At 65.0% G+C, this 57,034-nt stretch carries 51 protein-coding genes and 3 pseudogenes (2 of these 54 cut by a window edge); 38 read left to right on the top strand and 16 right to left on the bottom strand.

Translation table 11 applies throughout. The features are described 5' to 3' along the window. A protein-coding gene (sucC, locus tag QFZ70_RS13905; RefSeq protein WP_104044673.1) for an ADP-forming succinate--CoA ligase subunit beta crosses the window boundary here: on the top strand, window positions 1-639 show its 3' portion. Its footprint begins 531 nt before the window's first position; only the last 639 of its 1,170 coding nucleotides appear in the window; its start codon lies off the left edge, out of view; the stop codon is at window positions 637-639. A gap of 10 nt (window positions 640-649) precedes the next feature. After that, complete coding sequence (sucD, locus tag QFZ70_RS13900; protein ID WP_307096447.1) at window positions 650-1,552, top strand: succinate--CoA ligase subunit alpha; 903 nt, start codon at window positions 650-652, stop codon at window positions 1,550-1,552. Between the two features lie 135 nt (window positions 1,553-1,687). Here sucD and QFZ70_RS13895 read toward each other — a convergent pair whose 3' ends face one another. The 3 genes from QFZ70_RS13895 to QFZ70_RS13885 all read right to left on the bottom strand — a co-directional run bounded on the left by QFZ70_RS13895 (window position 1,688) and on the right by QFZ70_RS13885 (window position 3,161). Continuing rightward, window positions 1,688-2,170 carry an SRPBCC family protein gene (locus tag QFZ70_RS13895; RefSeq protein WP_307096445.1) on the bottom strand — a complete coding sequence of 161 codons (483 nt, stop codon included), beginning with the start codon at window positions 2,168-2,170 and terminating at the stop codon, window positions 1,688-1,690. A 16-nt stretch (window positions 2,171-2,186) separates the two neighbouring features. Further along, window positions 2,187-2,528, bottom strand: coding sequence for a helix-turn-helix transcriptional regulator (locus QFZ70_RS13890; RefSeq protein WP_307096444.1), 342 nt, complete (start codon window positions 2,526-2,528; stop codon window positions 2,187-2,189). 183 nt (window positions 2,529-2,711) lie between these two features. Beyond that, window positions 2,712-3,161: a MarR family winged helix-turn-helix transcriptional regulator gene (locus QFZ70_RS13885; RefSeq protein WP_307096443.1), complete on the bottom strand. Its 450-nt coding sequence runs from the start codon at window positions 3,159-3,161 to the stop codon at window positions 2,712-2,714. A 171-nt stretch (window positions 3,162-3,332) separates the two neighbouring features. Between QFZ70_RS13885 and QFZ70_RS13880 the strand changes: the two genes are divergently transcribed. From QFZ70_RS13880 to QFZ70_RS13830, 11 genes are all read left to right on the top strand, one after another. After that, window positions 3,333-4,544 carry an MFS transporter gene (locus tag QFZ70_RS13880; RefSeq protein WP_307096441.1) on the top strand — a complete coding sequence of 404 codons (1,212 nt, stop codon included), beginning with the start codon at window positions 3,333-3,335 and terminating at the stop codon, window positions 4,542-4,544. Window positions 4,545-4,600: 56 nt separating this feature from the next. Next, window positions 4,601-5,446 carry an aldo/keto reductase gene (locus QFZ70_RS13875; protein WP_307096440.1) on the top strand — a complete coding sequence of 282 codons (846 nt, stop codon included), beginning with the start codon at window positions 4,601-4,603 and terminating at the stop codon, window positions 5,444-5,446. Window positions 5,447-5,684: 238 nt separating this feature from the next. Continuing rightward, window positions 5,685-6,089, top strand: coding sequence for a tautomerase family protein (locus QFZ70_RS13870; RefSeq protein ID WP_104044680.1), 405 nt, complete (start codon window positions 5,685-5,687; stop codon window positions 6,087-6,089). Window positions 6,090-6,291: 202 nt separating this feature from the next. Continuing rightward, entirely contained in the window at window positions 6,292-7,293 is a 1,002-nt protein-coding gene (iolC, locus tag QFZ70_RS13865; protein ID WP_307096438.1) for a 5-dehydro-2-deoxygluconokinase, read from the top strand. Next, complete coding sequence (locus tag QFZ70_RS13860) at window positions 7,290-8,231, top strand: deoxyribose-phosphate aldolase (protein WP_307096436.1); 942 nt, start codon at window positions 7,290-7,292, stop codon at window positions 8,229-8,231. The genes iolC and QFZ70_RS13860 overlap by 4 nt, the downstream gene beginning before the upstream one ends. Window positions 8,232-8,270: 39 nt before the next feature. Continuing rightward, window positions 8,271-10,199, top strand: coding sequence for a 3D-(3,5/4)-trihydroxycyclohexane-1,2-dione acylhydrolase (decyclizing) (iolD, locus tag QFZ70_RS13855; protein ID WP_307097885.1), 1,929 nt, complete (start codon window positions 8,271-8,273; stop codon window positions 10,197-10,199). 42 nt (window positions 10,200-10,241) lie between these two features. Continuing rightward, on the top strand, window positions 10,242-11,753 hold the full coding sequence (locus QFZ70_RS13850; RefSeq protein WP_307096434.1) for a CoA-acylating methylmalonate-semialdehyde dehydrogenase: 1,512 nt from the start codon (window positions 10,242-10,244) through the stop codon (window positions 11,751-11,753). Between the two features lie 94 nt (window positions 11,754-11,847). Continuing rightward, the gene (locus QFZ70_RS13845) at window positions 11,848-12,759 is read left to right on the top strand and encodes a sugar phosphate isomerase/epimerase (RefSeq protein WP_307096431.1); all 912 of its coding nucleotides are present in this window, start codon (window positions 11,848-11,850) and stop codon (window positions 12,757-12,759) included. A gap of 35 nt (window positions 12,760-12,794) precedes the next feature. Next, window positions 12,795-13,808 carry a Gfo/Idh/MocA family protein gene (locus tag QFZ70_RS13840; protein ID WP_307096429.1) on the top strand — a complete coding sequence of 338 codons (1,014 nt, stop codon included), beginning with the start codon at window positions 12,795-12,797 and terminating at the stop codon, window positions 13,806-13,808. A gap of 33 nt (window positions 13,809-13,841) precedes the next feature. Then, window positions 13,842-14,714, top strand: coding sequence for a sugar phosphate isomerase/epimerase (locus tag QFZ70_RS13835; protein WP_307096428.1), 873 nt, complete (start codon window positions 13,842-13,844; stop codon window positions 14,712-14,714). An 11-nt stretch (window positions 14,715-14,725) separates the two neighbouring features. Then, the gene (locus QFZ70_RS13830) at window positions 14,726-16,189 is read left to right on the top strand and encodes a sugar porter family MFS transporter (RefSeq protein WP_307096426.1); all 1,464 of its coding nucleotides are present in this window, start codon (window positions 14,726-14,728) and stop codon (window positions 16,187-16,189) included. Between the two features lie 79 nt (window positions 16,190-16,268). On the opposite strand, the gene QFZ70_RS13825 is transcribed toward QFZ70_RS13830, so the two are convergent. The 3 genes and pseudogenes from QFZ70_RS13825 to QFZ70_RS13815 form a co-directional block, all read right to left on the bottom strand. Beyond that, a complete protein-coding gene (locus QFZ70_RS13825) occupies window positions 16,269-17,291 on the bottom strand; it encodes a Gfo/Idh/MocA family oxidoreductase (RefSeq protein ID WP_307096425.1) in 1,023 nt (340 codons plus the stop codon). A 93-nt stretch (window positions 17,292-17,384) separates the two neighbouring features. Continuing rightward, window positions 17,385-18,405 (bottom strand): annotated as a pseudogene (locus tag QFZ70_RS13820) (sugar phosphate isomerase/epimerase family protein). Then, window positions 18,402-19,580 (bottom strand): Gfo/Idh/MocA family protein, encoded by a 1,179-nt coding sequence (locus QFZ70_RS13815; protein ID WP_307096423.1) that lies wholly within the window; start codon window positions 19,578-19,580, stop codon window positions 18,402-18,404. Before QFZ70_RS13815 ends, QFZ70_RS13820 begins: the two are co-directional and overlap by 4 nt. 151 nt (window positions 19,581-19,731) lie before the next feature. On the opposite strand from QFZ70_RS13815, the gene QFZ70_RS13810 reads away from it, so the two are divergent. The 9 genes from QFZ70_RS13810 (at window position 19,732) to QFZ70_RS13770 (ending at window position 29,057) form a co-directional block, all read left to right on the top strand. Next, window positions 19,732-20,799, top strand: coding sequence for a LacI family DNA-binding transcriptional regulator (locus QFZ70_RS13810; protein WP_307096421.1), 1,068 nt, complete (start codon window positions 19,732-19,734; stop codon window positions 20,797-20,799). A gap of 93 nt (window positions 20,800-20,892) precedes the next feature. Continuing rightward, entirely contained in the window at window positions 20,893-21,888 is a 996-nt protein-coding gene (locus QFZ70_RS13805) for a substrate-binding domain-containing protein (protein ID WP_104044692.1), read from the top strand. 52 nt (window positions 21,889-21,940) lie between these two features. Next, window positions 21,941-22,996 carry an ABC transporter permease gene (locus QFZ70_RS13800; RefSeq protein ID WP_307096419.1) on the top strand — a complete coding sequence of 352 codons (1,056 nt, stop codon included), beginning with the start codon at window positions 21,941-21,943 and terminating at the stop codon, window positions 22,994-22,996. Window positions 22,997-23,010: 14 nt separating this feature from the next. Continuing rightward, on the top strand, window positions 23,011-23,937 hold the full coding sequence (locus QFZ70_RS13795; protein ID WP_104044694.1) for an ATP-binding cassette domain-containing protein: 927 nt from the start codon (window positions 23,011-23,013) through the stop codon (window positions 23,935-23,937). Window positions 23,938-24,047: 110 nt separating this feature from the next. After that, window positions 24,048-25,046, top strand: coding sequence for a Gfo/Idh/MocA family oxidoreductase (locus QFZ70_RS13790; RefSeq protein WP_307096417.1), 999 nt, complete (start codon window positions 24,048-24,050; stop codon window positions 25,044-25,046). Next, window positions 25,043-26,116, top strand: a complete 1,074-nt coding sequence (locus QFZ70_RS13785; protein WP_307096415.1) for a Gfo/Idh/MocA family protein — start codon at window positions 25,043-25,045, stop codon at window positions 26,114-26,116. Before QFZ70_RS13790 ends, QFZ70_RS13785 begins: the two co-directional genes overlap by 4 nt. Before the next feature lie 35 nt (window positions 26,117-26,151). Beyond that, window positions 26,152-27,240 (top strand): Gfo/Idh/MocA family oxidoreductase, encoded by a 1,089-nt coding sequence (locus QFZ70_RS13780; RefSeq protein WP_307096414.1) that lies wholly within the window; start codon window positions 26,152-26,154, stop codon window positions 27,238-27,240. Further along, entirely contained in the window at window positions 27,240-28,025 is a 786-nt protein-coding gene (locus tag QFZ70_RS13775; RefSeq protein ID WP_307096411.1) for a TIM barrel protein, read from the top strand. Before QFZ70_RS13780 ends, QFZ70_RS13775 begins: the two co-directional genes overlap by 1 nt. Before the next feature lie 45 nt (window positions 28,026-28,070). Further along, the gene (locus tag QFZ70_RS13770) at window positions 28,071-29,057 is read left to right on the top strand and encodes a Gfo/Idh/MocA family oxidoreductase (protein ID WP_307096409.1); all 987 of its coding nucleotides are present in this window, start codon (window positions 28,071-28,073) and stop codon (window positions 29,055-29,057) included. A 58-nt stretch (window positions 29,058-29,115) separates the two neighbouring features. Here the strand turns inward: QFZ70_RS13770 and iolB are convergent, their stop codons facing one another. Together iolB and QFZ70_RS13760 are read right to left on the bottom strand one after the other, a co-directional pair. After that, a complete protein-coding gene (gene iolB, locus QFZ70_RS13765) occupies window positions 29,116-30,009 on the bottom strand; it encodes a 5-deoxy-glucuronate isomerase (RefSeq protein ID WP_307096407.1) in 894 nt (297 codons plus the stop codon). Window positions 30,010-30,027: 18 nt separating this feature from the next. Beyond that, entirely contained in the window at window positions 30,028-30,768 is a 741-nt protein-coding gene (locus tag QFZ70_RS13760; protein WP_307096405.1) for a GntR family transcriptional regulator, read from the bottom strand. A 204-nt stretch (window positions 30,769-30,972) separates the two neighbouring features. Here QFZ70_RS13760 and QFZ70_RS13755 point away from each other — a divergent pair, with 204 nt between their 5' ends. Then, window positions 30,973-32,106: an LOG family protein gene (locus QFZ70_RS13755; protein WP_307096404.1), complete on the top strand. Its 1,134-nt coding sequence runs from the start codon at window positions 30,973-30,975 to the stop codon at window positions 32,104-32,106. A gap of 28 nt (window positions 32,107-32,134) precedes the next feature. Here QFZ70_RS13755 and QFZ70_RS13750 read toward each other — a convergent pair whose 3' ends face one another. Beyond that, on the bottom strand, window positions 32,135-33,067 hold the full coding sequence (locus QFZ70_RS13750) for a matrixin family metalloprotease (RefSeq protein ID WP_307096403.1): 933 nt from the start codon (window positions 33,065-33,067) through the stop codon (window positions 32,135-32,137). An 87-nt stretch (window positions 33,068-33,154) separates the two neighbouring features. Further along, complete coding sequence (locus tag QFZ70_RS13745; protein ID WP_373461592.1) at window positions 33,155-34,354, bottom strand: VIT1/CCC1 transporter family protein; 1,200 nt, start codon at window positions 34,352-34,354, stop codon at window positions 33,155-33,157. Between the two features lie 255 nt (window positions 34,355-34,609). On the opposite strand from QFZ70_RS13745, the gene QFZ70_RS13740 reads away from it, so the two are divergent. Continuing rightward, window positions 34,610-34,834, top strand: a complete 225-nt coding sequence (locus QFZ70_RS13740; protein WP_307096402.1) for a hypothetical protein — start codon at window positions 34,610-34,612, stop codon at window positions 34,832-34,834. A 78-nt stretch (window positions 34,835-34,912) separates the two neighbouring features. Here the strand turns inward: QFZ70_RS13740 and QFZ70_RS13735 are convergent, their stop codons facing one another. Beyond that, entirely contained in the window at window positions 34,913-36,433 is a 1,521-nt protein-coding gene (locus tag QFZ70_RS13735) for a sodium:solute symporter (protein WP_307096401.1), read from the bottom strand. A 269-nt stretch (window positions 36,434-36,702) separates the two neighbouring features. Between QFZ70_RS13735 and QFZ70_RS13730 the strand changes: the two genes are divergently transcribed. After that, window positions 36,703-37,278 carry a cupin domain-containing protein gene (locus QFZ70_RS13730; RefSeq protein ID WP_307096400.1) on the top strand — a complete coding sequence of 192 codons (576 nt, stop codon included), beginning with the start codon at window positions 36,703-36,705 and terminating at the stop codon, window positions 37,276-37,278. Window positions 37,279-37,427: 149 nt separating this feature from the next. On the opposite strand, the gene QFZ70_RS13725 is transcribed toward QFZ70_RS13730, so the two are convergent. Continuing rightward, window positions 37,428-38,255: a DUF559 domain-containing protein gene (locus QFZ70_RS13725; protein WP_307096399.1), complete on the bottom strand. Its 828-nt coding sequence runs from the start codon at window positions 38,253-38,255 to the stop codon at window positions 37,428-37,430. A 318-nt stretch (window positions 38,256-38,573) separates the two neighbouring features. Between QFZ70_RS13725 and speB the strand changes: the two genes are divergently transcribed. The 10 genes and pseudogenes from speB (at window position 38,574) to QFZ70_RS13675 (ending at window position 52,134) form a co-directional block, all read left to right on the top strand. Next, window positions 38,574-39,638, top strand: coding sequence for an agmatinase (speB, locus tag QFZ70_RS13720; RefSeq protein ID WP_307096398.1), 1,065 nt, complete (start codon window positions 38,574-38,576; stop codon window positions 39,636-39,638). A gap of 5 nt (window positions 39,639-39,643) precedes the next feature. Further along, entirely contained in the window at window positions 39,644-41,353 is a 1,710-nt protein-coding gene (locus tag QFZ70_RS13715; RefSeq protein ID WP_307096396.1) for a thiamine pyrophosphate-binding protein, read from the top strand. Between the two features lie 276 nt (window positions 41,354-41,629). Next, window positions 41,630-42,112: a MarR family winged helix-turn-helix transcriptional regulator gene (locus tag QFZ70_RS13710; RefSeq protein ID WP_307096395.1), complete on the top strand. Its 483-nt coding sequence runs from the start codon at window positions 41,630-41,632 to the stop codon at window positions 42,110-42,112. A gap of 3 nt (window positions 42,113-42,115) precedes the next feature. After that, window positions 42,116-43,757, top strand: a pseudogene (locus QFZ70_RS13705) (MFS transporter). A 152-nt stretch (window positions 43,758-43,909) separates the two neighbouring features. Beyond that, the gene (locus QFZ70_RS13700) at window positions 43,910-45,643 is read left to right on the top strand and encodes an ABC transporter ATP-binding protein (RefSeq protein ID WP_307096393.1); all 1,734 of its coding nucleotides are present in this window, start codon (window positions 43,910-43,912) and stop codon (window positions 45,641-45,643) included. A 26-nt stretch (window positions 45,644-45,669) separates the two neighbouring features. After that, window positions 45,670-47,718, top strand: a complete 2,049-nt coding sequence (locus QFZ70_RS13695) for an ABC transporter ATP-binding protein (RefSeq protein WP_307097883.1) — start codon at window positions 45,670-45,672, stop codon at window positions 47,716-47,718. 116 nt (window positions 47,719-47,834) lie between these two features. Further along, the gene (locus tag QFZ70_RS13690; RefSeq protein WP_307096392.1) at window positions 47,835-48,251 is read left to right on the top strand and encodes a thioesterase family protein; all 417 of its coding nucleotides are present in this window, start codon (window positions 47,835-47,837) and stop codon (window positions 48,249-48,251) included. Between the two features lie 122 nt (window positions 48,252-48,373). Then, window positions 48,374-48,607, top strand: a complete 234-nt coding sequence (locus QFZ70_RS13685) for a PLDc N-terminal domain-containing protein (RefSeq protein ID WP_307096390.1) — start codon at window positions 48,374-48,376, stop codon at window positions 48,605-48,607. Window positions 48,608-48,677: 70 nt separating this feature from the next. Then, window positions 48,678-50,909, top strand: a complete 2,232-nt coding sequence (locus tag QFZ70_RS13680) for an McrB family protein (RefSeq protein WP_307096388.1) — start codon at window positions 48,678-48,680, stop codon at window positions 50,907-50,909. 49 nt (window positions 50,910-50,958) lie between these two features. Further along, the gene (locus tag QFZ70_RS13675; RefSeq protein ID WP_373461683.1) at window positions 50,959-52,134 is read left to right on the top strand and encodes a restriction endonuclease; all 1,176 of its coding nucleotides are present in this window, start codon (window positions 50,959-50,961) and stop codon (window positions 52,132-52,134) included. Between the two features lie 30 nt (window positions 52,135-52,164). Here the strand turns inward: QFZ70_RS13675 and QFZ70_RS13670 are convergent, their stop codons facing one another. Beyond that, window positions 52,165-53,820, bottom strand: coding sequence for a cell wall metabolism sensor histidine kinase WalK (locus QFZ70_RS13670; protein WP_307096384.1), 1,656 nt, complete (start codon window positions 53,818-53,820; stop codon window positions 52,165-52,167). Window positions 53,821-53,914: 94 nt separating this feature from the next. Between QFZ70_RS13670 and QFZ70_RS13665 the strand changes: the two genes are divergently transcribed. Beyond that, window positions 53,915-54,682 (top strand): response regulator transcription factor, encoded by a 768-nt coding sequence (locus QFZ70_RS13665; protein WP_307096382.1) that lies wholly within the window; start codon window positions 53,915-53,917, stop codon window positions 54,680-54,682. Here QFZ70_RS13665 and QFZ70_RS13660 read toward each other — a convergent pair. Beyond that, a complete protein-coding gene (locus QFZ70_RS13660; RefSeq protein WP_307096379.1) occupies window positions 54,655-55,056 on the bottom strand; it encodes an Hpt domain-containing protein in 402 nt (133 codons plus the stop codon). The two genes, QFZ70_RS13665 and QFZ70_RS13660, sit on opposite strands and share 28 nt — an antisense overlap. A 402-nt stretch (window positions 55,057-55,458) precedes the next feature. Between QFZ70_RS13660 and QFZ70_RS19005 the strand changes: the two are divergent. Then, window positions 55,459-55,599, top strand: a pseudogene (locus QFZ70_RS19005) (beta-mannanase); the annotation flags it as partial. A gap of 119 nt (window positions 55,600-55,718) precedes the next feature. On the opposite strand, the gene QFZ70_RS13650 reads toward QFZ70_RS19005, so the two are convergent. Then, window positions 55,719-56,183: a very short patch repair endonuclease gene (locus tag QFZ70_RS13650; RefSeq protein WP_307096376.1), complete on the bottom strand. Its 465-nt coding sequence runs from the start codon at window positions 56,181-56,183 to the stop codon at window positions 55,719-55,721. 23 nt (window positions 56,184-56,206) lie between these two features. Continuing rightward, entirely contained in the window at window positions 56,207-56,635 is a 429-nt protein-coding gene (locus tag QFZ70_RS13645; RefSeq protein WP_307096374.1) for a pyridoxamine 5'-phosphate oxidase family protein, read from the bottom strand. Between the two features lie 206 nt (window positions 56,636-56,841). On the opposite strand from QFZ70_RS13645, the gene QFZ70_RS13640 reads away from it, so the two are divergent. Continuing rightward, on the top strand, window positions 56,842-57,034 hold the start of the coding sequence (locus tag QFZ70_RS13640) for a DUF6318 family protein (RefSeq protein WP_307096372.1). Its footprint extends 476 nt past the window's final position; only the first 193 of its 669 coding nucleotides appear in the window; the start codon lies at window positions 56,842-56,844; the stop codon falls past the right edge of the window.

Genomic DNA, 57,034 nt, shown 5'->3' with positions numbered 1-57,034 from the left:
GACGTTTTCAAGAAGGAAGACGCCACCCTCGTCGAGGTCAACCCGCTCGTCAAGACCGGCGCCGGCGAAATCGTGGCACTGGACGGCAAGGTCACGCTGGACGAGAACGCCGAGTTCCGCCACGCCAAGCACGCCCTGCTCGAGGACAAGGACGCCGCAGATCCGCTCGAGGCCAAGGCCAAGGCGCAGGACCTGAACTACGTCAAGCTGGACGGCGAAGTGGGCATCATCGGCAACGGTGCAGGCCTGGTTATGTCCACCCTGGATGTTGTTGCCTACGCCGGCGAGAACCACGGCAACGTCAAGCCCGCCAACTTCCTGGACATCGGCGGTGGAGCATCCGCCGAGGTTATGGCCGCCGGCCTGGACGTCATCCTCGGCGACGAGCAGGTCAAGTCCGTCTTCGTGAACGTCTTCGGCGGCATCACCGCCTGTGACGCCGTCGCCAAGGGCATCGTTGGTGCACTGGCCGAGCTGGGCCACTCCGCGAACAAGCCGCTGGTAGTCCGCCTCGACGGCAACAACGTTGAGGAAGGCCGCCGCATCCTGGCCGAGGCGAACCACCCGCTGGTTACCCTGGCCGCCACCATGGACGAGGGCGCCGACAAGGCCGCCGAGCTCGCCAACGCAGCTAAGTAAGGGACGCACCATGTCTATCTATCTGAACAAGGACTCCAAGGTCATCGTCCAGGGCATCACCGGCGGCGAAGGCACCAAGCACACCGCCCTGATGCTGAAGGCCGGCACCAACATCGTCGGCGGCGTTAACGCCCGCAAGGCCGGCACCACGGTCCTGCACGGCGACAACGAAATCACCGTCTTCGGCACCGTCAAGGAAGCCATGGCGGAAACCGGCGCTGACGTCTCCATCGTCTTCGTGCCGCCGGCATTCACCAAGACCGCTGTGGTCGAAGCCATCGAAGCCGGCATCGGCCTCGTCGTTGTGATCACCGAAGGCGTTCCGGTCCAGGACTCCGCCGAGTTCTGGGCACTTGCACAGGCCACGGTGGACGCGGACGGCAACCAGGTCACCCGCATCATCGGACCGAACTGCCCCGGCATCATCACCCCGGGCGAGGCACTGGTCGGCATTACGCCGAACAACATCACGGGCAAGGGCCCCATCGGACTCGTTTCCAAGTCCGGAACCCTGACCTACCAGATGATGTATGAGCTGCGCGATCTCGGCTTCTCCACCGCCATCGGCATCGGCGGCGACCCCGTCATCGGCACCACCCACATCGACGCCCTGGCCGCGTTCGAGGCGGACCCCGAGACCAAGGCGATCGTGATGATCGGCGAAATCGGTGGCGACGCCGAAGAGCGTGCAGCCGACTTCATCAAGGCCAACGTCACCAAGCCGGTTGTTGGCTACGTGGCCGGCTTCACCGCTCCCGAAGGCAAGACCATGGGCCACGCCGGCGCCATCGTCTCCGGCTCTGCCGGCACCGCCCAGGCCAAGAAGGAAGCCCTCGAAGCTGCAGGCGTGAAGGTCGGCAAGACGCCGTCCGAAACCGCCAGGCTGCTGCGCGAGGTCTACGCAGCCCTCTAGGCTACAAAGTACCGGAAGCGGGGTCACCCGCCGTCCTTTTCGGACGGCGGTCGGCCCCGCTTTTTGCTGTCTTCAGTACGACGACGGACGGCACCTTCCGCAGGAAAGGTACCGTCCGTCGTCGTACTCTGCGGGTTAGACCGTGGCGCCGCTGAGCAGTTCGTCCAGCCGTTCGTAGCCTTCGGTCATCCCGCCTTCCATGCCGGACTGCGCCATGCCGTCCCGCGCTTCCTGAGTGGGGTAAACCGAGTGGCCCCGCAGCCGGGTCCGTCCGTTGCCGAGGTCCTCGAACGTCATAAACTCCAGGCTGACGATGTCCGGGTAACCTCCGAACTCAAAGGTCTGGATGGCGAACTCGTTGTCGCGGACCGTGTGAAAGATGCCCTTGAACTCGTAGGGCACCCCTTCGGGGCCGGTGTGGAGGTAGCTGTAGCTGCCGCCGGTGCGGAAGTCGTAGTGGTCGATGGCCATTGTGTAGCCCCGCGGGCCAAGCCACTGGACAATCAGGTCCGGTTCCTTGTGGGCGCGGAACACGTCCGCGACCGGGAAGTCGAACTCGCGCTCGTAGTCGATGAAGGGAAGGCCTTCCGGAACGCTGAGTTTCAGGGAATTGCTCACGATAACTCCTTGGAGGTTAGTCGCTGCCTGTGGCGTTTGATTGAAGCACGGCATCGAGGCGGCGGAACTGGCCTTCATGGACCAACCGGTACTGGTCGATCCATGCGGTCAGTGCCTCCAGCCGTGCGGGGTTCAGGTGCACGGGCCGGCGCTGGGCGTCGCGGGTTCGGGTGACCAGCTGCGCCTGCTCGAGTACCTGGATGTGTTTCGAGACCGCCTGCTTGGTGATCTCAAAGGGGTCAGCCAATTCATTGACAGTGGCCGGGCCCCGGCTGAGCCGGGCGATGATGAGGCGGCGCACAGGATCGGCCAAGGCCATAAAGGCCGAGTCCAGAGATGCGTCGTCAGAGGTTTTCATCGTTCCGCGCAGCCTTCCTGCTCGAAATCAACCAAACCATTGATCAATGAGTTGGTTGATTACCAATCTATGCCTGGTGCGGCCTAGGGTCAATAAGTTTTGTTCAGGGTGTTGCCGCGTATGAGGTGTCGAGGAAACATTCCTGGAAAACCCACGACGACGGCGCGCGGGGAAGCGCGGTGGTTAGACGCTCGCGCGTAACCCGGGGAGTGCCTCCACCAGTGCGGCCAGCTCGGGAACCGCCTGGGCCTCCGCCAGGGCGCGCTCCAGCGTGGCGTCGTGGACCGGCCGGACGTCGTCCAGGAGCGCCACGCCGCTGGTGGTGAGCTCGGTGTAGATCCCGCGGCGGTCATCCGCGCAGAGGATCCTCGTGAGTAGGCCGCGGTCCTCGAGCCGGTTGACCAGGCGGGTTGTAGCGCTGGCGCTGAGGGCAGTAGCGCGGGCCAGCTGCTGCATCCGCATGTGCCAGCCGTCCTGCCGGCTGAGCGCGTCCAGCACAGTGTACTCCACCACTGACAGCTGTGATTCGGCCTGGAGTGCGCGCTCCAGCTCGCCCTCGATCAACCCATGCAGCGCCGCGAGTGTGCGCCAACCCTGCGCACGGACCTCCACAGCGTCGTCCTTGATGCCCATTTCCCTACCCTCTTCCGGCGATGTCCCACGGCTCAGGAGGGCGCACATGGGACAGCGTCAATAATAGTTGCTTGCGCGGGATACTTGCGTATGCAACAATAAATAACGCGTCTGCAACTATTAGCCTACGCGTCCTCTCTTCTCCCGTACAGTTTTCGAAGGAGCATTCCCATGCCCATTGGCCTGATAGCCCTCGCCCTCGGCGGGTTCGGCATCGGACTCACCGAGTTTGTGATCATGGGCCTGCTGCCCGAGGTTGCCGCCGATTTCCAGGTCAGCGAGGCCACGGCGGGCTGGCTGATCTCCGGCTACGCCCTCGCCGTGGTTGTTGGCGCCCTGGGGCTGACCGCCGCCGTCACCCGCTTTGAGCGCAAGCCCGTCCTTGCGTTGCTGCTGGTGCTCTTCATCGCCGGCAACCTGATCTCGGCGATCGCCCCCGGCTACGGGATGATGATGGCCGGCCGCATCATTGCCGCCCTGGCCCATGGCGCGTTCTTCGGGATCGGCGCCGTGGTGGCTGCGGACATGGTGGCCCCCACCAAGAAAGCCGGTGCAATCGCCATCATGTTCACCGGGCTCACCGCAGCCAACGTCCTGGGCGTGCCCTTCGGCACCATGCTGGGACAGGCGGCAGGCTGGCGCTCCACGTTCTGGGCCATCACCGTCATCGGCGTCATTGCCCTGGCTGGAATCCTCACCCTGGTGCCAAAAACCGGCCATGGGGACACCACCCCCGGCACCCTGCGCAGCGAACTGCGGGCCTTCCGCTCCGGCCAGGTATGGCTCTCCATCCTCGTCACCATCCTCGGCTACGGCGGCATGTTTGGCGCCTTCACTTACATCGCCTTCACACTCACCGAGGTCTCCGGGTTTGCAGCCTCCACCGTGCCGTGGCTGCTGATCGTCTTCGGTGTTGGCCTCTTCATCGGCAACACCATCGGCGGCAAGGCCGCGGACCGAAATGTGGACCGCACCCTTATTGTGGTGCTCGCCGTCCTGGTGGTTGTCCTCGGGGCCTTCGCCCTGACCGCCGGCAGCCAGGTGCTGACGATCGCCTCCATCGTCCTGATGGGCGGCTTCGGCTTCGCCACCGTCCCCGGCCTGCAGATGCGCGTGATGACCTACGCGGCCGGCGCCCCCACCCTCGCCTCCGGCGCCAACATCGGCGCCTTCAACGTCGGCAACGCCCTCGGCGCCTGGCTCGGCGGCGTGACCATCACCGCCGGGCTCGGCTACACCTCACCCATCTGGGCCGGCGCCGGGATCACCCTGCTGGGACTGGCCGTGATGATCGTCGCCGCGGCCAACGCCAAGCGGACAGCCGCCCGGCAGGCACCCGCCGGCGTGCACGCTGCCCCTGAGCCCGTGGCCGTCCACAACTAGACCCTCCGCCACTGGACCGTCCGTCCTTGGACCACCACCCGAAACTGGAGAACCCCATGACTTCACCCTCGCTCGCCACGTCCACTCCCGCCGTCGCCCTTAACAACGGTGTGCAAATGCCGCAGCTCGGCTTCGGCGTCTTCCAGGTGTCCGACGACGACACCACCACTGCGGTCAGCCACGCCCTTGCAGCCGGTTACCGCAGTATCGACACCGCCGCCATCTACGGCAATGAGGCAGGGACCGGCCGTGCCATTGCGGCGTCGGGGATCAATCGCGCGGATTTGTTCATCACCTCGAAGCTCTGGGTGGCAGACCTCGGCTTTGACGCCGCCCTGGCCGCCTTCGACGCCAGCCTGGCCAAACTGGGCCTGGACTACCTGGACCTGTACCTCATCCACTGGCCCGCGCCGGCCACCAGCAGCTACCTCGATTCCTGGCGTGCGCTGGAGCAGTTGCTGGCGGACGGCAAGGTCAGGGCCATCGGCGTCTCCAACTTCCTCCCCGAGCACCTGCAGGCAATCATCGGCCTGGGCGGCACCGTGCCGGCCGTCAACCAGATCGAGCTGCACCCCGCACTCCAGCAGCGGGACATTGCGGAATTCAACGCCGTCCACGGGATGGTCACGGAGGCCTGGAGCCCGCTCGCGCAGGGCGCCGTGCTGGCCGATCCGGCCGTGGCGGCCATTGCGGACGGGCACGGCGTCACGCCCGCCCGGGCCATCCTGCGCTGGCACCTGCAGCAGGGGCGGGTTGTCATCCCCAAATCCGTGACTCCGCAGCGGATCCGCGAAAACCTGGACGTCTTCGGCTTTGACCTGACGGCGGATGAGCTGGCCGTGATCGACGGCCTCGAGCGCGACGGCCGCACCGGCCCGCACCCGGCGCAGTTCAACGGCTGAGCATCTCCGGGTCCCCAAGCCCGCCCGCGTTCCCGCATAACTGCATAACGGCACAGTACGACGACGGACGGCCACCATCCCAGCGACGGTGGCCGTCCGTCGTCGTACTGTTTCCAGCTGTTCTCTGGCCCCTGCGCCAAGGTGCCGCCGCCGGGGCCGCGGGTGCCGCTGCGGCGACCATTGCGCGCCGTCCCGGTACTTTGTTAGTATGTCAGTACAAATGTTTTAGGAGATGGAAATGCCACTCGTGCGCATCGATGTTAATCAGGGACGCAGCGCAGGAGACCTGCGCCGCCTCAGCCGAGGGATCCACGACGCGATCCTCGCCGAATACAGAATCCCGGAGCGGGACTATTTCCATGTGCTCACGGAGCACCCTCCGGGGCAAATTGTTGCCCAGGATGCCGGGCTCGGATTTCAGCGCACGCCGGATGTGGTGATGATCCAGATCTTTACGCAGGGCGGGCGAAGCCGGGAGTCGAAGCAATCCCTCTTTGCGGCCATCGCGGGCCGCCTGGCGGAGTTGGATATAGCCGGTGAGGATGTTTTTATCGGCTACGTGGAGAACTCTGCTGATGACTGGTCCTTCGGCTTTGGGCGGGCCCAATATGTCACGGGTGAACTGGCCGTTCCCCGGAAGTAGGACCTGCCGGGTTCCCGGTAGAGCCGCCTGGCGGGCGCAGATTGGCGGCCGTAAACCTTGTTGTAAGTATGTCAGTACAAACCTTTGACAGGACATGTTTTCTAGGGCAAAGTAGGGGTTGTGGCCCCGCTCACGGAGGTCCGAGCCGGAGCTCTAACTGCTCAAAGGTAAAGAGTTCTAACAAGAAAGGTCCGCGATTACCGTGACCCACGAACTGCTCACGATCGGGCGCATCAGCGTTGATATTTACCCGAACGACATTGGGGTGAACCTGGAGGACGTGACGTCCTTCGGCAAGTACCTTGGCGGATCGCCGTCGAACGTTGCCGTGGCCGCTGCCCGGCACGGCCGTCGGGCCGGTGTGATCACCCGGACTGGCGATGATGCTTTCGGGACCTACCTGCACCGGGAATTGAAGAAGTTCAACGTGAACGATTCCTTTGTTACGCCCGTGAAGGAGTGGCCCACCGCCGTCACTTTCTGTGCGATCAAGCCGCCGGAGGACTTCCCGCTGTACTTCTACGGCCGGTTCCCCACGGCCCCGGACCTGCAGATCCAAGCGGATGAACTGGACCTGGATGCCATCCGGGACGCGCGGATCTTCTGGTCCACCGTGACCGGCCTGTGCCAGGAGCCCAGCCGCGAAGCCCACATCAAGGCCCACGAAGCACGCCCGCACTCGGGCCTGCAAGAGGGCCAGTACACCATCCTTGACCTGGACTACCGGCCCATGTTTTGGGCCTCGGAGGAAGAAGCCCGCGCCCAGGTGGCTAAGATTCTGCCGCATGTGACCGTGGCCATCGGCAACGACAAGGAATGCGCCGTGGCCGTGGGCGAGGGGACCCCGGATGAGCAGGCGGACCGCCTGCTGGCCGCGGGCGTGGAGATCGCCGTCGTGAAGCTCGGCCCGGAGGGCGTGATGGCCAAGACCCGCACGGAGCGTGTGGTGTCCGCACCGGTTCCGGTCGAGACCGTGAACGGCCTGGGCGCCGGGGACTCCTTCGGCGGAGCGTTCTGCCACGGACTGCTGTCCGGCTGGCCGCTGGCCCAGGTGCTGGACTACGCCAACGCCGCCGGCGCGATCGTCGCCTCCCGCCTGTCCTGCGCCGATGCGATGCCGACGCCGGACGAGGTCACCTCCCTGCTCGCGGAACGCGGCCGCCTGGTTCCGGGCCAGTTCGCCATCGAAGGAGCAGCACTGTGAGCATCAACCTCGGCACTGCCACCGTCGACGTGGATAATGATCCGCGCCGATACGCGCACCTGAGCACCATCCGCCTGGAGGATCCGGATGCTGTTGCCCGTGCCGCCAAGGCGCGGCGCCGCCACCCCGGCCTGAAGTACGGCCGGCAGAACTTCATCGTCGCGGCGGACCATCCTGCCCGCGGCGCCCTCGCGGTTGGTTCCGATCCGGTGGCGATGGCGGACCGCCGCCAGTTGCTGGACCGGCTACAGATCGCGCTGGCCAACCCGGATGTGGACGGTGTGCTCGCCTCGCCGGACATCATGGATGACCTGCTGCTGCTCGGTGCGCTGGAGGGCAAACTGATTTTTGGGTCGATGAACCGTGGCGGGTTGTCCGGCCTGGTCAACGAGTTCGACGACCGGTTCACCGGCCACACCGCCGCGGCCCTCGAAGCCCTCGGCGCCGACGGAGGCAAAATGCTGACCCGCATCTGCCTCGGTGACCCGGACACGGTGTCCCTGCTGGAAGCCACGGCCAAGGCCATCGACTCGCTGGCTGAGCGCAAGCTGATCGCCATGGTTGAGCCCTTCTTATCGGTGCGGACCAACGGCAAGGTCCGGAATGACCTCTCCACCGACGCGGTGATCAAGTCAATCGCCATTGCCGAGGGCCTAGGCTCCACCAGTGCCTACACCTGGATGAAGCTGCCCGTCGTCGCTGAGATGGAACGGGTCATGGCCGCCACCACAATGCCCACCGTGCTGCTGGGCGGGGACCCCGACGGCACCCAGGACGAAGTGTTCGCCCGCTGGGAAGCCGCCCTGGCGCTGCCCGGCGTGCAGGGCCTCACAGTGGGGCGCACCCTGTTGTATCCGGCGGACGGTGATGTTGCCGGCGCGGTGGCCACCGCCGCCTCCCTCCTTAACCACACCGCATCATCAGAAGTATCGGAGTAACTTCCCATGGGGACGAGAACAGCAACCGGAACCCGCCGGATGACCGTGGCCCAGGCCGTGGTCGAGTACCTTTCCAAGCAGTACACGGTGGATTTTGTCGGCGGGGTGGACTTCCGGGAACGCCTCATTCCGGGCACCTTCGGTATCTTCGGGCACGGCAACGTGGCCGGCGTTGGGCAGGCCCTCAAGCAGTACCAGCACCTTGACCCGGCGATCATGCCGTACTACCAAGGCCGGAACGAGCAGGCCCAGGCGCACCAGGCAGTGGGGTATGCCCGGCACACCCGGCGGCGCCAGACCTTCGCGATCAGCACCTCGATCGGGCCGGGTTCCTCCAACTTACTCACCGGTGCGGCGCTGGCCACTACCAACCGTTTGCCCGTACTGCTGCTACCGAGTGACACGTTCGCCACCCGCGCCGCGGACCCGGTCCTGCAGCAGCTTGAGCAGCCCTACGCGTACGACATCACTGTCAATGACGCGTTCCGGCCGCTGTCGAAGTTCTTTGACCGGGTCTCCCGGCCGGAGCAGCTGTTCTCCGCGTTCCACCACGGCCTGCGGGTTCTCACGGACCCGGCCGAGACCGGAGCCGTCACGATTTCACTGCCGCAGGATGTCCAGGCCGAGGCCTTCGACGTGCCCGAGGAGTTCCTGGCCGAGCGGGAGTGGCGGATCCGCCGCCCGGACGCCGACGATGAGGACATCGCCCGCGCCGCCGCGGCCATACGTGCCGCGAAACGTCCGCTGATCATCGCCGGCGGCGGCGTGCTGTACGCCTACGCCAACGACGAACTGGCTGCCTTCGCCGAGTTGACGGGGATCCCGGTGGGCAACACCCAGGCGGGCGTCGGTGTCCTGCCCTGGGACCACCCGTTCTCCCTGGGCGCGATCGGGTCCACGGGCACGACGGCGGCGAACGCCATCGCTGCGGAGGCGGACCTGATCATCGGGATCGGCACCCGGTACGAGGACTTCACCACCGCGTCGCGGACCGCGTTCCAGAACCCGGACGTAAGGTTCATCAACATCAACGTCGCCGCGATTGATGCGTACAAGCACGGCACCACGCTGCCCATCGTGGCCGATGCCCGCAAGGCCCTGGTGAAGCTCAACGTAGCCCTGGGCGGGTACCGCATCGGCGCGGACCTCGAAGCGACTATCGCCTCGGAGAACGCACGTTGGGACGCCACCGTGGACGAGGCGTTCGAGACCCGGCACACGCCGCTGCCGGCGCAGAACGAGATCATCGGCGCCACCTTCCGTGCCATGGACGCGGCCGACGTGGTCATCTGCGCCGCGGGATCGCTGCCCGGCGACCTGCACAAGATGTGGCGGGTCCGGGACCCGTTCGGTTACCACGTGGAATACGCGTACTCCTGCATGGGCTACGAGATCCCCGGCGGCCTGGGCGTCAAACGCGCAGCCCTGGCCGAAGCCGCCCGCGGCGGCACCCAGCGGGACGTCGTGGTGATGGTGGGGGACGGCTCCTACCTGATGATGCACACGGAACTGGTCACCGCCGTCGCCGAACGCATCAAGCTGATCGTGGTCCTGATTCAGAACCACGGCTACGCCTCCATCGGCTCGCTCTCCGAAATGCTGGGCTCCCAGCGGTTCGGCACCCAGTACCGTGCACTGGACGAGGCCCGGCACAGCTTCGACGAAGGCGAAACCCTGCCCGTGGACCTGGCCCTGAACGCCGAGTCCCTCGGCGTCAAAGTGGTCCGGATCGAACCGGGGGAGAAGGCCATCGCCGAACTCGAACAGGCCATCCGGGACGCGAAGGCAGCGCCCGAACGCAGTGGGCCCATCCTGATCCACGTCGAATCCGATCCGCTGCTGGACGCCCCGAGCTCCGAAGCGTGGTGGGACGTTCCCGTCTCCCAGGTCTCTGACCTCGACTCCACGAAGCAGGCCTTCCAGACCTACACCGACCACAAGTCCCGCCAGCGCAAGCTGCTGGGCTGACCCCCTCTTTTCATCCCCTTCGACTACTCAAGGAAGAGTCCCATGACTGTCACAACCGAGACCACCACCATCAACCATTTCATCAACGGTGCCGAGACCGCCGGTGCGGGCACCCGCACCCAGCCGGTGTACAACCCGGCCACCGGCCAGGTGAGCGGTGAGCTGCGGCTGGCCAACCGGGCGGACCTGGACGCGACCGTTGCGGTGGCCCGCAAGGCCGCCGATACCTGGGGCGATATCTCGCTGGCCAAGCGCACGGCGGTGCTGTTCAAGTTCCGCGAACTGGTCGCCGCCCATGTGGATGACCTCGCGGCCCTGATCACCGCGGAGCACGGCAAAGTCCTCTCCGATGCGAAGGGCGAGATCGGCCGCGGCCTGGAAGTTATTGAGTTCGCCTGCGGGATCCCGACCCTGGTCAAGGGTGACTACTCGGACCAGGTCTCCACCGGCATCGACGTCTTCTCCTTCCGCGAACCCCTCGGTGTGGTTGCCGGGATCACCCCGTTCAACTTCCCCGTGATGGTGCCTTTGTGGATGGCACCGATGGCGATCGCTACCGGCAACGCGTTCATCCTCAAGCCCTCCGAACGGGACCCGTCGGCCTCGATGCTGCTGGCGAAGCTGTGGAAGCAGGCGGGCCTGCCTGACGGCGTGTTCCAGGTCCTGCACGGGGACAAGGAAACCGTTGACGGGCTGCTGACCCACCCCGACGTGGACGGCATCTCCTTCGTCGGCTCCACCCCGATCGCGCAGTACGTCCACGAAACCGCGACCAAACACGGCAAAAGGGTCCAGGCCCTGGGCGGGGCGAAGAACCATGCCATCGTGATGCCCGATGCGGACCTGGACAACGCCGCGGACCACTTGGCAGCTGCCGCGTTCGGCTCCGCCGGGGAACGCTGCATGGCGATCTCCGTCGCCGTCGCCGTCGGGGACGCCGCGGACCTGATCGTCAAAAAAGTCGAAGAGCGTGCCCTGGCCGTGAAGGTCAACAACGGCACCGCACCCGACGCCGAAATGGGCCCGGTCATCACCCCGGCGTCCAAGGAACGCATCATCAGAATCGTCACCGAAGCCGAAACGGCCGGCGCGGCCATGGTGGTGGACGGCCGCGACCTCATGGTCCCGGGCCATGAGGACGGCTTCTGGGTGGGCCCTACCGTGATCGACCACGTCAAGACCGGAATGACCGCGTACACCGAGGAAATCTTCGGACCCGTCCTCGTGGTGGTCCGCGTCGACACCCTTGAAGACGGCATCGCCCTGATCAACGCCAACCCGTACGGCAACGGCACCGCCATCTTCACCTCCTCCGGCGCGGCAGCCCGGAAGTTCCAGCGCTCCGTCACGGTCGGCATGATCGGCATCAACGTCCCCCTGCCCGTGCCCGTGGCCTACCACTCCTTCGGCGGCTGGAAGGCCTCCCTCTTCGGCGACAAGCACATCTACGGCCCCGAAGGCGTCTCCTTCTACACCCGCGGCAAGGTCATCACCTCCCGCTGGCCCGAACCCACCCACGCCTCGGGTGCCTCCTACAACTTCCCCTCCAACTGACCCCCGCCCCACTTACCACCATCGACTGCTCCGTAACGGCCGTCATGAGCGTCCAGAAGGGCCCTTGCGGAGCAATCGATGAGAAGGAATGGCAATGACTGAAAACAAGCTGATCATCGGCACCGCCCCTGACTCCTGGGGCGTCTGGTTCGCGGATGACCCCCAGCAGACCCCGTGGGAGCGGTTCCTCGATGAGGTGGCCGAATCCGGGTACAAGTGGATCGAACTGGGCCCGTACGGCTACCTGCCGAACGATCCCACCCGGCTGGCCGAGGAACTGAAGGCCCGCGACCTGCAGGTCACCGCCGGAACGGTGTTCACCGCGTTCCACCGCGGACTGGACCAGTGGGAGACCGCCTGGGAGCCTGCCCGCAAGGTTGCCGAGCTTACCGCAGCCATGGGCGGCGAGCACATTGTGGTCATCCCGGCCATGTGGCGCGATGACGTCACCGGCGAAGCCGTCGAAAGCGGCCAGCTGACGGAGAAGGCCTGGGACGACCTGTTCGCTGGCCATAACCGTTTGGGCAAGACCCTGCTGGAGGACTTTGGCCTGAAGCAGCAGTTCCACTCGCACGCCGATTCGCACGTCGGAGCGCAGAGGGACATCGAAACACTGCTGGCTGCCACGGACCCCACGTATCTGAACCTGTGCCTGGACACCGGGCACGCCGAATACTGCGGCGCCTCCAGCCTCGAGCTGATCAAGAACTATCCGGACCGCATCGGCTACCTGCACCTGAAGCAGATCAACCCGGAGATCCTGAAGAAGGTCAACGAGGAAAACATGACCTGGGCCGCGGCCAACCTGGCCGGAGTCATGACCGAGCCGCCGAACGGGCTGCCGGACCTGCGCGCCGTGATCGAAGCCGTAGAGGCACTGAACCGCCCCATCTTCGGAATTGTGGAGCAGGATATGTACCCGGTAGCGTTCGACGTTCCCATGCCGATTGCCAAGCGCACCCGCAACTTCTTGCTCTCCTGCGGTTCCCGCACAGCCGTCAACTGACGCCGCCCAGGCACACCAAACATAAGGAATGAACCATGACTGAAACCCTTCGCGTCGCCGTCATCGGCGCCGGCCGCATGGGCGCCGACCACATCCAGCGCCTCAACAGCCGCATTCACGGCGCTGAAGTTGCCGCCGTCGTCGACGTTGACCTGGCCCGCGCGCAGGCCGCCATTGAAGGCATCGCCGGCGCCGTTGCCCTGGCCGACGCCGAGGAAGCCCTCAACAACGGCGACGTCAACGCCGTCCTCATCGCCACGCCAGGCTTCCTGCACGAGGACATCCTCTACAAGGCCCTGGCGAAGGACATCCCTATCCTCTGTGAAAAGCCGCTCACCCCGGACGCCGAGAGCGCGTGGAAGATTGTCCAGGCCGAAACCGCGCTTGGCCACAAACGCATCCAGGTAGGCTTCATGCGCCGATTCGACGCGGAATACGCCGCTCTCGGCTCCGTGATCCGCGACGGCGAACTCGGAGAGCTGCTGATGCTCCACCACCAGCATCGCAACCCCACTACCCCGGCCGGCTTCACCAACGAGATGTTGATCAACGACTCGGTAGTCCACGAGTTCGACGCCATCCGTTACTTCACCGGCGAGGAAATCACCAGCGTCCAGGTCCGTCTCGGCAAGGCCACCAAAAACGCACCTTCGGGACAGCATGATCCGCAGCATGTCCTCCTGGAGACCGAATCAGGCGTCCTCGCCGACGTCGAAATCTATGTCAACGCCAAGTTCGGCTACGAAGTGGCCACCCAGGCCTCCTTCGAGGACGGCATCGTCAACATCGGCGGCGACGGCGGACCGTACGTCCGCACCGCAGGCCGCTGGGGCGGCAAGGTCACTCCCGGCTTCGAAGAGCGGTTCGGGGCCGCGTATGACGTCGAAATCCAGTCATGGGTGGACGCCGCCCGCCGCGGCGAAATCGGCGGTCCCACCGCTTGGGACGGGTACGCCACCGCAGCCTGCTGCGAGGCCGGCGTCGAGGCACAGAAGTCCGGCGAAAAGGTCAAGGTCCGGCTCAACACCAAGCCTGACCTGTACAACTAAACGCCCTCAACTGACCCACAACGGAGTGCCCACGTGAAAATTGCCCTTGACCCCACCCCGTACCATCACAGCCACAGCCTGCTGGAATTCCCGCGCGTGGCAGCTGATCTGGGCTACAAGTACCTGCAACTGACGCCGCATGCAGACATGATCCCCTTCTACAACCACCCCAAGGCCGACGACGAGCTCGTGGCACAGATGAACAAGGCCTGCAAGGACGCCGGCGTCGAAATCGCCTCGGTACTGCCGGTCCTGCGCTGGTCCGGACCGGACGAGGACGCCCGCGAAGCAGCCGTCCGTTACTGGAAGCGCGCCATCCAGATAACGGTGGACCTGGGCGTCAGCACCATGAACACCGAATTCAGCGGCCGCCCCGAAAAGGCCGAAGAATCCGAACGTGCCTTCTACCGCTCCATGGAGGAGCTGCTCCCGATCATCGAGCGCGAGGGGCTGAATGTCCTGATCGACCCGCACCCGGATGACTTTGTCGAAGACGGACTCGCCGCCATCCGTGTGATCCGCGGCGTCAACTCGCCCAACATCGGCATGGTCTACGTGGCCTCGCATTCCTTCCACATGGGCAACAAGCCCCTGGACATCATGCGGGCAGCCGGAGACAAGCTCCGGCTGGTCCACGTCTCGGACACGATGGACCACCATGCCTCCCACGGCCTGCGCTACATCACCAACCCGCCCGGCAACGCCGTCCGCGTGCACCAGCACCTGAAAATAGGCGACGGCGACGTCAACTGGGATGAGTTCTTCGGCGGACTCAAGGAAATCGGCTTCCTGGACAAGGACAACACCGTGATGGTGTCCAGCGTCTTCGCCGAGGACGAGAGCGCCGACGACGTGTCCCGCTATCAGCTGGAGACGATGCGCGAGTACGTCGAAAAGGCCAACTAGTGGCAGCTGGGATGGAAGAAAGCAAGGGAACCCTGACGAAATCCGCCGATGTCCAGGCCGTTGTCCCTGACGCTGGCGGGGCCACCGGACCGTCCAAACCGGCCAACCCGAAGAAGTTCATGCGGAAGGTGGCGCTTTTCTCCACCTTCGGCGGCTTGCTGTTTGGCTACGACACCGGCGTGATCAACGGCGCCCTGCCGTTTATGCAGCGGGACCTTGGGCTGACGCCCCTGACTGAAGGGCTCGTCACCTCCACGCTCCTGTTCGGTGCAGCCTTCGGTGCCATCAGCGCGGGCCGGCTCTCGGACCGTTTCGGCAGGCGCAGGACCATCATGGGGCTGGCGCTGATTTTCGTGGTGGCCACCATCGCGTGCACCCTTTCGCCAAGCACTGAACTGCTCATAGCTGCCCGGACCCTGCTGGGCCTGGCCGTGGGCGGCGCTTCCGTGATTGTGCCGGTGTACCTCGCCGAAATGTCGCCGGCGGCCCAACGCGGCCGCATCGTCACGCAAAACGAACTGATGATCGTCACAGGCCAGTTCCTGGCCTTCACCTTCAACGCCGTACTGGGCAACCTCTTCCCCGAAGAAACACACGTCTGGCGCTGGATGCTGGTGATCGCCACGCTCCCAGCCGTCATCCTGTGGTTCGGCATGCTGGTCCTGCCGGAGAGCCCGCGCTGGCTGGCGTCGGCCGGCCGCTTCGGGGCCGTCCTTGAGGTGCTCCGCTCCACCCGCGCCGCCGGCGACGTCTCATCGGAGTTCGACGAGGTGCGGCAGGCGGCCCGCGAGGATTACCAGGCAAAGATGGGCACGTTCAAGGACCTCACCGTTCCGTGGATCCGGAGGATCTTCGTTGTGGGCCTGGGCATGGCCATCATCAACCAGATCAGCGGCGTCAACGCCATCATGTACTACGGGACGTCCATCCTGTCCTCGTCCGGTTTTGGCGATCAGGGCGCCCTGATCGCCAACGTCCTGAACGGCGTGACGTCCGTGGTGGCTGTGGTCATCGGCATGTACCTGATGACGCGGGTGCCCCGCAAACCCATGCTGATCGTGGGACTGTGCGGCACGGCGACGTCCCTGACGGCCATCGCGGTCATCTCCATGGCGCTGCCGGAGAGCGCCCTGCGCGGATATCTGGTGCTGCTGTTTATGGTGACGTTCCTGGCTTCCATGCAGGGGTGCATCGGCACCGTGACGTGGCTGACCATGTCCGAGATCTTCCCCATGCACGTCCGCGGCATCGCCATGGGCATCTGCGTTTTTGTGCTCTGGATGATCAACTTCCTCATCGGTTTCTCCTTCCCGCAGATGGTCTCGTGGATCGGCGTGTCCGGGACGTTCCTCATTTTCGTGGCACTGCAGCTGTGCGCCATTGCCTGGGTCAAGCGCGTGGTTCCGGAAACCAAGGACAAATCCCTGGAGGAGCTGGAGCACCTGTTCAAGCAGCGCTTAGGCGTGCCTGCCTAGTGCACCGAAAAGGGGCAGCAAAAAACGCCCGACGCCGGCCGGCGTCGGGCGTTTCTGTCTCCAGCGGGGGCGAAGGGTCCTAGAGGGCGATGACGGCGTTCTCCTGCGCACTGCGGCGGGCCGCATCCAAGACCTCCAGCGTCCGGATGCCCTCCGTTGCGGGGACGGGCTCCGGCCCTTCGCCGCGGACTGCCCGGGCAAACTCGGCGTAAAAATCCGCGTAGTTGCCCTGCGCGGAGGGAACGGCTTCGCGGCGACCCCGAAGGGACAAGGTGCCCCAGTTTTCAGCCACATCGACTCCCCATGTGGCAGCATCCTCGGCGGGCCTGCGCCCGGCAAACAAGGCGTCCGCCTGGACGTCAGCACCGAAGGCCACGTAACTGCCCCTGCTGCCGTACGCCCGCAACTCCCGGGTGCTCGAATGGTTCAGTTTGCTGGCGGACACGGTGGAGACGGCACCCGATTTATGCGACAGGGTCAGGAAAAAGCCGCAGTCCGTCCGCTCGCCAAACCGGTCCGTCCAGTCCAGGGTTGCGTGCACGTGCGTGGCCGGTCCCAGCAGCCACAGCATCTGGTCAACCAGGTGGCTGCCGAGGTCCCGAAGCAGTCCACCGCTGGCGCCAAGCTCGAGGCTGCCCGCGTTGTCCTGGTCCATGGTGGAACGGACCCGCCAGAGCTCACCAAGTTCACCGCTTGCAAGGACGTTCGCCAGCGTCAGGATATCGGCGTCGCGGCGACGGTTGTGGTAAACGTTCAGGACAACGCCAGCGTTGTCCGCGGCCACGGCCAGTTCCCGCGCAGCCGCCGCATTTGGGGCGAAGGGCTTGTCCGCCACAACGTGCACGCCGGCCTTGATGGCTTCCAGGACGAGTTCCTGGCGGGTGTGCGGTGGCGTGGTGATGGTCACCGCATCCACCCCGGCGTCCAGCAGCTCAACGAGGCTTCCGTAGACGGGCAGTGCGGGGAAATCGTCTGCGACTTGGGCTCGTTTCGCGTCCGAACGCGCCACAACGCCAACGAGTTCCACGCCGTCGGCGGCTTCAATGAACGGAGCATGAAAGTACCTGCCGCCAACTCCGTATCCAACAATGCCAATGCGCATGCTTAAGTTCCTTATCTGTGGGAAAACCCCGCACGACAGGAAGCAGCAAGGAGGCGTCGCCCCCTTGCTGCTTCCATGGTGGTTGTTGGACTGTCAGGCCGTCAGGTTCATCGCCGCCGACAGCGCTACGTCCGCGTCCCGCAGGACCGTGGCTGCCACTTCGAGGCCCTCGATGCGGCCCAAGGAGGTGTCCTCGTGTTCGATGTTGACCAGCATGTCCGGGTCCACCTCGTGCAGCGCGCGCAGGAAATTCTGTCCAGAAAGCAGTGTCGTGCCCGCGGCCCAGGGCCACGAAGTCCCAGGCCGAGTTCTTGGGCCACTCGTTCGCCCATTCGTCGCCGCCGAGGTTGGTACGGTTTTCCTCGGGGGAGAGCCTGCGGAAGCTGTTGTCCAGGACCCCGTACAGTGCGGCGTTTTCCGTGTTGACCCTGACGTCCTTCGCGGCGGCCTGGAAGACCAGGGGACCGAGTTCACGGACCACGGCCACCGGGTCCATCTGCTGCCAGAACAGGTGGGAGGCATCGAGTTCGACGCCGACGTGGGTGGCACCAGTGAGGTCGATGAGCTTGTAGACATCGGCGGTGTTGAACACAATGTTCTGCGGGTGCAGCTCCAGGGCAACCTTGACGTCATGGTCGGCCGCGAGGCGGTCGGTTTCCTTCCAGAACTTCGCGGCTACGCCCCACTGGTAGTCCAGTACGTCCAGTGCCGCAGAGTTCCAGGCGTTGACTACCCAGTTGACGGTGGTGGCGCCGGGCTCGCCCCCGGGCAGGCCGGACATGGTGACCACGCGGTTCTGGCCGAGCCGGTGGGCCAGGCGGATGGAGCGGCGGATGTCCTCGGCGTGCTTCTCGCCGATCGCGCGGTTGGGGTGCAGCGGGTTGCCGTTGCAGTTCAGCCCGGCGATAGAGACGCCGGTGCCTTCGAAGACCGCGAGGTAGTCGTCCCGGGCGGCGTCGCTTTCCAGGATGTCATTGAAGGTGGGGACGTGGACGGCAGGGAGGAAGCCGCCGGTGTTGATTTCGATTCCGGTGAGGCCAAGGTCCGCAATGACCTTCAGTGCCTCGGGAAGCGGCCGGTCGTGCAGGATCGCGTTGTAGACGCCTAGTTTCATAGCGAGATCTTCTTTCCGTTGTTGAGCGCGGATTCGGCGACTGCGCCGAGCAGCTCCATATTGCGGACACCTTCGTCGAAGGTGGCGCAGCGGGGCAGTGAGTCCGCTTCACTAATGCCGGCAACTTCCTCGAGGAATGCCCGGGCCTGGTAGCCGAAGGCATCGTTCTGGCCGAAGCCGACCTCGGGCGCGTCCATGGCAAGGCCGCCGGCGATGTAGGGGTGGCCCGGGCCGAGGATGACCTGGCGGTAGCCGTTCTCATTGCCTGAGCCGTCGTTGAGGAACAGCTGGATCTCGGCGGGGCGGCGCTGGTCGAACTTGGCCGCACCGTTTTCGCAGAACACCTCGAACTGCAGGCTGTTGGCGTGCCCGGCAGCGACGCGGGAGACTTCGAAGCTGCCGGCGCCGTTTTCAAACTCTGCGTTGAACGCTGCGTAGTCGTCGTTCTCGACGGCTTCGAAGGTGTCGCTTACGGCAACATGGTCGTGGCCCATCACGGCGGCGAGCGGCAGCGGGCGCTTCCCGATGACTGTGCTCAGCTGCCCGCCGGAAACGGATTTGATGTCCCCGCACAGGAACTCGGATATGTACGTCAGGTGGCTTCCGACGTCGGCGAGGGCACCGGAGCCGGGGCCGCCCTTGTAGCGCCAGCTCATGGGTGCGGCGGGGCTGAAGCCGTAATCGGTCCAGTAGCGGCCGCTGAAGTGCAGCACATTGCCGAGGACGCCGTTGCGGATGAGGTCACGGATGTACGCGATGCCGGGGGTGCGGCGGAAGGTGAAGCCGATCCGGGCGATGCTGCCGGCGTTCCGGGCTGCCTCCGCCATGGCCCGGGCGTCCGCAAGGGAGTCGCTCAGCGGCTTTTCGCAGAGCACGTGCTTGCCGGCGGCGAGCAGGCCTTCCACCACTTCGCGGTGGAGGGAGTTGGCGATGACGACGCTGACGACGTCGATGTCGTCGGCTTCGGCAATTGCCTGCCAGGACGTGTCGTTGCGCTCATACCCAAAGCGGCGGGCGGCCAACGAGCCGAACTCGGCATTGACGTCGCCAATGGAGACCAGGCGTACCGGCGGAAGCACGGGGCTGTAGAGGGCGGATGCCGTGCGGTACGCGGCAGCGTGGGCCTTGCCGGCCATGCCTGCACCGATGACGGCGACGCCTAGGCTTTCAGCCATTGATTTCTCCTTTGAAATTTCAGCCGCGGCGGGTCCTCAGCGGCATTTTGGAGCGCTACAATTTGAACGCTGGATCCGAGCGTAACCATGTATGTATGTCCTGTCAATTATCCCGGGATATCCTCTAATCCGGACCCGAAAGGCATTTCCAATGACTGCTCACCGCCCCGAGACGCGACGCCCCACGATCTATGACGTCGCCAAGCAGGCTGGCGTTTCGCCGTCCCTGGTTTCCCTGGTGCTGCAGAATCCGGTGCGGGTAAGCGACAAGCGCCGTGAAGCGGTCCAGGCGGCCATTCAGGAGCTTGGTTACCGCCCCAGCCGGGCCGCCACGACGCTCGCCAGCAGCCGGACTAAGAGCATCGGCCTGGTCATTGACGACTACCGGAACCTCTGGTTCGTCGACCTGCTCCGGGGGATGGAGTCGGCGCTTACCGACCATGGCTACCATGTGATGCTGGCCGATTCCCGGCCCGGCGAGAACCGTATCAAGGAGGCCGTGGACGGACTGCTTGCCATGCATGTTGACGGGCTGGTGATCGCGGCGGAACCCAGCGCGTCCATGCTGGCCGGCATGGGGGTGCCCTCCGTGGTGGCCGGATGGCGCGACGGCGTGCCGTCGGGCGCTGACCTCATCACGAACGACGACGACGGCGGCGGCGCCATGGCCGCGGACCACCTCCTGGGGCTTGGGCACAGGCGGATCGGCCACCTCACCGGCTCAGGCGGCGCTGCCGCCCATCGGCTGGCAGGCTTCCGGGAACGGCTGCGGGGGTCCGGCTCCGAACCGCTCATCGTGGGGGAGGCTGGTGGCACGTCCGAGGAGGACGGGTACGCCTCGGCCTCCTGGCTGCTGGACCACCATCCGGACACCACAGCCATCTTCGCTGCCAACGACACGATGGCGCTGGGTGCCTTCGGTGCCGTCAAGGCGCGCGGTCTTGCGGTTCCAGCGGACATTTCCGTGATCGGATACGACAACTCCACCTTGGCGAAGTCGCGCTACCTCCAGCTGACGTCCGTGGACAACCGAAGCGACCTGGTGGGGGTGGATGTTGCCCACGCGCTGCTGGCCCGTATCCGGGACGCGTCGGCTGGCCCGCAGCGCAAGCTGATCGAGCCCGCCTTGGTGGTCCGGAGTACCACCGCGCCGCCTCGATCACGGGGTAACAAGGGTCGCTCTACGTCAAAACATCCTAATGTCAGGACAAACTATTGACATTCGTGAGTTGGATCACCATGATCGAGGTAGACAGTGCTCCGGCGGCTGCAGAGAGGCAGCCCGGGGACTGAGAGATCAAAGGAGATTTAGGTGGCTAATTTTTCTTGGCGCAAGGCTGCTCTGGTGGCGGCAGTAGTACCGATGATGGCTTTGAGCGCGTGCTCGAGCACCGGCGGGAGGGCGCCCGAAGCTGCGAACGGCGGTGGCGGCGGCCAGGTCGCCACAACCGAGCGCATGAAGATTGCGTTGATCGCCCACGCCCCTGCCGGTGACACCTTCTGGGACACGGTTCGGAAGGGAGCCGAGGAGGCGGCCGCGAAGGACAACGTTGAACTGCTCTACACCTCCGATCCTGAGGCCGGCCGGCAGGCGCAGCTGATCGAGCAGGCCATCGACCAGAAGGTGGACGGCATTGCGGTAACCCTGGCCACGCCGGACGCCTTGAAGGAGGCGTTGAAGAAGGCCGCCGATGCAGGCATTCCGATTGTCAGCTTCAACGCCGGCGAAGCAGCCTCTGCGCAGCTGGGAGCGTTCACCCACTTCGGCTCCAACGAGCAGCTCGCGGGCCAGGCGGTGGGTTCACGGCTGGCAGAGGGTGGCTACAAGCACCCGGTGTGCGTCATTCAGGCGCAGGGGCACGTGGGCCTCGAGGCGCGGTGTGCCGGCGTGAAGGCCAAGGTACCCGGCACGGAAATCCTGTACGTAAACGGAGCGGACATGACGTCAGTCGAATCGACGGCCACCGCGAAGCTTCAGGCATCCAAGGACGCTGATGTCATCATCGGCCTGGGTGCGCCCATTACCCTGACGCTCCTAAAGTCAGTGGCCACCGCCGGTAGTTCTGCCAAGGTTGCCAGCTTTGACCTGAACAAGGAACTTGCCCAAAAAGTATCCGACGGCAGTGTGTTGTTCACGGTGGACCAGCAGCCGTGGCTGCAGGGCTACGGTGCAGTGGATGCGCTGTGGCAGAACAAGCGGGGTGGATTCAGGCTCGGCGGCGGACAGTCGGTCCTGACCGGCCCGGCAATCGTCGACCAGTCCAACGCCGCTGATGTCCTGAAGTTCGCCGAACAGGGTATCCGCTAACAGCCCGCTGGCCGGGCCGGTGAAGGCCGGCCCGGCAGCAAGGAGACTTAATATGACCATCACCCAGACAAAGACAGCCACAAAGTCGGCAGTGTCCGACGAGCGTGTGGCCAAGCGCAGCCCGTTCCAGAAGCTTCTCGGCCGGCCCGAGGTCGGCGCCCTCGTGGGCGCGATCGTCCTCTTCATCTTCTTCGCGTTGGTGTCCTCAACGTTTACCCAGCCCAACGCGCTGGCGACCATCCTCTATGGCAGTTCCACGATCGGAATCATGGCGGTGGGGGTGTCCCTGCTGATGATCGGCGGGGAATTCGACCTGTCCACCGGTGTTGCCGTGATCTCCTCGGCCCTGACCGCTTCGATGTTCAGCTGGTACTTCAGCACGAACGTCTGGGTCGGTGTCGGCCTTGCCCTGGTCGTATCGGTGGGCATCGGCTTCATCAACGGCTGGATCCTGATGAAGACCAAACTGCCCAGCTTCATCGTCACCCTCGCGACGTTCCTGATGCTGACCGGCCTGAACCTGGGCCTGACCCGGCTGATCGGCGGGTCCGTGTCCTCACCCTCGATCTCCAACATGGACGGCTTCGACTCCGCCCGTGCGGTGTTCGCCTCCTCGGTCACGATCGCCGGTGTTGAAGTCAAGAACACGGTGTTCATCTGGATCGCGCTCGTCGCAGTGGCCACCTGGGTGCTCATGCGGACCCGGGTGGGGAACTGGATCTTCGCCGTCGGCGGGGACGAGAACGCAGCCCGCGCCGTGGGCGTCCCGGTCAAAGCCACCAAGATCGGCCTGTTTATGGGTGTAGGGTTCTGCGGCTGGGTGCTGGGCATGCACAACCTCTTCGCCTTCGACACCGTGCAGTCCGGTGAGGGCGTCGGTAACGAGTTCCTCTACATCATTGCCGCGGTGATCGGCGGGTGCCTCCTGACCGGCGGGTACGGCTCTGCCGTGGGCGGCGCGATCGGCGCGTTCATCTTCGGCATGGCCAACAAGGGCATCGTCTACGCGCAGTGGAACCCGGACTGGTTCAAGTTCTTCCTTGGCCTGATGCTGCTGCTGGCAACCATCGTCAACCTCATCGTCAAACGCCGCGCGGAACTCAAGTAAAGGGGTCAGGGAACATGAACGCCAACCAGATCGACCAGCAAACGCTGCTGCAAAACGAAAAAGACCCCCTCACCCACACCCCCGTGCACCTGCTCTCCCTGGACGGGGTGGGCAAGCACTACGGCAACATTATTGCCCTGTCTGATGTGACCATGGCCGTGGACAACGGCCGCGTCACCTGCGTGCTCGGTGATAACGGCGCCGGCAAGTCGACGCTGATCAAAATCATCGCAGGGCTGCACCAGCACGACGCCGGGGTGCTGAACATCATGGGCGAGGAACGCAAATTCAGCTCCCCCCGGGACGCCCTCGACGCCGGGATCGCCACCGTCTACCAGGACCTCGCCGTCGTGCCACTGATGCCGATCTGGCGGAACTTCTTCCTCGGCTCCGAACTGACCTCCGGGTTCGGCCCGTTCAAGAGCATGGACGTCGAGAAGATGAAAGCCATCACGCTCAAGGAACTCGCCGAGATGGGCATCGACCTGCGCGACGTCGAACAGCCCATCGGCCAGCTCTCCGGCGGCGAACGCCAGTGCGTCGCGATCGCCCGGGCCGTGTACTTCGGCGCCAAGGTCCTGATTTTGGACGAACCAACCGCCGCTCTCGGTGTGAAGCAGTCAGGCGTGGTCCTGCGCTACATCCTGCAGGCCCGCGACCGCGGCCTCGGCGTCATCTTCATCACCCACAACCCCCACCACGCTTTCCCCGTCGGGGACCGGTTCCTGCTGCTCAAACGCGGCAAGTCCATCGGCTACTACGACAAAAAAGACATCACCCTCGACGAACTCACCGCCCAAATGGCCGGCGGCGCCGAACTCGCCGAACTCGCCCACGAACTCGAACAACTCGGCGGACACGGCGACATCGTCAAAGAAGTACAAGCCGAAGTCGCCGGAGTTTCAGACACTGCCCAGGCCGGCGGCCCAAAACACGCCTAGCGGCAGCACCAGGCGGGGTGCTCCGGGATCACTCCGGAGACCCCGCCATGCCTGTCCGCACCGTCCGGGGAAATCACGCCCGCACACGAAACGTCCACGAAGGGAACACCATGCCGATCCGGGTAGGCGTCGTCGGCGCCGGAATTATGGGCGCCGACCACATCAGGAACCTTTCCACCACCATTGGCGGCGCCGAAGTTACCTTTGTGGCCGATCTCGACGCTGAACGCGCCGCCGCGGCAGCACCGCCGTCGGCACGCATCACCACTGATCCATCGGAGCTGATCAACTCCAGCGAGGTGGACGCCGTCGTGGTGGCCTCACACGATTCCACGCACGCCGGACTGGTCCTGGAGTGCTTCGAGGCGATGACGCCGGTCCTGTGCGAAAAGCCCCTGGCACCCACGGTTTTGGAAAGCCTGGAGGTGGTAGCCGCCGACACCGACATGCTGGCGGCAACCGGTGCGTCCCTACTCTCGCTGGGTTTTATGCGGCGCTTCGACCCGGGCTACGTTGCACTGCGGCAGGCCGTGCAGGACCGGGTGCAGGGCGAGCCGCTGATTGTCCACTGCATCAGCCGTAATGCCTCCGCAGCTCCCGGTACCACCTCCGAATCGGCCATCACGAATTCGGCCATCCACGAGCTGGACATCATTCCTTGGCTGCTGGACTCTCCCATCACGGAAGTTTCGTGGCAGGCCGGAAAAAGTACGCGGAATGCCCTGGCCGGACTGCGGGATCCCGCCTTCATGACGCTCCGTGCCGCCGATGGAACCCTCACAACCCTGGAGCTGTACCTGAATGCGCAGTACGGCTACACCACCCGCTGCGAGGTCGTTTCGGAGCACGGCACCACCGCACTGCAGGAATCGGCGCTGCTGGGAATTGAGCAGCAGGGAAGCCGGCAGGAGCAGATTCCCGCGGACTGGCGCCCCAGATTCGCCGATGCATACCGGCTGCAGCTGCAGGCCTGGATTTCCGCGCTCATGCAAGGAGAGAAGCCCACCCTCGCCGGCGCGCAGGACGGGCTCAACGCCTCGCTCGTTGCCCAAGCAATGATCCAGTCGCTGCACAGCGACGGTGCATCCACGAAAGTGAGCTACGCATGACGGCGACAACCCTCCCGCAGTCCCGCGTGCCCGCATCCCGGGATGCCCCCGTGCTGCGGTGGGGCATCATGGGCCCGGGCTGGATTGCCGAACGGTTCACCGAATCCATCCAGGCGCACACCGGGCAGGTGATCGCCGCCGTCGGGTCCCGTTCGCTGAGCCGCTCCAAGGCCTTCGCGGAAGCATATGACGTGGCTGCGGCCTACGGCAGCTATGAGGAATTGGCCGCCGCCCCGGACATTGACATCGTCTATGTCTGCACGCCGCACACCGGCCACCACGCAGCTGCTGCGTTCGCTATCGACGCCGGCAAGCACGTCCTGATCGAAAAGCCGATCGGACTCAACGCAGGCCAGGCACGGGACATCGCCCGCCGGGCGGAGGAAGCCGGAGTATTCGCCGCCGAGGCGATGTGGACCTTTTTCCTGCCGAAGTTCGATGTGATCCGGCAGATCCTCCACGCCGGGACACTGGGCACCATCACCACGGTCGTCGCGGAGTATGGCGAGCACTTCGACCGCACGCACCGCATTTTCAACCCGGAACTGGCCGGCGGCCCGCTTCTTGACCTGGGCACCTACCCGCTGGCGCTTGTCACCGAGATACTGGGCAGTCCAGAGCGGCTGTTCGCCGTCGGGCAACCACATGAATCCGGGGTGAACGCCCAACTGTCCGCTGTTATGCAGTTCGACGGCGGCGCCCAGGCAGTGGTGAACACGCACGTCCACAACTTCACGCCCACGGCCGCCTCGGTGGTCGGTTCCAAGGCCACCCTGACCATCGAGGGCCCGTTCAATATGCCCGGCGGTTTCGAGGTCCGGTTCCCTGACGGAACACTCCTCCGTCATGACGAACCGGCCGGCGGCCACTTCGAAGGCCTGCACTACGAGGCGGCTGCGGTGGCGCGGGCCATAGCCGCCGGCAGCACGCAAGCCAGACAACGGACGCTCGCAGCCTCTGTCCGCACCCTGGACGTGGCCGACGAAATCCGCCGACCAGCTGCGTGTGGTGTTCCCCGGCGAAGCCGGCGCTGCGGCGTGACCACCCTCCGGCGACACCCCAAACACTGATCCACCTCCACGTTTACCAGCGAAAGGACCAGCCCATGGCCTACCTCACCCACAGTCCCGCTCCAGCCCAGGAACCCGTTCGGATCGGACTCATCGGCTCCGGCTGGATGGGGGCGTTCCACGCCGACAGCATCGCACACCGCGTCCCGGGCGCCGTCCTGGCGGCCATCGCCGACCCCAACCTGGACTCCGCGCAGGCCCTCGCCCACGAACTCGGCACCACCAATGTGACGGCCAGCGCAGACGACATCCTGGCGGATCCGGAGATCGATGCTGTGGTGATCGCCAGCCCGGCACGCTTTCACTCATCACTGATTGCCCAGGCCGCCGCCGCCGGAAAGCACGTCTTCTGCGAGAAGCCGGCCGGCCAGGGGCTCGACGAACTCGACGCCTCACTCGCCGCCGTTGAGGAAGCCGGCGTGCATTTCCAGGTTGGCTTCAACCGGCGCTACGCGGACGACTTCCAAGCCGCGAAAAAGGACCTTGCGGCGGGCATCGCCGGAACACCGCAGCTGCTCCGCTCACTGACCCGCGATCCCGGGAACGGAAGCATCCCGAACGCCGCCCGGGTCCCGGCCTGGACCATCTTCCTGGAGACCCTCATCCACGACTTCGACACCCTCAACTGGTTCAATGAGGGGGCCGAGCCGGTGGAGGTCTACGCCGTGGCGGACGCCCTCGTGGAGCCCACCCTGCGCGCGGAAGGGTTCCTGGACACCGCGGTGGTGACCATACGTTACAGCAACGGCGCGGTGGCCGTGGCCGAGGCAAACTTCAGCGCACTGTACGGGTACGACATCCGCGGCGAAGTCTTCGGCTCCAAGGGCATGGTCCAGGCCGGCCGCACCACCGAAACGGCAGCCCGGCGCTACACGGCGGACGGGCTCTCCGCCGACACTCCGCGGCTCAACGTTGAACTGTTCCGGCAGGCCTATACGGACGAGCTGACTGATTTTGCCGGTGCGGTGCGTGCACGGCGGGACGGCGTGCCGCCGTCGTCGTCCGGATTCACCCTCACGCCCGGCGCCGCGGACGCCCGCCGTGCGCTGGCCATGGCCTTGGCGTGCATCGAGTCGGTCAAGCGCGGCGCCCCGGTGGCGGTCAATGAGACGGCAGGCGTCTGATGCGCCTGGCGGTCTGCGCGGAAATGGTCTTCACGGACCTTCCCTTTGTGGAACGGGTGCAACGGATCCATGAGTCCGGCTTCGACGTCGAACTGTGGGATTCGCGGACCAAGGACATTGCTGCGCTCAAGGCAACGGGTGCGGTGTTTTCCTCCATGACGGGCTACACCGCGGGCAGCCTGGTGGACCCCGGCTCCGCCGATGACGTGGTGCGGACCGCGGAAGCATTGATCCCCACCGCTCTGGAACTCGGCATCAGCCGGATGGTGGTGCACCCGGCGGAACTCATCGACGGCCACGCCGCGCGTCCCGTATTCCGTTCCACCGGCAGCATGTGGAGCACCGGCGCACGGACGCTGGAGCGCCTCGGCAGACTGGGCGAAAAACACGGCCTGACATTCTGCCTGGAGAACCTCAATACCGTCCTTGACCACCCCGGCATCCCGCTGGCGCGCGCAAAGGACACGCTGGCACTCGTTGAAGCCGCCGGGCACCCCCACGCCAAGCTGATGCTGGACCTTTACCACGCCCAACTGGGGGAAGGTAACCTCATTGAGCTGGTGCGGACAGCCCTGCCGTACGTCGGCGAGATCCAGGTGGCCGACGTCCCTGGACGCTGCGAACCCGGGACCGGGGAAATCAACTACGCGGCAGTCGCCGGGGCACTTGCCGAGGCTGGCTACGAGGGCACCGTGGGCATGGAAGCCTGGGCAAAGGATGACAGCGACGCGGCACTGGACGCCTTCCGGGGCGCCTTCAACGATTATGCGGCGGAAAAGCGATGAAAGATGTAATTTTGGGGTCTGGTGGGTGTTGGCCGGATCGGTGTGATGCACGCGAACAACATCGCCACACTGAATGGGGCGCTCAATCCGGAAGGCATCAACGTCCGGCTGCGGCTGACTGACGTGGCCCAAGACCACGCCAGGACCGTCGCGGCCGGCCTCGGGGCCGAATTCCTTCCGACGGTGGAGGCGCTGCTGGCCTCTGGGCTGGACGGCCTGGTGGTTGCCACCGGGACGGGCACCCACCCTGAGCTGATCAAGGCCGGCGTGGACGCTGGCATCCCGGTCTTCTGCGAAAAGCCGGTGGCCATGGACGTGGCGGATGCGCTTCCGGTGCTGGAGTACATCCGGGACCGGCAAGGTGTGGTCCAGATTGGCCACCAGCGCCGCTTTGATGCCGGCTACCTTGAGGCGCGGCGCGCCTACGAGGCGGGCGAGCTGGGCTGGATCCATTCACTGCGGGCAGTCACCTGCGACATGGCGCCGCCTCCCGTGGAATTCCTGGCCAGCTCAGGAGGCCTGTTCCGGGACTGCTCCGTCCATGACTTTGACATCCTCCGCTGGCTGACCGGCCGGGAGATCGTTGAGGTCTATGCGAAGGGTTCCAACAACGGTGACCCGGCCATCGCCGCGGTGGGGGACGTGGACACCGCGCTCGCGCTGGTGACGTTCGACGACGGCACGGTCGGCACGGTCTCGGCCACCCGATACAACGGGGCTGGCCATGACGTCCGCCTGGAGATCCAGGGGTCCCGGCGGTCGCTGCTGGTAGGGCTGGATGACAAAGCCGCGCTGGCCTCGGCTGAACCCGGCATTGGATTCCCTGCAGGGGAGCCGCACCGGACTTTCGCCGAGAGGTTCGACGCTGCGTACCGTGACGAAATGGCGGCCTTTGTGGAACTGATCCTGGGCAGGCGGGACAACCCCTGCACACCCGAGGACGCGGTGGCAGCTTCGCGGGTGGCGGATGCTGCCCAGGAGTCGCTTGCCACAGGGGTTGCCGTGAAGGTGGCCGTCAGCGTCGCCAGGTGAGCGATTTGCTGCGACGGAAAATGCCCCTCCGGAATTCCGGAGGGGCATTTTCTTGTCGCTAGGCTGTGAACGGCAGCCGAGGATCGACGTCCAGGCCGTCCCAGCTTTGCCGAACCCAGCCGTGGTGCGGGTCGTCGCTGATGAGCCATTGACGGACGGGGCCCGGTCCAGCCATCACGTTCAGGTAGTACAGGTCGTAGCCCGGTGCGGCCATGGCTGGCCCGTGCCAGCCGTAGGGGACCAGGACAACGTCGCCCGTGCGGACCTCCGCCGCGACGTTGATGGGGCGCTCGTCCGAGGCATAAACCCGCTGGTAGCCGATGGCGTCAGCGTCGGCCGGAGCTGCGGAACCCTCGGCCACCTGCGTCTCGAAATAGTAGATCTCTTCGAGGTTCGTCTCGCCGTCCTTTTCCTCATCGTGCTTGTGAGGAGGGTAGGACGACCAGTTCCCTGCGGGGGTGAGCACTTCGCAGACGATAAAACGGTCGGCCTCGAGGGCCGCGGGCGTGCCGAAATTGTGAACCTGCCGGGAGCAGTTGCCGGCTCCGCGCAACTCCACGGGGGTCTCGGCACCGGTAACCAGGCGGGTGGGGTAGGAGGCGTTGGCCGGGGCGGTGGCAACCGCGAACCTGCCGCCGTCCTCGGAACTGACGGTGACGGCACGGCCAGTCCCCGAATACAGGACATCGCTGGGGCCGTGGAACACGGAAGCGCGCCCCTTCAGCACATAGTCTTCGCCGTCGACTGTGACAGTGAAGGAACCGTTGAGCGGAACTACTATTCGTTCTTCACCCGCCGCCGGCAGCCCGATGGCGGCCCCGGCCGCGAGGGTGGCGACTTTCACGCCCGTATGGGCCCAGCCATCCACTGCCAGGGATGAATCGGAGGTTCCGAGCGAGACGTCCCAACCACCGTCGGCGGCACTGCCCAGGGGGTAGACCCAGTTAGTCATAGATATGTAGTCCTTGCACTAGCGCTGTACGAGTGTCATTTCAAAGCTGTACGAATCCGCACGGTACACATGGTGTCCGGTTTCCACGTTGCGGCCTGTATCGTCCACGGCGGTCCGCTCCATGGTGACTAAGGCCGAGCCTGGCACCGTGTCGAGTTGCGTGGCCTGGTACTCGTTGGCTACTACGGCGCCGATCCGTTGGGTGGCGAGCCGGAAATTCACTCCGCCGTTGCGCAGTACGGAGTACAGGCCTTGGCTGCCCAAGAGTTCCTCGGTGAGGGGCGTGATGTCATCGCGGACCCAGTTTTCCATCAGCGCCAGCGGTTTCCCGCCCACTTTCCTCAACCGGGTGAAGTGGTACACCATGGCGCCCGGCGGAAGGTGGAGCGCCTCGCGCGTCGGGTCGTCGGCCTCGTCGTGGCTAAACGTGAGAACGTCTGTGGTGGGCTTGGCGGCGTTGTTGCTGAGGTCGTCAAAGAGGCTGGAAAGCTCCAGCGGGCGCCGGACCTGGCTGGACACGACCTGTGTCCCCACGCCCCGCTTGCGCACCAGCAGGCCGGAGCGCACCAGTTCATCCATGGCCTTGCGCATGGTGGGCCGCGACAGGTTCAACTGTGCGGCGAGGTCAATCTCGTTGTCCAGCCGGCTGCCGGGAGGGAGCACTCCGGTGTGGATGGCTGCTTCGATGCCTTGCACCACCTGATGGTAAAGGGGCACCGGCGAAGAGCGGTCGATGCTGAGGTTTAGTTGATTCGCCATGAAGCGCTCCCTTGTGGCCGCGTCGTCCGGTCTGCCCGGAGCCGCGAATGTCAGCCTATGTTCGCTTGATAGGACATACTACCTTGTTGACGATAATAGCAGGCACTTTTGGGCCCGCCAAGGACTCCGCAGGGGAGCTCATGTGGGAGCGTCCTACTAGGCTGGGCGGATGAGCAACCGATTTCTGACGCGTTAGCCTTACGTATGAATCTATCCGGCAACCTTGGCCCCAGCCCCCGCAGCCTTGAGGTGGATGACCTCGCTATTTTTGACCGCCTGGTCAGCGGACGCGGCGCGGAGCTCGACGGCTGGCACGCCCAGTCGCTTGACCTTCGCGGGCGGGCCGCTGCCATGGAGCAGGTGAACGTTGAAGGCGCCATCTTCCTTGGCTGCACCTTTGACGACGGGATGGAGGACACCCTCCGGCGCCGGGGCGCCTTGATTTTCCCGCGCCTCGACGCAGTTCCCTTCAACCCCTACCGGGCCGGTTTGTATTCGCCCGCCGAGCTTTACACCGGCCTCGCGGATGCCCCGTATGAAGAACTGCCCGACGCGCAGATCTACCAGTGGAGCATCCAGCCGGGCCAGCGGCACCGGTTGGACGCCACCCTCGCGTCAGCTCTGCACGACCACGCAATCGGCGATGCGCTGGAAGAAGCAATCCATTCCGGGCCCTTCTCCAACCGGTCCGTAGTCGGCGTCATGGGCGGGCATGCGGCCCAGCGGGGGAGCGCCGACTATTCCCAGGCAGCACAGTTGGGCAGGCTGCTTGCCCGGGACGGGCACGTGGTGGCAACGGGCGGGGGACCGGGAGCCATGGAGGCAGCCAACCTGGGGGCCTACCTGAGCCAAGCGGACGACGGCGGGCTGCAGGCTGCGCTGGCAGGGCTTGGCGCCGTCCCGGGGTTTCGTCCCTCGGTGTCTGCGTGGGCGCGCGCGGCGGCCGCCGTCGTCGAGCGCTACCCGGATGGAACGCCGTCGTTGGGCATCCCCACCTGGTTCTACGGCCATGAGCCACCCAATTACTTCGCCACGCACATTGCCAAATACTTCGCCAATGCCATCCGCGAAGCCATCCTGCTCGAGCTCTGCCAAGGGGGCATCATCTTCCTCCCGGGAGCCGCAGGAACTGTGCAGGAGATCTTCCAGGATGCCTGTGAGAACTACTATGGCGCACGCGAGAAAATCACGCCCATGGTGCTGGTGGGCAGGCACCACTGGGAGCACCAGTATCCCGCGTGGCCAATGCTCCGAAGCCTGGCCGCGGGCAGGCCCATGGCGGACCGGATTTTTCTGGTGGATACGGTTGACGAGGCGGCAGAAGTACTGCAGGGCTAGCCAGGATGGCGGGCCGCGGAAGGGCAGCTCAGAGGTCCTTGCGGCATTGCGCCTTGCCCAACTCATAGAGGCCGTTGAGGTCCCCTGTGGACAGCCCCTCGGAAGTGCCGATCTCCGGGTACATCAGTTGGGTGGGGTCCTCCACATGGTCCAGTCCCATCACATGGCTGAGTTCGTGCAGGATCACGGCAGTGGCGTAGAGGTGGCCGTCGGGGTTCAGCAGTTCATCGGCTATTTGCGGTGCGTCGAGGTCAAGTCCGCCGGTAACGAAGGTCTTGGGGCCTTCGTTGTAGCCGTAGTGGGTGCTGCCGCCGGTGCCGATCACTTTCCCTTTCAGCTGCGGCGCGACCTCCGGGGTTGTCCACGCGATGAGGAGCGGCGCCCAGCGCTCGCCGTAGGCATCGGGCTGGTAAGGCGGCCGCTGGGGTGACGGCAGTTCGGTGGTGGTGCCGTCGTAGACGAACGTTATGCCGGTGGCAGCGGAAATAGTAGAGATGGCGTCAGGAATCAGGTACTCCGAGCCGGCGGGCGCCAGGTCGCCGTTGATGACGTAGTGCAGCGGCCGGCATGGGGAGTAACCAACCGGGCTGCCGTCGCCGTTGACCGCCAGGAACCGGTAGGAATCACTGCCCACGGCTGGTGGCACGGGCTCGCGCAAGGGGGCCGCCTCTTCCTCGACTCCCGCCGGCGGGGCTCCTGTCCGTGCCTCCGCCGCGGGCTGCCCTCCGGGGTTCCCGGCGGTTCCAGCTTGGGGCTCGCCGCCGCCGCCGCCCTCTTGCCCGCCGACGCCGGGGCCGAGGCGGACATCGAGGAAATCCTTGATCCGGGGATCGTCCAGCACCAGCGCAGCCCCCAGCAATGCTGCGGAGAACAGGGCACCTGTGAGTACAAATCGAAGGGCCCTGCCGCTGCTTCCAGTGCGTGCCCGCCTTCCGGCCTGGCGCGGCGGCTGCCCGTCCACTACTGCACCCCCAATATCCGGTCCCGCTCATTTGCTGCTGCCGACGGACCTATTGCTAGTGAACCTTACTGCCAGTGAGCTTTACTGCTAGTGGATGACGGTGCCGAAGACCAACCCGAGCAGGTAGGTGACCCCTGCGGCGCCCAGCCCGATGGCGAGCTGGCGCAGGCCCCGGGTAAGCGGTGACGTTCCGGAGAGCAGGCCCACGATGCCGCCGGTGACCAGGAGGGCAAGGCCCACGAGAACACCTGCCACCACCAGGGCTGCTACGCCGGTCATGCCGAACAGGAACGGCAGGATGGGGACAATGGCCCCTGAGGCGAAGAAGCAGAAGCTGGACAGGGCCGCGCCCCACGCCGTGCCCACTGCCTCGTGCTGGTCCTCGGCCTCGGGAAGCTCCGGCTGCAGGGAAAGGCTGGGGTCGCAGTCGCAGGACAGGAGGCCCATGCGTTCGGCAACGCGGTGCTGCGCTGCCTCCTGGGACATACCCCTGGCCAGATAGACGAGCAGCAGTTCGTTGTGCTCGATGTCCAGTTTGGGGGCTGCTGCCAAAGTCACCTGGGTGGGGCGGGTGGCCGCGAGGAGTTCGCGCTGGGAGCGGACCGAAATGAATTCTCCGGCTCCCATGGACATGGCACCTGCCAGCAGGCCGGCAATGCCGCTGAGCAGCACCACACTGCTGGCCACGCCGGACGCCGCCATGCCCATCACCAGGGAAAGGTTGCTGACCAGGCCGTCGTTGGCGCCGAAAACGGCGGCGCGGAAGGTTCCCGCCAGGCGGTTGCGCCCCCGAGTGGCCAGTCCGCGAACCACTTCTTCGTGGATCTGCTCGTCGGCAGCCATCGCGTCCGTGGCGTTGGGGTCCTTGGCGTAGGGGGAGCGGCCTTCTGCCCTCTGGGCAAGGGCCAGCACGAAGACCGAGCCAAAGTGCCGCGCCAGGAACCCCAGCAGCTGGCTTCGCATCGACGCCGGGCGGGGCTTGCCGGCGTTTTCCCCGAGGAGGCCCAGCCAGTGTGCCTCGTGCCGTCCCTCTGCTTCGGCAAGGGCCAGGAGGATCTCGCGTTCTTCACCCTGCCGGTTCTGCGCCAGGTCCCGGTAGACAGCTGCCTCGGCACGCTCGTCTGCGAGGTACTGGCGCCAGCGGCGGATGTCCGCGGAGGTGGGCTGGGGTACCAGCCGGCGGTCGGATGCGGCCCCGGACGAGCCGGTGGCGGCGGGGCCCGAATCTGAGGGAAACGACTCTGATGGGGCTGCGCGGTTGCGGTATGGATCGGCGTGCTGAGACACGGAAACTCCTGGGCTGGATGGGGCATGGTTCGGCCCCATTGCACCGCCAGCTTACCGCGGAAATCCGCGGTTTTTCGGCTGGCTTCCCTCACTCCGGAGTTTCGGTATCCCTCAAAACGCAGGGTTTTCAGGTGCCCGAGCCCCCAACGCGCTGACCCTTGACCACGGCACCGTGCGGTGCTGTGATGAAACTGTGGCGCACGCCAGCGCGCACCCGAAAGAGCACGTCAGAGGCGAACAATCGGAGGTCGCACAATGAACACCACCGGACAGCACCCGGACATGCCCCACCTTGATTCGGTAGAAGCCGATCCCGCCTACGACTATGCCGAGGATGTGCCCGTCAGTGAAGAAGACTGGGACACCGAGGATGAATTCCTGGACGCGGAGGAACCCGTAGTCCAAACGCCGCCCGTCATCATCGACGCAGAGGAACGCGTGGTCCCGCTGGATGACGACGAATTCCGCGAGGCTCAATAGAACGGACGACGGCGGCACCCCACCTTCGCTGGAAAGCAAAGGTGGGGTGCCGCCGTCGTGCGTGCCTGAGACGTGCTGCTAGGGAGCCGAAACTGCTTCTGCGGAAGTCTCCCGGCTGTCCTGCCCGGAAACGCGGCGCTGCCAGTTGCGCATCACCTGGGGGTCCGTGGGCTTGGTCAGCAGGGAAACCGCGATGTACACCACGGCGGATGCGAGCAGGCCGTAGTAAATGGGCTCATTGGCGTAGATGCCGTCCAGCGGCGCCTTGGCGTTGATCTCCAGGACGATCATGGTGCCCAGCGTGACCACCGAGCCCACGGCCATGGAAGCGGCGGCGGCCACACCGGTGCCGCGCTTCCAGACCAGGCCGCCCAGGATGGCCACGAGGAGGCCGCCCACCAGGATGTCGTAGGCGATGGTCAGGGCTGCAACCACGTCCTTGGTGATGATGGCGATGACGATGGCAACGATGCCTAAGGTGAGGACCCAGATGCGGTTTGCCTTGACGTCATGCTCGGGGTTGTCCGTGTCCTCGGTGTTGATGTTCTTGCCGAACCAGCTCGCCACAAACGGCAGGACATCGGCGCGGGCAACTGTTGCGGCTGCGATAAGCGCGCCTGATGCCGTGGACATCATTGCTGCCACAGCGGCTGCCAATACCAGTCCGCCGATGCCGATGGGCAGCAGGCTCTGCGCCACCTCGGCGTAAACGTCGTCCTTTGCGGCAATCTCGATGTCGGCCAGCGCCACGCTGGCGGCCATGCCGATCAGCGCACCCGCAACACCGTAAAGGATGCAGTAGATTCCGGCGGTGGCGCCGCCCCACCTGGCCACCTTGGCCGTCTTGGCCGTGAAGACGCGCTGCCAGATGTCCTGGCCGATCAGCAGGCCCAGGGTGTACACCACAAAGTAGGTGATGATGGTCTGCAGGCCGATGCCGTCGATCTGGAAGAAGCTTGCATCCACCCGGCTGCGGATGCCGTCCATGCCGCCCGCGGCGTTGAGGGTGAAGGGGAGCATCAGGAAGAAGATGCCGACAGTTTTGATGATGAACTGCACCTGGTCCGCCAGGGTGATGGACCACATGCCGCCCACCGTGGAGTAGATCAACACAATGGCGCCGCCGACGGCAATGGCCATGGCACGGTCCCAGTCGAAGAGGACCACGAAAATGGTGGCGTAGGCGCCGGTGGACGTGGCGCAGAGCATCAGTGTGTACGCGAGCATCACGATGCCCGAAGCCTCGGTAGCCCTGCTGCCGTAGCGCAGGGTGAGCATCTGCGAGACCGTGTAGATCTTCAGCTTCTGGATGGTCCCCGCGAAAAGGAGGCTCAGGAGCAGGACGCCGGCGCCGATGGCGACGACCAGCCACATGCCGGAGATGCCGAACTTGTAGCCGAGGCCCACGCCGCCCACCGTGGAAGCACCGCCCAGGACGACGGCGGCCATGGTGCCGGTGTAAAGGAACGGGCCAAGCCGGCGGCCGGCGACCAGGAAGTCGCTGTTGTTCTTGGTACGGGACTTGCCCCACCAGCCGAATGCCAGCATTGCGAGAAGGTACACCACCACAATGGCGATGTTGATGACATTTGCGTCCACGTTGGACTCCTTGGAGCTTTTGGCAGCTGGGGTGGTCTCCGGAAGAAAGGGCCGGCCGGGAACCGCTGCATGAGGATGAGTGAGAGTGGATTCTCAAATATTGCCCTATAGGCAACAGGTGTTTTCCAAAGAGTAGGCTGTGACGGTGGTAACAGTCAAGGGGATGTTGGTGTACGCAGCGACGCGCGCCATCCAGGCGTCACAGAAGCGGCTGGCCATTAGTATTGCTCCAGAGCGGGGCCGGGTTGCCGGCCATGAAAGGTACTCGGATGAAGGCACTGCCAGTTGAGCCCAGCAACGTACCTGTTGCCATTGGTTCCCGGATCCGCGCGGCGCGGCAGTCGCAGCGGCTCACCATCGAGCAGGTTGCTGACGCCACTGGTCTCACCAAGGGATTCCTTAGCCGGGTGGAGCGCGACCTGACGTCCCCTTCGGTAGCTTCGCTCGTGACCCTTTGCCAAGTGCTCTCGATTTCCATCGGTGAACTGTTTGCGGCGCCGGAAACCCATCTCACCAAACGCAATGATGGGCCGCGGATCTCCCTCGGCGGCCAAGGCATCGTGGAGCGCCTGCTCACGGCCCGCTCGGAGCGGCGCATCCAGATCATCCAGGCCTGCATCGAGCCGCACGGCCGCGGCGAGACCGAGTTGTATGCCGTGGACTGCGATGTTGACGTTCTCCACGTTATCAAGGGCAAAATCAAGCTGATCCTCACTAATGAGGAATACGACTTGAGTACCGGGGACACCGTGACCTTCCCCGGCCGGGAACCGCACACCTGGGTCAACCCCACGGACCAGCCGGTCGAAGTCCTCTGGGTCCTGGTTCCGGCCGCCAGCCGCTGACCCCCTGCCGGTTCTTCGGGCTTGTGCCTTCCTGCCCACTTGGTCGTGTGGCCCTAAGCGGTTAACCGACTGCCTCCGGTACTTATGGCGGTCTTGCGGCCAGGTATTGCAGCGGGCCGGCCGGTAACTGGGCGGGAAGGCGCGCCCCGTCAGCCAGCGGTCCTTGCTCTGAGCGCCAGTGCCGTGCGAATGTCGGCCAGAACCCGTTCCTGGTTGAACCAGATGTGCTCCGGCATGTAGCGGAGGACCGCGTAGCCTTTCACGGTTGAGGAGTTGTTCCGGTCACGGTCGCGCAGCATGTCCGCCCGTTGTGAATGGAACGCAAACCCGTCGATCTCCACTATCAGGAAGCCGCTCAGGAGGAAGTCCACCCGGCCGATGCCCGGCAGGAAAACCTGTGGTTCGAAGGCAACGCCATTGGTGCGGAAGAGGTGCTGGGCATCCACTTCAACGATGGATTCGGCGCGGAGGTTCAGCTCCCGAAGTGCCCGCAGAGCCGGCGCTGACCGGTCAGCGAGGAGTTGTTGTTTCAGCAGCTCCACCGGCAGGCAGTGCAGCCGGATGGCGGACGTGGCCAAAGCGGTGGACGCTGGTGGCGGCAGGCACCCCAGTGAGTGCAGGACCACATCCGCCACTCCGGCCACGGGCAGCAGCGGATGTCCACCGAAGCGAATGGACCGGTGCCGGACAAAGCCTGCGCCGTGGCCGTGGTTGCAGGCCAGGTGGAGCTGGTTCGGCGGGTTTCGTTGCCATAGTCCGTAGTGGGCAGCGGCACTGGCGCAGGTCAACCTGCCGTTGTGCTGGATCGCGGCCGCGAGTTCCTTATTGCAGCCGGGCGCGAGGAAGATGCCTCGTCTGGGCTGCATTGCGCCGTGGTCCAACAGTTTGGCAATCTCCCGTTTAGAGAATCCGGCATTGCGGAGTTGGCTGGTGCGGGCAACTCCACCGGCTTGTTTCAGGTAATCGAAGATGTCCATAGGGCCATTGCATGTGATTGCCGTGCTCCGTGGCAGGGGGCGAGGGTTGTATGTGGGTATTGGTCCCGGCTTTCCATGTACCTTCCTGCCCACTTGCTCTGTGCGAAGCAACCCAGTTGGGGGAGGCCCCCGCGCAGTTCCGCGGTCGAAGCGGAGCCGGTAAGAAGGTGTGGGGGAGTAATTGGGCGGGAACGTCCGCCTCGGCGCAGTACCTCTCGCAGGGAGAGCTACATAAGTAAACAGCTGGTGCGCATATGAAAACAAGCTGTATGATGGCAGTCACATCAGTCCCTCAACTCCTCGAAGGAGAGGCCTCCATTGGAAGAGCTGCGCATCGAAGCCAACGGCAACCTTGGCCCCATCGATTCATCCCGCATTCCCCGTTACGCCGGGGCGGCAACATATGCCCGGCTGCCGCGCCTGGACCAGGTGGAAAAGGCGGATGTAACCGTGGTCGGCGTTCCCTTCGACTCGGGTGTCTCCTACCGCCCAGGGGCCCGCTTCGGCGCAAACCACGTCCGCGAAGCAAGCCGGCTGCTGCGCCCCTATAACCCCGCGTGGGACGTCAGCCCGTTCGAAAACGTCCAGGTGGCCGACGCCGGGGACATGGCCGTCAACCCGTTCAACATCAACGAAGCCATCGAGACCATCCAGCAGAACGCACTGGACCTCACCAGCGGCGGCAGCAAGCTCGTGACCCTGGGCGGGGACCATACCATCGCCCTGCCCCTGCTCCGCGCCGCCGCAGAGCGTGCCGGGGAACCCATCGCCATGCTGCACTTCGACGCGCACCTGGACACCTGGGACACCTACTTCGGCGCCGAGTATACCCACGGCACGCCGTTCCGCCGCGCCGTCGAGGAGGGCATCCTGGACACCGAAGCCATCAGCCACATCGGCACCCGAGGGCCCCTGTACGGCAAAAAGGATCTCGACGACGACCATCGCTTCGGGTTCGGCATCGTCACCTCCGCGGACGTCTACTACCAGGGTGTCCTGGAAACCGTGGCCAAGGTCCGCGACCGAATCGGCAACCGCCCCCTTTACATTTCCGTGGACATCGACGTCCTGGATCCGGCCCACGCACCGGGCACGGGCACCCCGGAGGCCGGGGGCATCACCAGCCGCGAACTGCTGGAAATCATCCGGGGCTTCCGCGGCATGAACCTGGTGGGCGCCGACGTCGTCGAGGTGGCCCCCGCCTACGACCACGCCGAGATCACCGCCGTGGCCGCAAGCCACGTTGCCTACGAACTGGTCACCCTGATGGCGGACAACGCTGTGGCCGGTGACCGCTTTGGAGCCGCAACAGGCTACGCGGCCCAGGCCCTCGGCCAGGAAGCCCGCCGTCCGGCAGGCTTCGCGGCAGCCGGCAAGGAGTGAGCAGTATGATCGATTTCGATCCGGGGACGGCAGCTGCTCCTGCAGGGGACAGTGCTCCCGCGGGTGCCCGCAACGGCGGGGACCTCGTCGTCGAAACCCTTGAAGCCCTGGGGGCTAAAACCGTGTTCGGCATCCCCGGCCAGCACGCACTGGGACTCTTTGACGCGATGGGCAGGGGCAACCTGCAGTTCGTCTCCTCACGGGTGGAGAACAACTCCGCTTTCGCGGCAGACGGGTACTCCCGCGCAACGGGGGAGGTGGGAGTTCTATTCCTGTCCACCGGCCCCGGAGCCCTGACGTCCCTGGCCGGGCTTCAGGAAGCGTATGCCACCGGCGTCCCCATGGTGGTGGTCGCCAGCCAGATCCCGCTCGAGGGCCTGGGTGCCCGGCGCAAGGGTATGCTGCACCAGCTCGATGACCAGAAAGCCTCGGCTGCCAACGTCACCAAGAGCCAGCGGCTGATCCAGCACGCGTCAGGCATCCCGTCCGCCATCCAGGACGCCTGGACCGAAGCGATCTCCTCGCCCCAGGGACCAGTCTGGATCGAAATTCCGCAGAACGTCCTGCTCGATCCGATCATGGTCCCGCCGGTGGAGGATGCGCTCGCCGAAGCTGCGGACAACCCGCCCCGGGTGGAGCTGGTCCGGGAGGCGGTGAAGTGGCTGCAGGGGGCGAAACGCCCTGCCATCATCGCAGGCGGCGGGACGCGGCGGGGCCGGGCCGAGAAGTCCCTGCTCTCCATCGCGGAGAAACTTCGCGCCCCGGTGATCTGCACCCCGGGCGGCAACGGCGCGTTCCCCTGGAACCACGAGCTGTCGCTGCAGTCCTGGGTCGAGGACCGCTACATGACCGATGTGCTGGAGGACGCGGACGTCCTGGTGGTGATCGGTTCGTCCCTGGGTGAGGTCACCTCCAACTACTTCACCTTCGAGCCGCGCGGCCGAATCATCCAGATCGACGCCGAACCCCGGGTTCTCGAGTCGAACCGCCCGGGCCTGGGCATCCGCGCCGATGCCGGCCAGGCCCTGGCTGCCCTGGACGAGGCCCTGGTGATTGAGCCAGTCCAAGCCAGGCCGGACTGGCACGGCACTCCGCCCGAGGACCTGGTGAAGGAATCGCTGGCGAAGGTCCGGGCACGGCTGGAATCCCAGGACCTTGGCAAGGAACTGAAGTTCATGGCCGACATCCGCGAAGCAGTCCCCGCGGACATGCAGACCTTCTGGGACATGACCATTTCCGCCTACTGGGGCTGGTCCTGCTGGGACGCCCGCGAGGGCCAGTTCCACTCCGCGCAGGGTGCCGGCGGGCTCGGTTACGGCTTCCCGGCAGCCATCGGCGCGGCGGTGGGACTGGAAACCGTCGGCAAGCCCGGCCGGGTGCTCGCCGTTTCCGGTGACGGCTCGTCCATGTACTCCATCTCTGAACTGGCCACCGCAAAACAGCACAACGTTCCGGTCACCTGGCTGATTGTGGACGACGGCGGCTACGGGATCCTGCGCGAATACATGGTGGGTGCGTTCGGCACGGCAACCGCCACCGAACTCGCGCGGCCAGACTTCGTCCAACTCGCTGAAGCGTTCGGCGTGCCGGCCACAAGAGTCGCGCCGGAGGACGTGGGGGAGGCGCTGCAGGCGGGGTTCGCGGCCGACGGGCCCAACGTCGTCGTAGTTGAGACGCTCCTGAAGATGTTCGCCCCCACCCACCTGCCCGAATAGGTTGCGCCGGTCCTGGACCGGGCCGGCCTGAATCCGGCACAGGCACAGACAATAAAAGGCCCCGCGGCACGACGTGCTGCGGGGCCTTTCTGGCAACCGCTCCGCCTGATGGGGGACAGGCGGAGAAGCTGAAACCAAGGTAATGGAAAGCATGCTTACTGACAAGTTGAATCTCCATACCGGCTGGTGAACCGGCACCCCGCAGCACTAAGTTTCCCAAAGCAACCAACTTCCTATATAGTTGCTTCAGGCAAACAAGTAGGGAGTGCTGAAGCCATGGCAGTAGCACCGGACACGGCAGCGGATCTCGTGTACCAGATCTTTGACCTTCAGCGCGCTGTGCGGTGCATTGCCACCGCCAGCGTGCGCGGGCAGGACACCGGAGTAGCGCTCCAAGGTGTCCTCCGCTTCGTGGGCGAAGGCGAGTCCCGGGCCACCCACCTGGCCGAGCGGCTGGGAGTGAGCGCCCCGGTCCTGAGCCGCCACATCGCGGACCTTGAAGAGCATGGCTTCGTGGTGCGCAGGCAGGACCCTCACGACGGCCGGGCCCAACTGGTTGCCCTGACACCCCTGGGTGCGGAGAAACTCCGCCTCATCGAGGAGCAGCGGACAGCCGTCCTGCAGGACTACCTGCGCGACTGGAGCGAGGAAGACGCGGGCAGCACCGCAAAAACCCTGCACAAGCTCACGGAATCACTTATGCAATCAGCCCGGGCAAAGGCGGCCGGCACCATCACCACCACACCTCCCAGGAGCTGAACCATGGCAACCCACCTCGAGGCAAGCCCAACCGCCGCCCCGGCCCACATATCCGCTGCACCCGCGGGGGCCCCGCCGGAGATGTCCCACCGCCAAATCATGGAGGCCCTCACCGGGCTCCTGGCTGCCTTCTTTACGGCGATCCTCAGCAGCACCATCGTGGCCAACGCGTTGCCCACCATCATGTCCGACCTGCACGGGACGCAGACCGACTTCGCCTGGGTCATCACGGCCGCGCTGCTGGCCAACGCTGCCACCACCCCCATCTGGGGCAAGCTCGCTGACCTCTTCAACAAAAAAGTCCTGGTCCAGCTCAGCATCGTGATCTTCGTGGCCGGTTCCGTGATGGCCGGCCTGTCCGAAACCATCCCGCTGCTCCTCGTGGCACGGGTCATCCAGGGCGTTGCCATGGGCGGCCTCACCGCCCTGGCCCAAGCCATCATCGGCACCATGATCCCGCCGCGGGACCGCGGCAAGTACTCCGGCTACATGGGCGCAGTGATGGCAGTCGGCACCGCCGGCGGCCCGCTGCTGGGCGGCTTCATCGTGGACAGCCCGCTCGGCTGGCGCTGGACCTTCTTCGTGTGCGTGCCGCTCGCCGTCGTCGCACTGATCCTGCTGCAGGTCACCCTCAAAATCAGTCACGTGCGCCGGCCCGCCAAGATCGACTGGCTCGGTTCCATCCTTCTCACATCCGGTGTGAGCCTGCTGCTGATCTGGGTCTCCTTCGCCGGCAACCCGGCCTACTACGACTGGATCTCCTGGCAGTCGGCCCTCATGGTGGGCGGCGGCATCGTCCTGCTGGCGCTGCTGGTCCTGGTGGAATCCAAGGTGGAGCAGCCCATCATCCCGCTTAAGATCATCTCCGAGCGCACCACCGCCCTGGCCATCATCGCTTCCGTGGCGGTGGGCATCGCGATGTTCGGCTCGTCCACCTTCCTGGGCCAGTACTTCCAGGTGGCCCGTGGCGCGACCCCCACCGAAGCCGGGCTCCTTACCCTGCCCATGATCGCCGGAAACCTGGCCGGCTCGGTGGCATCCGGCCTGTTGATCAGCCGGACGGGCAAGTGGAAGGGCTACTTGGTTGCCGGTTCCATCCTGCTGATCGGCGGCCTCGGGCTTGCCGGCACCATGGACCACACCACGGAACTCTGGCACGCAGGCGTCTTCACCGCGGTGCTCGGCCTGGGCCTGGGCATGCTGATGCAGAACCTCGTCCTGGCCGTGCAGAACACGGTCCGGGCTGCGGACATCGGAACGGCCAGCGCCTCCGTGGCGTTCTTCCGGTCCGTGGGCGGCGCCATCGGCGTCTCCGTTCTGGGCGCCATCCTGGCCAACCGGGTCAGTGAACTTGCCACGAAGGGACTCGCAGCAGCCGGCATCCCGGTGCAGGACGGCTCGGCCGGCTCCAGCATGGACCTGGCGCACATTGCCGGAGCCTGTCCGCGACATTATGCGGGCAGCCTATGGCGACGCCACCGCGGAAGTCTTCCTGATCTCAGCCGCTGTGACCGTCGTCGCGCTGGTTTCCGTGCTGTTCATCAAGGAAAAGCCGCTGCGGCGCACGGTGGACATCCAGCCCGCGCAGCCCGCGGCGCAGGAGAAGGAAGGCACGACGGCGGTCCCCGCCTCCGCTGCCCGGTAAGCCGCCGGCACTACTCCTCCCGGATGATCTTTTGCGGAGCTGTTCCACCCCCCGGGAGGAGTTTCGTAAAGTGGGAAGGCTAAGGCTGTCAGCCCCGGCTGGTACTACTTAAGCCTCACCACTTCGCGAACTCTTCCTAAGGACCCGTGGGCATGCTCCTCACCCTCATACGGCGGTATTCCAGGCCGTACATGCCATACATTGTGGCCGTCATCGTATTCCAGCTGGCGTCCACCATCGCTGCGCTGTACCTCCCCAGCCTGAACGCCCAGATCATCGACGAAGGGGTATCCCGCGGGGACACCGACTTCATCTGGCGCACGGGCGGAGTAATGCTCCTGGTCGCCTTCATCCAGGTGGGAACGGCCATCGCCGGCGTGTACTACGGGTCCAAGACGGCCATGGCCGTGGGGCGTGACCTTCGGCGCGGGGTGTTCCGCAAGGTCACCAGCTTCTCCGCGAAGGACGTCAACACCTTCGGCGCGCCCACCCTGATCACGCGCGGCACCAATGACGTCCAGCAGGTCCAGATGCTGGTGCTCATGGGGCTGAACTTCATGGTGGCCACTCCCATCATGTGCATCGGCGGCATCATCATGGCCCTGCGCGAGGACATAAACCTGTCCTGGCTGGTCTGGGTCTCCGTGCCCGTGCTGGTGGTGGTGGTGGGCTACCTGGTAGTCCGCCTGATGCCGCTCTTCCGCGCCATGCAAAAGAAGATCGACCGCATCAACGGTGTCCTGCGCGAACAGATCATCGGCATCCGGGTGGTGCGTGCTTTTGTCCGCGAACCCTACGAAACCGAGCGCTTCGGCGAGGCCAACAAGGACCTGACGGACGTATCGCTGAAGATCGGCGCCCTGTTTGTCCTGATGTTCCCGGCCATCGGCATGATCCTGCACCTGTCCACCGCTGCCGTGCTGTGGTTCGGCGGCCAGCGTGTGGACTCAGGCGAGATGCAGGTGGGCGCACTCACCGCATTCCTCCAGTACCTGCTGCAGATCCTGGTGGCGGTCATGATGGGCACGTTCATGGCCATGATGATTCCGCGTGCCTCCGTGTGTGCGGACCGCATCGGCGAGGTGCTTGACGTCGAACCCTCCATCCACGATCCCGAACGGCCCGAGACCCCCGTTGCGCTGGCCGGCGTGGTGGAGTACCGGAACGTCACCTTCGCGTACCCGGGCGCGGAGTCGCCTGTGCTGAGCAATATCAGTTTCACCGCCAAGCAGGGCGAGACCATCGCGATCATCGGTTCCACGGGCGCAGGGAAAACCTCGTTGTTGTCCCTGCTGCCGCGCCTCTACGACATCGCTGAGGGGGAGGTGCTCCTGGACGGCGTGCCGGTCAGCAACCTGGACCGCGCAGAGATCACCAAGCGCGTGGCACTGGTTCCGCAGCGGCCCTACCTGTTCTCCGGCACCATTGAACACAACCTCCGCTTCGGAAAAACCGAAGCCACAGACCAGGAACTTTGGGACGCCCTTGAGGTGGCACAGGGCGCCGACTTTGTCCGGGAAAAGAAAAATGGGCTGGGCTCCCGGATTTCCCAAGGCGGCACCAACGTCTCCGGCGGCCAACGGCAGCGCCTCTGCATCGCCCGCGCATTGGTCACCAAGCCCCGGGTCTACCTCTTTGACGACTCCTTCTCCGCCCTTGACGTTGCCACCGACGCCCGCCTCCGGGCCGCCCTCAAGCGCACCACCGCCGACGCCACGGTCATCATCGTGGCCCAGCGCATCTCCACCATCACCGAAGCGGACCAGATCCTGGTGCTGGACAACGGCCGCATCGTGGACCGCGGAACGCACGAGGAACTCCTGGAAACCTCACCCACTTACCAGGAGATTGTTGAATCCCAGCTGAGCGTGGAGGAAATGGCGTGAGCCCCCGCAAGAAAGACTCCACCGACATGAACCAGCCAGCAGTTGCCCGCGACCAGCCTGAGGCGGGGCCGGTGGCAGACGCACTGGCTGAGGACGAGGAATTCTTTGAGGAGGAATACAAGCCGTCCGAAGCCGACGGCGACATGTTCGGCGGCATGCCGGCCAAGAAAGCTGAGCACTTCTGGCCGTCCGCCAAGCGGTTGATGGGTTTGCTGAAGCCCGAGGCCGCGGGCATCTACGCCGTGGTGGCCATGGTGGTCGTCGCAGTGGTCCTGAACGTTGTTGCCCCCAAGATCCTGGGCCAAGCAATGGATGTGATCTTTGGCGGCGTGGTTGGCAAGCAGCTCCCGGCCGGTGCCAGCAAGGAGCAGTTCGTGGAGGGGCTGCGCCAGCAGGGGCAGGACAACTTCGCGGACATGATCTCCAAGATGGAGCTGGTGCCCGGAAGCGGCATCGACTTCCAGAAGCTGTCCTTCCTTATTGCGGTGGTGCTGCTGATGTACTTTGTTGCCAACATCTTCCTGTGGCTGCAGGGCTACGTCCTGAACCGCATCGTGATGAAGGTAATCCGGCGGCTCCGCGATGACACCGAAAAGAAGCTCAACAGGCTTCCGCTGAACTACTTCGACACCCGCCAGCGCGGTGACGTCCTCTCCCGGGTAACAAACGACGTCGACAACATCCAGCAGGCGCTCCAGCAGGCGTTCGCACAGCTGATCAGCTCGCTGCTGACCGTCATCGGCATTGTGATCATGATGTTCATCGTCTCCTGGCAGCTGGCCCTCATTGCGTTGGTGGCCCTTCCGCTGTCCGGCGTCGCTGCCGGGATCATCGGCTCGCGCAGCCAGAAGCTTTTTGCCGCCCAGTGGAAAAATACCGGTGCTTTGAACGGCCAGATCGAGGAGTCGTTCTCCGGCCATGACCTGGTGCGGGTCTTCGGGCGGGACGCGGACATGCTGGAACGGTTCGAGGAACGCAACGAGGCCCTGTACAAGGCCAGTTTCGGCGCCCAGTTCGTGTCCGGCATCATCTTCCCGGTGATGCAGTTCGTCTCCTACCTCAGCTACGTTGGCATCGCCGTTGTGGGCGGACTCCGGGTAGCCTCGGGTTCCATGTCCCTGGGCGACGCCACGGCCTTCATCCAGTACTCCCGCGAGTTCACGCAGCCGCTGGGGCAGATGGCCGGCATGGCCAACATGCTCCAGTCCGGCGTGGCGTCATCCGAGCGCGTATTCGAATTCCTGGATGCCGAAGAACAGGATATTGAGACGGCCACCGAGCACCTGCCGGCCAAAACGGACGGGCACGTTGAGTTCAGGAACGTCACCTTCAGCTACACGGAAGACAAGAAGCTGATCGAAGACCTGTCCTTCACCGCGCAACCGGGGCATACCGTGGCCATCGTTGGGCCCACCGGTGCCGGAAAGACCACCCTGGTCAACCTGGTGATGCGCTTCTACGAGCTCAACTCCGGCTCCATCACCCTGGACGGTGTGGACATCACCCACCTCAGCAGGTCCGAACTGCGCTCCAAGGTGGGCATGGTGCTCCAGGACGCCTGGCTGTTTGGCGGTTCCATCTACGACAACATCCGCTATGGCAACCTGGACGCCACGGAGCAACAGGTCATGGCCGCGGCAAAGGCCACCTTCGTTGACCGCTTCGTTCGTGCCCTGCCCGACGGATACGACACCGTGATCGACGAGGAAGGCAACAACGTCAGCGCCGGCGAAAAGCAGCTCATCACCATCGCCCGCGCCTTCGTGGCCAACCCGTCGCTGCTGATACTCGACGAGGCCACGAGCTCCGTTGACACCCGCACTGAACTGCTGGTGCAGAAGGCCATGGCGGCGCTCCGCACGGACCGCACCAGCTTCGTGATCGCCCACCGGCTCTCCACCATCCGCGACGCCGACACCATCCTGGTGATGGAGAACGGCAGGATTGTGGAGCAGGGCAACCACAAGGTCCTCCTTGCTGCCGAGGGCGCCTACTACCGGTTGTACATGTCCCAGTTCGCTGGTGCCGACGCCGGGGAACTGCAGGTGGATGATTCGACGGCGGTGCACAGCTGAGCGCGCAGGAGGCACCGGCGCAGGAGAACGCGACGGCGCAGCAGGGCCCACCCCTGCAGCATGACCCGCAGAAGCCGGACAGCAACGGCGGGCGGCGGATCGAGGTCCTGGTTCCCATGCGGTGGGGGGACATGGACGCCTACGGGCACATCAACAACGTGCAGATCGTCAGGATGCTCGAGGAAGCGCGGATCGGCGCTTTCGGGCCGCCGCGGGGAGCGGGGCTGCCAGGCATCGAGCCCCATGTCTCCCTCTTCAACGACGTCCCGGACGGCACCATGGCGCTGGTGGTGGACCACAAGATCCGCTACGTCAGAACCTTGGAGTACCGGAACATCCCTGCTGTGGTCCAGGTGTGGATCGGTGCCGTGAAGGGAGCCAGCTTCGATATCCACTACCTGGTCCAGGACCCGGTCACGGGGGAGGACTGCGTGAAGGCGAGCAGCCACCTGGCGTTTGTGGACGAGGCGACAGGCCGGGTGCAGCGCCTCACGCCTGAACAAAAGGAACGGATGGCGCCGTTCACGGCATGAGCTGAATTTGCAGGCACCGTGACGCCGCCGGTTGCACTCGCGGCGTCCCCTTAGCCGGTGCAGCCCGTTGCGCCGGAACTGCCTGCACCGGAAACTGAAAACCCAACCAAAGAGGAGTAGCCATGGCACAGAAAAAGACCTGGAAGGAAATGTCCCCGTCCGCTAAGGCCGGCACCATACTGGTGGGCATCGCACAGGTGTCCCTCCTGGTGGCAGCGCAGCGTGACATCTCCAAGCGCCCGGCGGCAATGATCAACGGTCCGAAGGCGGCGTGGCGGGCGGCATCCTTCATCAACTTCATCGGGCCGGTGGGCTACTTCACCTTCGGCCGGAAGAAGCCGGGAGCGGTCAAGTAGCAGCCCAGGACAGGGGGGCGTGGGCAGGGCTCTGAGCACCCGTTCAGCTTCACCCTGTAAGTTTGAATCCATGACCCCCACTTCCACTGCTGCCATGACCCGCGCCCTCGGCATCTCAAAGGAGATCGAGGACGCCGCGTGGTTTGTGCTTGGCCCCGGGCTCCTCGGCAAGCCGTCAGCACTGGATGGACGCACCATGACGTGGACGTCCGAGGCCGCGGCGGAACTCCTGGAAAGGCTGGAGCGGGGCACGCCTGATCCGAAGGCGCCCATGATGACAAACCTCCGGCAGAACCTGGACGGCGCATCCCGGGAAGCGAAGCAGCTTGCCGTCGAACTGCTGTTCCTGCAGTCGCTGCCGCTGGCCCATGAGGTGAAGTCCCTGAAGGTCAAGCGCGCCCGCGTGGCCGAGGCTGCTTCCTGGCTCGAGCCTCCGCTGGACCTGCCCGAGGAGCTTTATGAGGGGCTGACGGACCACGGCGTCATCCGTGACCGGACCGCCGAGTTCAACTGGACCATCTGGGACCACCTGAAATGGCTGTGCCGTTTTGTACAGCACGTGGACCAGCAGCCGACGGCGGACATTGCCGAGGCGCTGCAGGACCCGTTGGAGTTCCACCGCCTGGCCTCCGCAACGCCGGTGGACCAGCCGGCCATCCGCCGCAGCATCGAGTTCCTCACCTGGCCCACCTACTTCGAACCGGTGGTCGCCGACGTGGAACGCCAGGAAATCCGTGACGCCTTCGCCTCGCTGGTGGGCGGCGCGAAGGGCGACGCCGAAGAGGACGTCACCGCCGACATCCACCGCATCCGCCTGCACCTTGACGAGCAGGCAGGCCAGCGCATCGACTGGCACGCCCGCCAGCTGGTCAGCCAGTGGCGCAAGGTAGGCGATCCCGGCCGGCGGGCGTGGTTGCTGCGCACGCACAGCGACAACACCGAGCTGCTCACCGCCTGGCAGGGCGAGGAGAAGGTGACGCTCGACGTCGAACATCTCCGCCTGCTGGGCCCCGGCGTCACGGCAGGGGTGGTCCAGCACGCCGTGGACGAGGACTACAAACACCTGGGCTACGTGGAGCGCGAGGACACCAAAACCGCGGTCTTTGCATTCCTGACTGTCATGAAACCCGGGGACCTCGTGCTCTACCAGCACTCGGGCACCGTGCGGCTGGGCGTGGTGCTGGGCGAACCCGAACACAACGAGGACAACCGCCGGCTGCGCCGAAAGGTCCGCTGGTTCGACGAAGGCCACACCACCACCAGCCTTCCCCGCCACGTGCAGCGGCAGTTGGCCACGCCCGGAATCGTTGTTGACCTGACCAGGGTGGTGCAGGCACTGCAGGGCCTGCTGCCCGCCGAAGCGGAAACAGAGCCCGACGGCGATGCTGAAGCGGCCGCCGTCGTACCTCCCCTCCAGGAGGGCTTCCGTCCGCTGACCCGCGATTTCGCGGACTCGCTCCACATGGAGCTCGAGCCGCTCCAGGAGATTGCCGAGCTGCTGGAGGAGAACCGGCAGCTGGTGCTGTACGGTCCGCCGGGCACCGGCAAGACCTACCTCGCGAAGCACCTCGCCGCGGAGCTTGCGGATGACACCACTGACGAGCGGGTCAAACTGGTCCAGTTCCACCCCTCATATGCCTACGAGGATTTCTTTGAGGGCTACCGGCCGGACAAGACGGACGAGGGCCAGGTGTCCTTCAAACTCGTGGCCGGTCCGCTCCGCCGCCTCGCCGAAGAAGCCGCCAAGCCGGGCAACGAGAAGAAGCCGTACTTCCTGATCATCGACGAGATGAACCGCGCCAACCTGGCCAAGGTGTTCGGCGAGCTGTACTTCCTGCTGGAGTACCGCGACGACCGGATCTACCTGCAGTACAGCCCCAACGAGCCGTTCACGCTGCCGGACAACCTCTACATCATCGGCACCATGAACACCGCGGACCGGTCCATCGCCATGATGGACGCCGCCATCCGCCGCCGTTTTGCCTTCATTGAGCTGCACCCGCAGACCGAGCCGGTGAAGGGCTCGCTGCTCCGGTTCCTTGAGGCACGCCAGCTGGACACCACCCCGGCGCTGCTGCTCGATGCCCTGAACAGCGCAATCGATGAGTGGGACCGGGACCTTATGATCGGCCCGTCGTACTTTATGAAGCCGGCGGCCCAGACCCCTAACGGGCTGCGACGCATCTGGAAGTACGAGCTGATGCCCCTGCTCGAGGAGCACTACCACGGGCAGCTGACCCGGCCGCAGCTCGAAGAACGCTTCGGACTGGACCGGCTGCTGGAACGCCTTGCAGGCCGCTGACCCCGGCGCAACAGTCCGGCACCTGGTGCTGGACGAACTGTCCCGCGGGATGGTGGAACGGCTGGATCCCGCCAGCGCGTCCTTCCTGAACTCCAGCGGCCTGGCTAAGGCGTCGCCGATGGGCCTCGGCCTGTACCGGATCGAGCCGATAGGCAAGGTGGGTTCAGTCCGGACCCCCACCGTGCAGCTGGACGTCCGGCCCAAGGACCGGCTGGGGCTCAGCCGGCTCCTGTTCCTGCTCAGCTACGCCGGGGAACAGGGGTTCCGTCCGGATCCGGTGGCGGCCATCGAGGACCCCGAGCTGTGGAGCGCACTCGCTGAGTCGTTGGCCCAGCTCGCGGAACGCGCCTTGGGGCGCGGTGTGCTGCAGGGCTACCGCACTGTGGACGAGTCACTGCGCACGGTCAAGGGACGAATCCGGATCTCGGACCAGATCTCCCGGCGGCCCGGCATGCTGGTGCCCCTCGAAGTGTCCTATGACGAGTTCAGCGAGGACATCGCCGAAAACCGCATCCTTCGCGCCGCTCTGGAGCGGATGGGACAGGTGCCACGGGTCCGCCCCGAGGTGCTGAGCCGGCTCCGCCAACTCAAGGGAAAGCTCGACGCCGTCACCCGCCTTCCAGCAGGTGCCCCGCTGCCGAGGTGGACGGCCACCCGGATGAACCTCCGCTACCACCCCGTCCTCCGCCTGGCGGAGCTGATCCTCCGAAACGCCTCGGCCGAAGCCGGCCAGGGCAAACAGCAGACCGCTTCTTTTGTGGTGGACATGGCGCAGGTGTTCGAGGACTTCGTCGGCACGGCACTGCGTGAGGCGTTGGCGGATTACCCGGGGGAGCTTCGGCTCAAGTACAACGCGCTCCTGAGTGAGGCGGTGCGGGACGCGGACCGCCTGTCCGTGCGGCCGGACGCCGTGCATCTGCTGGGCGGGCGGCCCGTGGTGGTCTACAACACCAAGTACAAGGCCGCCTCCGACCTCGGTGCCTCGCTCACGGCCGACCATTACCAGATGCTGGCCCACTGTACTGCTTTGGCGGTGCCCACGGCCTGGCTGGTTTATGCGGGGCCGGGGGAGGTCAAACTGCGCCGCATCCTCAACACGGACATCGACATTGTCGAGTTCCCGCTGGACCTGTCCAGGCCGCCGTCCGAAATCCTCGCCTCGATAGCGGAACTTGCCCGGCAGTCCTGGGGCGAAGTGGTCCGGCAGGCACGCGCCGAAGCTTGACGCTCGCGCTGGCGGGCGTCGTCGTACATCTTAGACCGGAACCCGGAACGTAAACGTGGTTCCCTTGCCCAAGGCGCTTTCCACTTCGATGGTTCCGCCGTGCGCTTCAACGATCGCTTTGCTGATCGGCAAGCCCAGGCCGACGCCGGGGATGGCTGTCCTGCGCACGCTGCTGGTGCGAAAGAATTTTGCGAAGACCTCTGAGGTGTCCTCCGGGTTCATGCCCATTCCGGTATCGGTGACCCGGCAGGCCAGGTGGCCGTCTTCCTGCGCCAGCGAGACCACCACGTTGCCGCCGCCGGGGGAGTACTTGATCGCATTGGATACCAGGTTGTCCAGGACCTGGGAAATCCGGGCCCCGTCCACGTGGGCCTCCAGCCGTTCCGGTGTGTCGGCCTCCAGCACCACACCGGACGCAGCCGCCTTCGGCATGGCCGAGGAGACGCTGCTGCGAACGAGGTCAGCCACGTCAACGGCGTGCGGAGAGACGATCAGCTGCCCGTTGCGGGTAGACAGCAAATCAGAAACCAGCGTCAGCAGCCGTTCCGAATTCCGACGGACAATCTCCAGCATGCCCCGCTGTGATTCGTCGGGCTCGTCGCCGAGCAGGATTTCCACATACCCGAGGATTGACGTGAGGGGTGTCCGGAATTCATGCGAGACGCTGGAGACGAAGTCGTCCTTGGCTGTCAGTGCGTTAACGAGGTCCGTGACGTCGCTGAACGCGATCACGGAGCCCGAGAACTTCCCGTCGGCGTCCTTCATGGCCCGGGCGGTGGTTACGAAGGCCCGTTGCTCATTGCCTGAGCCGAGCCAGACGAGGTAATCCGTGAAGGTTTCTCCGAGGACGGCACGGCGGACCGGGCGTTCCTGGACCGGGACCAGCGTCTTCCGGTCCGGCCCGAAAACGAGCAGCTGGGACTCGTTCGGATCCGCTATGTCCTTGGGCCGTGCCAGTTCGTGGTTGATCCGCTGCTTCCGGTTCATGAGCACGTCATGCCCGTCGGCGTCCACGGCCAGAACGCCCAGGTGGACAGTGTCCAGGACCGTATTCAACAGCGCTTCCTGGCGCTGGCTGGTCTGCAGGTTGGCCTGCAGTTGGGCATCTTTATCCTCCAGCTCGCGCTGCTGCCGGGTCATGCTCAGGGTCAAAACGCTGACTGAAACGCCGATGCCCAGCATCATGACAGGCAGGAGCAGGGACCGCGCGAGGTCCTGTCCAGTGACGCTGCCCTTCAGCACCAAAGGGACCCAGATGATGGCAAGCGGTGCCAGGAAGGACAGCCAAAGTGCTGCGCGGGGGTAATACCCGGAGGCGCACAGCCAGATCACCGGGAACACGGCCAGCAGGCTGATTCCCGCCAGGCTTTCCTGCCCACCCTCCCTGCCCAGGGCAATGGAAACGAAATCCAGCAGCGGAATGATCAGGAAGCTTGTATAGGGCAGCCGCTCCCAAGGAACCAGGTAGCACAGAGCCATGATGGCCAGCTGTGACACCAGGAAGGCAATAAAGAGGGCGTTGTTCATGGTTTCCGGGAAAAACGCCCACACCAGGAAAGCCGTAAGGATTGTCGTCACAAACAGCGGCATCTGGCTCAGCGCCACCCGCTCCGTCAGCCGGTACTCATGAAATGGCCGCCGAAAGAACCTTATCCGGCCGGACGACCATGCTATGGGGTCAGTCATGGCGCGAAAACTTACGGGACAAGGTGTGCGAGGCCATATCAGCAGGATATCCGCAGCCAGCTATACTTCAGACGTTGGCTGCTGAGGGGGCGCTATGAGTGATGCACGTGTCGGACTGGTCATCGAGGATGACCACGACATTAGGGAACTGGTTCGCACGGTGCTGACCCAGGCAGGCTTTGACGTGACCGTGGCCAGTAGTGGAGCGGAGGGCGTCCTGACGGCGAAGACCCTTAACCCGGACGTCATCACCCTGGACCTCGGGCTGCCGGACATCGACGGTTTTGAAGTGTCCCGGCAGATCCGTGAATTCTCGGACGCCTACATCGTGATGCTGACGGCCCGCACCGAGGAGCTGGACACCCTTATCGGGCTCGAATCCGGCGCGGACGATTACCTCACCAAGCCGTTCCGGCCTCGGGAGCTGCGCGCACGCATCGCTGCAATGATGCGCCGTCCCCGTTCGGTCCCGAATCCGGCAGAAGTTTCAGGGATCGAGGCCTCGGCCGATGGGCAGGCGCATCCGGAGCGCGGGAATTACAGCCATAACGGGCTGGAGCTGAGTTATGCATCCCGCACGGTGACTGTGGACGGCGCCGAGATGAACCTGACCCGTACTGAGTTCGAACTGCTGCACGCCCTGCTGGAAGCAGGCAGGACTGTCCGGACCAAATCGGATCTGGTGCGCCGGCTGCGGGACGAGGATTACGACGTCGGGGGCTACATCAGCGAAGCGGACGAACGGTCCGTCGAGGTACATATGGGGAACCTTCGCAAGAAGCTGGGTGATTCGCCGCAGAAACCGCGCTGGCTTCAGACGGTTCGGGGTGTGGGTTACAGGCTGGCTCCAGGCGAACACTGAGCCTGCAGACTCTTCATTGTCAGCCGGCTGCACCGTCTGATGGGTTTAAGTAACGAGGCAGCGAGCTTGGGGAGGACGACGACGGCGGCGTCAGCGTCGAGCCCTCCGGACCGGATTTCGCCCTCGAGGGCCTTGGCCAGGCCGGCGAGCCGCTCGGCTCCGACCATTTGGCTGGATGACTTCAGGCTCAGGACGGCGTCGACGGATCCGTCCAGGTCACCTGTGGTCAGGGCCAGCTTGAGGCGTCCGATGCGATGCGGGAGGTAGTCGATGAAGTTCCCAACGAAGACACGGCAGTACCCCTCGTCCTCCTCGAGATCCTCGCGCAGCCGGTCCAGGACTCTCTGGTCCACGAGCGGGGCTGCCGGCATCATCGGACGGGGCCATCATTGTCCTTTCGGGTGTGGTCTTCCACTCCGTAAACCGGGGGGACTTTGTGGGGCATTAGCTTCTCTTCAGATTAGGGCTGCTCCGCGTACTCAGAAGTGGTTCCGGAGAGAATTGCGGGTTTCTTGATGAGGCTGCTGGCTTTACGCCCAATACTTGAGTCGGTGCACGTCGTCGTGTCAACAACGGGAACTATGGGTTCCACTAGGTTCTCCTTCAAGGACCCGCTGCGTTTCGGAGTAGCCACCCCTGGCGGAGCCCTGGCTGCGGCGGAGCTCGACGAAGTATCTGCATTGGCCGGGGAGAGACCGTCCATGGTCCTCAGAGACTTTCTTCAGTCGCCTCCGCTGGCGGAGATGAGCGCGGTGCGCGCCCGCGTTGCCGTTCCGCTGGCGTTCTACCTTGCCGCCCAGCCCGACGTTATGGGCTTTGCGTGGTTCCACCTGCAGAAGGAGGCCGACTGGCGCATCAACAGCAGCCCCTCCTCGGCGTTTGCCTTGAATGCGGCACTGTTGGCGCGTCGCAGTTAGCTGGCGAGAGGGAATGCTGTTGCTCCGGACTCCTGGTGCTGCAGTCCTCCAAGCGGGACAACGGAGTCATCCTTCCGGACCCACATCAAGAGCTTCTGGGGCAAAGGCCAAAGATTGCATCAAGAATGCTCTTTGTTGAGGCCTGCTCCGGAAGCGTGCGGGGCTGTTTCCAGGAAGTGCACCAGCTGGGCTTCAAGCGCAGACCCATCCTTGAGTTCGCACTCCCAAACGGTGAGGACCTCCCAGCCGGCGTCCTCCAGCAGGCGGCGCTGGCCGGCGTCGCGCTCCTTGGTGCGCGAACGCTTCGCCGCCCAGAACTCGGCGTTCGCTTTCGGCGCGTGCAGGCCCACCCGGCAGTCGTGGAAATGCCAGAAGCAGCCGTTGACAAAGATGACCTTGCGGCGTCCGGCAAAGACGAGGTCCGGATTGCCCGGCAGGCGAGTGCTGCCGGTCCGCCCATGCAGGCGATACCGGTATCCCTTGGCGTGGAGTAGCCGGCGCACCAGCAGTTCGGGCTTGGTGTTCTTACTCCGGATCCGGGACATGTTCCAGCTGCGCTGCTCCGGGCTCAGCTTGTCCGCCATGCATTCAGTCTATGTTCGTAGGCTTAGCGCTCCGGTTGGTCTCCGAGCTGGAAATGCCGCCCACTCACCGACACTGGCTCGATCTCGACATAGAAGTCCTTGAGCGTTGGCACCCAGGACTTCAGCCCCAGCTCCTCCACGGCGGCAAGTTCGGCCGAATTGCTCAGGACCCGGGCTTTCCCACGAAGGACCACGGACCAAGCCTCGTCCGAGAGGATGCCGTCGGCCTCGAAGAGAACTGCCGAGTTGATGGTCAGCTGGGCGAGCTTGTTGCCCGGAGCAGTCCTCAGATACAGCTTGCGGTTCGAGCTCACATAGTTGACGGGAAAGATGTCATGTTCTCCGGCAACTGAGACCACCAACCGACCGTGCCTGGTCCCTTCCAACAGGTGCCAGGACTGCTCGTCGTTGAGTTCCAGGACTGGATTTCCGTCTGCGTGTTCAAACATCATGACGCCATTCTTCTACAACTCGTAGAAGTTCGCTAGGGGTTCGGCGGCCTTCTCCGGCTTGCTCTATGACTTTCTTCAGGCTGGGTGGGTGGTAGAACCAAGGCGGGTGCCTGTGGATAAGTTTGATCGCCGAAATGTGACCTGGGCTACCCTTAAGTCACTGTCCGGAGCATGCCGTCTTGAAACTACTGGGGGATTAGCGGCCCATGACATCGCACAACGTTCTCACGCCCCGCTTCATGCGTTCCGGCGCTGTAGCTTTCAGTGCTGTAGCTTTCGGTGTTGCTGCCACGTTTATGCTGGCCGGTTGCTCGGGCGGAGCACCTGCAGATCCCGGCGCCGCACCCCCGACTGCTTCAGAGACAGCTTCCTCCAGCCCCGCGGCCACCCCCACGGCGA

Origin of the sequence: Arthrobacter sp. V1I9 (genome assembly GCF_030817075.1) — a bacterium.
In the GTDB taxonomy this organism is placed as follows: domain Bacteria; phylum Actinomycetota; class Actinomycetes; order Actinomycetales; family Micrococcaceae; genus Arthrobacter.
This window is presented reverse-complemented; position numbering and strand designations above follow the sequence as displayed.

Excerpts from the sequence above, each read along its gene's own strand:
- sucD (WP_307096447.1), top strand. The coding sequence starts at position 650 with ATGTCTATCTATCTGAACAAGGACTCCAAGGTCATCGTCCAGGGCATC.
- QFZ70_RS13890 (WP_307096444.1), bottom strand. The coding sequence starts at position 2,528 with ATGAAAACCTCTGACGACGCATCTCTGGACTCGGCCTTTATGGCCTTG.
- QFZ70_RS13885 (WP_307096443.1), bottom strand. The coding sequence starts at position 3,161 with ATGGGCATCAAGGACGACGCTGTGGAGGTCCGTGCGCAGGGTTGGCGC.
- QFZ70_RS13880 (WP_307096441.1), top strand. The coding sequence starts at position 3,333 with ATGCCCATTGGCCTGATAGCCCTCGCCCTCGGCGGGTTCGGCATCGGA.
- QFZ70_RS13875 (WP_307096440.1), top strand. The coding sequence starts at position 4,601 with ATGACTTCACCCTCGCTCGCCACGTCCACTCCCGCCGTCGCCCTTAAC.
- QFZ70_RS13870 (WP_104044680.1), top strand. The coding sequence starts at position 5,685 with ATGCCACTCGTGCGCATCGATGTTAATCAGGGACGCAGCGCAGGAGAC.
- iolD (WP_307097885.1), top strand. The coding sequence starts at position 8,271 with ATGACCGTGGCCCAGGCCGTGGTCGAGTACCTTTCCAAGCAGTACACG.
- QFZ70_RS13850 (WP_307096434.1), top strand. The coding sequence starts at position 10,242 with ATGACTGTCACAACCGAGACCACCACCATCAACCATTTCATCAACGGT.
- QFZ70_RS13845 (WP_307096431.1), top strand. The coding sequence starts at position 11,848 with ATGACTGAAAACAAGCTGATCATCGGCACCGCCCCTGACTCCTGGGGC.
- QFZ70_RS13840 (WP_307096429.1), top strand. The coding sequence starts at position 12,795 with ATGACTGAAACCCTTCGCGTCGCCGTCATCGGCGCCGGCCGCATGGGC.
- QFZ70_RS13830 (WP_307096426.1), top strand. The coding sequence starts at position 14,726 with ATGGAAGAAAGCAAGGGAACCCTGACGAAATCCGCCGATGTCCAGGCC.
- QFZ70_RS13825 (WP_307096425.1), bottom strand. The coding sequence starts at position 17,291 with ATGCGCATTGGCATTGTTGGATACGGAGTTGGCGGCAGGTACTTTCAT.
- QFZ70_RS13815 (WP_307096423.1), bottom strand. The coding sequence starts at position 19,580 with ATGGCTGAAAGCCTAGGCGTCGCCGTCATCGGTGCAGGCATGGCCGGC.
- QFZ70_RS13810 (WP_307096421.1), top strand. The coding sequence starts at position 19,732 with ATGACTGCTCACCGCCCCGAGACGCGACGCCCCACGATCTATGACGTC.
- QFZ70_RS13800 (WP_307096419.1), top strand. The coding sequence starts at position 21,941 with ATGACCATCACCCAGACAAAGACAGCCACAAAGTCGGCAGTGTCCGAC.
- QFZ70_RS13795 (WP_104044694.1), top strand. The coding sequence starts at position 23,011 with ATGAACGCCAACCAGATCGACCAGCAAACGCTGCTGCAAAACGAAAAA.
- QFZ70_RS13790 (WP_307096417.1), top strand. The coding sequence starts at position 24,048 with ATGCCGATCCGGGTAGGCGTCGTCGGCGCCGGAATTATGGGCGCCGAC.
- QFZ70_RS13785 (WP_307096415.1), top strand. The coding sequence starts at position 25,043 with ATGACGGCGACAACCCTCCCGCAGTCCCGCGTGCCCGCATCCCGGGAT.
- QFZ70_RS13780 (WP_307096414.1), top strand. The coding sequence starts at position 26,152 with ATGGCCTACCTCACCCACAGTCCCGCTCCAGCCCAGGAACCCGTTCGG.
- QFZ70_RS13775 (WP_307096411.1), top strand. The coding sequence starts at position 27,240 with ATGCGCCTGGCGGTCTGCGCGGAAATGGTCTTCACGGACCTTCCCTTT.
- QFZ70_RS13770 (WP_307096409.1), top strand. The coding sequence starts at position 28,071 with ATGCACGCGAACAACATCGCCACACTGAATGGGGCGCTCAATCCGGAA.
- iolB (WP_307096407.1), bottom strand. The coding sequence starts at position 30,009 with ATGACTAACTGGGTCTACCCCCTGGGCAGTGCCGCCGACGGTGGTTGG.
- QFZ70_RS13760 (WP_307096405.1), bottom strand. The coding sequence starts at position 30,768 with ATGGCGAATCAACTAAACCTCAGCATCGACCGCTCTTCGCCGGTGCCC.
- QFZ70_RS13755 (WP_307096404.1), top strand. The coding sequence starts at position 30,973 with ATGAATCTATCCGGCAACCTTGGCCCCAGCCCCCGCAGCCTTGAGGTG.
- QFZ70_RS13740 (WP_307096402.1), top strand. The coding sequence starts at position 34,610 with ATGAACACCACCGGACAGCACCCGGACATGCCCCACCTTGATTCGGTA.
- QFZ70_RS13730 (WP_307096400.1), top strand. The coding sequence starts at position 36,703 with ATGAAGGCACTGCCAGTTGAGCCCAGCAACGTACCTGTTGCCATTGGT.
- QFZ70_RS13725 (WP_307096399.1), bottom strand. The coding sequence starts at position 38,255 with ATGGACATCTTCGATTACCTGAAACAAGCCGGTGGAGTTGCCCGCACC.
- QFZ70_RS13715 (WP_307096396.1), top strand. The coding sequence starts at position 39,644 with ATGATCGATTTCGATCCGGGGACGGCAGCTGCTCCTGCAGGGGACAGT.
- QFZ70_RS13710 (WP_307096395.1), top strand. The coding sequence starts at position 41,630 with ATGGCAGTAGCACCGGACACGGCAGCGGATCTCGTGTACCAGATCTTT.
- QFZ70_RS13700 (WP_307096393.1), top strand. The coding sequence starts at position 43,910 with ATGCTCCTCACCCTCATACGGCGGTATTCCAGGCCGTACATGCCATAC.
- QFZ70_RS13695 (WP_307097883.1), top strand. The coding sequence starts at position 45,670 with ATGAACCAGCCAGCAGTTGCCCGCGACCAGCCTGAGGCGGGGCCGGTG.
- QFZ70_RS13690 (WP_307096392.1), top strand. The coding sequence starts at position 47,835 with ATGCGGTGGGGGGACATGGACGCCTACGGGCACATCAACAACGTGCAG.
- QFZ70_RS13685 (WP_307096390.1), top strand. The coding sequence starts at position 48,374 with ATGGCACAGAAAAAGACCTGGAAGGAAATGTCCCCGTCCGCTAAGGCC.
- QFZ70_RS13680 (WP_307096388.1), top strand. The coding sequence starts at position 48,678 with ATGACCCCCACTTCCACTGCTGCCATGACCCGCGCCCTCGGCATCTCA.
- QFZ70_RS13675 (WP_373461683.1), top strand. The coding sequence starts at position 50,959 with ATGGTGGAACGGCTGGATCCCGCCAGCGCGTCCTTCCTGAACTCCAGC.
- QFZ70_RS13670 (WP_307096384.1), bottom strand. The coding sequence starts at position 53,820 with ATGACTGACCCCATAGCATGGTCGTCCGGCCGGATAAGGTTCTTTCGG.
- QFZ70_RS13665 (WP_307096382.1), top strand. The coding sequence starts at position 53,915 with ATGAGTGATGCACGTGTCGGACTGGTCATCGAGGATGACCACGACATT.
- QFZ70_RS13660 (WP_307096379.1), bottom strand. The coding sequence starts at position 55,056 with ATGATGCCGGCAGCCCCGCTCGTGGACCAGAGAGTCCTGGACCGGCTG.
- QFZ70_RS13650 (WP_307096376.1), bottom strand. The coding sequence starts at position 56,183 with ATGGCGGACAAGCTGAGCCCGGAGCAGCGCAGCTGGAACATGTCCCGG.
- QFZ70_RS13645 (WP_307096374.1), bottom strand. The coding sequence starts at position 56,635 with ATGATGTTTGAACACGCAGACGGAAATCCAGTCCTGGAACTCAACGAC.